Raw genomic sequence first — 57671 nt, 5'->3', positions numbered from 1 at the left:
CGTACTGATGGTAATGCAGAAAGGTTATACCCTGAATGGCCGTACTATTCGCGCCGCGATGGTTTCCGTAGCCAAAGCCTGATTCGTTGCCTGAAGTAAAAAGCCAGCCCTGAGGCTGGCTTGACGTTGCTGACACAGAGGGAAAAACGTGATTTTCCCTCTGTGTGGTTATCAGTCGAAAATCAATGAATTGATTTTCCTGTTTTCTAACCAGCCGTCTGGTATTTCTTCTCTCGCCAGCGGTTTGTCAGTCGCCCGAAGCCAGCCCTGAGGCTGGCTTTTTTGTCTCTACTGCTCAACGCTTTGCCGCAGCGGCTTCACCGGCGTGACGCGCACTTGCTTAATCATGTTGTCCTGCACGTCGAGAATATCGATATCGTACTGACTTAGCCGGATGCGGGTGCCTGTCGCCGGTATCTCCTGAATCTCCTCCAGGATCATGCCATTTACCGTGCGGGCGTCGTCTTCTGGCAGCGTCCAGTTAAAAGCCTTGTTGAGTTCGCGCACGTTGGCGCTGCCTTCGATAATAACCGAGCCGTCGTTTTGTGGCGTCACTTCTTCCGCCAGCGTAGGGGACATTGACGTGGTGAAGTCACCCACGATCTCTTCAAGAATATCCTCTACGGTCACCAGCCCCTGAATATCGCCGTATTCATCCACCACCAGCCCAACTTTCTTTTTATTGCGCTGGAATTTTACCAGCTGCACGCTGAGCGGGGTGCCTTCTGGCACAAAGTAAATCTCATCGGCGGAACGGAGCATCACCTCTTTGGTAAACTCTTTTTTCTCCGTCATCAGGCGGTAGGCTTCCCGGACGCGGAGCATGCCGATAGCATCATCCAGGCTGTCGCGGTACAGCACGATGCGGCCGTGCGGGGAGTGCGTTAACTGGCGGACGATGGACTTCCAGTCGTCATTAATATTGATCCCGACGATTTCGTTCCGCGGCACCATGATGTCATCGACGCTGACCTTTTCCAGATCCAGTACCGACAGCAGCATATCCTGATTACGACGCGAAATTTGCGAGCGGGATTCATGCACGATGGTTCGCAGCTCGTCTTTGCTGAGCGCGGTGCTAATGATGTTATCGACCTTGATGCCGACCATGCGCATCAGCAGGCGGGTAATTGTATTCAGCAACCAGACCAGCGGCATCATCAGAAACTGCAGAGGGCCGAGCAGCCAACTGCTTGGGTAGGCTACTTTTTCCGGATAAAGCGCCGCGATGGTTTTAGGCAGAACTTCCGCAAATACCAGCACAACGAAGGTCAACACGCCGGTGGCAATGGCCACGCCGGCGTTACCATACAGGCGAATACCGACGATGGTTGCCAGCGCAGAAGCCAGAATATTGACCAGGTTATTCCCGATTAACACCAGGCTAATCAGACGGTCTGGTTTACGCAGGAGTTTTTCAACGCGCTTCGCTGCCCGGTTGCCCTGTTTGGCGCGGTGGCGCAGGCGGTAGCGGTTTAACGTCATCATGCCGGTTTCCGAACCGGAGAAGTACGCGGACACCACCACCATGATGATCAGGGTGACGATCAGCGTGGTGGTTGAGATGTGTTCCAAAAGCGATTTCCTTTAAGAGATTAGCTAACGAACTGCTGCAGGACACGGCTGCCAAAATAAGCGAGGGTTAAAATGCCCGCACCGGCAACGTTAAACCAGACGACGCGGCGGCCGCGCCACCCTTCATGATAGTGCCCCCACAGCAAAACGACATAGACAAACCAGGCGAGAATAGACAGCACGGCTTTATCGACGTTTTCCATGCTGAACAGGTTCTTCATATAAAAGAGACCGGTGCAAAGCGTTAACGTCAGCAGCACAACACCCACCTGGGTGATATGAAACATTTTACGCTCGATCACCATCAGCGGCGGCATTTCCGCACTGAACGCCAGCTTTTTGTTCTTTAACTGGTAGTCAATCCACGCCAGCTGCAAAGCGTACAGTGCGGCGATGATAAGCGTCGCATAGGCAAACAGCGACAGGCCGATGTGCACCATCATCCCCGGTGTGGCTTCGAGATGGGTGATAAATTCGTTGGGCATAAAGGTCGCCAGCGCCAGATTTATCAGCGCAAAGGCGTAAACAATCGGTAACAGTAGCCAACCGCGATTCCGAGAGGCGACAATGGTCATTACCGTACAAATCATCAGGCTGACGAGGGAGCCTACGTTCAGCAGGCTCAGGTTTTGCCCGCCATCGACGGTAAAGAAGCGTGCTTCCAGCGCCAGGGCATGGCTGACCAGGGCAATTGCGGCGGATAAAATGGCAAAGCGGCGCCATCCGCTGTTCTTCCGCAGAAGACCGGGAATGATCAGCGCCAGGCTGACGGAGTAGGCTACAAGCGCAAGAATGGCGAAAACGGGCATATTAAGGTGTCGGTCAAATTGGCCAGAGAACAAAAAAGTCAGTATAACGTTACCTGTCGCCTGCTCCAACCGTTGGATCACACCCGAGGCGGCTTCATGATATAATCCGCCAAATTCAGTTTTGTGTCGCGAGCTGCGGCCCCAGTTACCACGTTAGGCAAAATACCATGTTTGATAATTTAACAGACCGTCTGTCGCGTACCCTGCGCAATATTAGCGGCCGTGGGCGGCTAACCGAAGAAAACGTTAAAGAGACGCTGCGCGAAGTGCGCATGGCGCTGCTGGAAGCGGATGTAGCGCTGCCGGTGGTGCGTGATTTTATCAACCGCGTAAAAGAAAAAGCGGTGGGTCATGAAGTTAACAAAAGCCTGACCCCGGGCCAGGAGTTCGTCAAAATCGTTCGCGCTGAACTGGTTTCCGCGATGGGCGAAGAGAACAGCAGCCTGAACCTGGCGGCACAGCCCCCGGCAGTCGTGCTGATGGCGGGCCTGCAGGGCGCCGGTAAAACGACCAGCGTCGGTAAGTTAGGTAAGTTCCTGCGTGAAAAGCAGAAGAAAAAAGTGTTGGTGGTATCGGCGGACGTTTATCGCCCTGCGGCGATTAAACAGCTGGAAACCCTGGCCCAGCAGGTTGAGGTGGACTTCTTCCCGTCCGACGCTCAGCAAAAACCTGTCGACATCGTTAACGCCGCACTGAAAGAAGCGAAGCTGAAGTTCTACGACGTGCTGCTGGTGGATACCGCTGGTCGTCTGCACGTAGACGAAGCGATGATGGACGAAATAAAACAGGTTCATGCCGCGATTAAACCGGTAGAAACGCTGTTTGTGGTCGATGCCATGACCGGTCAGGATGCGGCGAATACCGCGAAGGCGTTCAACGAAGCGCTGCCGCTGACCGGCGTTGTGCTGACCAAAGTGGACGGCGACGCCCGCGGCGGTGCAGCGTTGTCGATTCGCCATATCACCGGTAAACCGATCAAGTTCCTCGGCGTGGGCGAAAAAACCGAAGCGCTGGAGCCGTTCCATCCCGACCGTATTGCCTCCCGTATCCTCGGTATGGGCGATGTGCTGTCGCTGATTGAAGATATCGAAAGCAAGGTTGACCGCGCGCAGGCCGAGAAGCTCGCCAGCAAGCTGAAAAAAGGCGACGGCTTCGACCTGAACGATTTCCTCGAGCAGCTCAAGCAGATGAAGAACATGGGCGGCATGGCGAGCATGATGAGCAAGCTGCCGGGCATGGGCCAGTTGCCGGACAACGTCAAATCACAGATGGACGATAAAGTTCTGGTGCGTATGGAAGCGATTATCAGCTCCATGACTCTGAAAGAGCGCGCGCAGCCGGACATCATCAAAGGTTCCCGCAAACGCCGTATCGCACAGGGTTCCGGCATGCAGGTGCAGGACGTTAACCGCTTACTGAAGCAGTTTGACGACATGCAGCGCATGATGAAGAAAATGAAGAAAGGCGGAATGGCGAAAATGATGCGTGGCATGAAAGGCATGATGCCGCCAGGTTTCCCAGGCCGTTAATTGACCTGGTTTACTCGCCATTTTGACGCCGGGGGGCTCAAAATTTTCACCTCCCGGCTGAACGCTCCGCTTTCTGCGCACACGCCGACGCTAAACTGACTGCGACACCGACGGTCACAAAAGGCAGAGTTTATTAACTGCTGATTGCTTTTTAGCTAGAAACGAGTAAAATTTTCGGGCTTTTAATATGACACCGGGCTCCATCCCTCGATGGGGCCCGGCGTTTTATTCACTAAAGAGGATGTTATGGTAACTATTCGTTTAGCACGTCACGGCGCTAAAAAGCGTCCGTTCTACCAGGTTGTCGTTACTGATAGCCGTAATGCACGTAACGGTCGCTTCATTGAGCGCGTTGGTTTCTTCAACCCTATCGCTAACGAGAAAGAAGAAGGCGTTCGCCTGGATCTGGATCGTGTAGCTCATTGGGTTGGCCAGGGCGCAACCGTTTCTGATCGCGTTGCTGCGCTGATCAAAGAAGCTAAGAAAGCAGCTTAATCTGTCACGGTGGTCATGATGAGCAAGCAACTCGCCGCACAGGTTCCTGTTAACCCAATTGTGTTGGGCAAGATGGGCTCCTCCTACGGTATTCGTGGTTGGCTCAGAGTGTTTTCCTCCACCGAAGACGCCGAAAGCATTTTTGACTACCAGCCCTGGTTTATCCAGCGCGGCGGTCAGTGGCAGCAAATACAGCTGGAAAGCTGGAAGCACCACAATCAGGATCTGATCATCAAGCTGCAAGGCGTTGACGATCGGGATGCCGCGAATCTTCTGACCAATTGCGAAATTGTCGTGGATTCAACGCAACTGCCGGCTCTTGAAGCGGGTGACTATTACTGGAAAGACCTTATGGGCTGCCAGGTAGTAACCACTCAGGGGTACCAGCTCGGTAAAGTCATCGACATGATGGAAACCGGCTCGAATGACGTTCTCGTCATCAAGGCAAACCTGAAGGATGCATTTGGTATCAAGGAGCGGCTGGTTCCGTTCCTCGATGGGCAGGTTATCAAGAAAGTCGATCTCGCTACTCAAACCATTGAAGTAGATTGGGATCCTGGTTTTTAAAACTCCGAAATCATACGGTAGTCGCTAGCATAATGGGGATTGGCTCGTGTTTATTGGTATTGTTAGCCTGTTTCCTGAAATGTTCCGCGCAATTACCGATTACGGGGTAACTGGCCGGGCAGTAAAAAATGGCCTGCTGAGCATTCAAAGCTGGAGTCCACGGGACTTCACCTATGACCGGCACCGTACCGTGGACGATCGTCCTTACGGCGGCGGACCGGGAATGCTGATGATGGTGAACCCTTTACGGGAAGCCATCCACGCAGCGAAAGCGGCGGCAGGGGAAGGTGCTAAGGTTATCTATCTTTCACCTCAGGGGCGCAAGCTTGATCAAGCGGGCGTCAGTGAACTGGCAGCAAACGAGAAGTTAATTCTGGTTTGTGGTCGTTACGAAGGGATCGATGAGCGCGTGATCCAAACCGAAATTGACGAAGAATGGTCAATCGGCGATTACGTACTTAGCGGCGGTGAGTTACCAGCGATGACGCTGATTGACTCAGTCTCCCGGTTTATTCCGGGCGTGCTGGGGCATGAAGCATCGGCAACCGAAGATTCGTTTGCTGAAGGGTTGCTGGATTGTCCTCACTACACCCGTCCTGAAGTGTTGGATGGCATGGAAGTGCCGGCAGTGTTATTGTCGGGAAACCATGCGGAGATTCGCCGTTGGCGCCTGAAACAGTCGCTGGGCCGGACCTGGCTTAGAAGACCTGAACTTTTGGAAAACCTGGCTCTGACTGAAGAGCAAGCAAGGTTGCTGGCGGAGTTCAAAAAAGAACATACGCAACAGCAACATAAACATGATGGGCAGGCGTAAGCCCCCTAAACCCCAAAATAGTTGGAGTTGCAGCAAGATGGCAAGCGAGTGAATCCCGATGAGCTTACTTCAGTAGGTGATTCGAGTGAATGAGAGCAGCCAGCGCAGATGCAGCTTCAAATATGAAGGGGAAATATCAGTTTACCCAGGATAAGAGATTAAATTATGAGCAATATTATTAAGCAACTTGAACAAGAACAGATGAAACAGGATGTACCTTCCTTCCGTCCGGGCGACTCCGTGGAAGTGAAAGTATGGGTCGTTGAAGGTTCTAAAAAACGTCTGCAGGCATTTGAGGGCGTGGTTATCGCTATCCGTAACCGCGGTCTGCACTCTGCATTCACTGTTCGTAAAATTTCCAACGGCGAAGGTGTTGAGCGTGTATTCCAGACTCACTCCCCAGTAATCGACAGCATTACTGTTAAACGTCGTGGTGCCGTTCGTAAAGCTAAACTGTACTACCTGCGTGAGCGTACCGGTAAGTCTGCTCGTATCAAAGAGCGTCTTAACTAAGATTCGCTCAGGCGACATCCAAATAAAAGGGCTGCCATCTGGCAGCCCTTTTTTATGGGGAAAAGAAAGTATATTGCGCCAGTAAAGGCCATCACTGTGGCTAAATAAAGGTGTGGGTTGTGTTTGATGGTTTATCCCAAACAGTCGAAAAACACGCTTTTCGGCCGTTTGTCACCGGACTGAGAGGGCTGCCATCTGGCAGCCCTTTTTATGCAGTCAATCTGCTTTGATTATGGGGCGGTAATCACGACCGCGACGCGACGGTTTTCCGCTCGCCCTTCGCCAGTACTGTTGCTGGCGACCGGGTATTTCTTACCCAGGCCCTGAGTGGTGAGGTTGCTGCGAGGGATGTGAGCACCTTCGGCCCAGGCATCTGCCACGATGTTAGCTCGCTTGAGGGAGAGCTGTTCATTGTAGGCGTCTTCGCCATAGTTATCGGTGTGACCATCCATACGGGCGTGCTTCAGGCCGGTTGCCGAGAGTCTGGCGGCCATGCTTTGGATAGTTTGATAGCTTTCCGGCTGCAGTTTGTACTGATTCTTACCGAACAAGATCTTGTCAGATAGCCCAAGTGACCAGCCGTCGTTTGATTCAGAGAAACCGTAAGCTCGCATCGCGGCAACTTGTTCAGGGGAGAACGTAGATGGCGGTGCCTGACAGCCGGTTAAAAGAAACGAGAAGAGGATTGCTGGTGCAAATAAGCGCGACGCTTTCATAATGTATCCCTTTGGGGCGGTTTTATTAGCAACTCACGTTGCCTGTGTTTTTCTATGTACATATTGCGGTCAGCGGTTTCCATCAGACTTTCCGCTGAGGTGATATCTTTCGCGAGCGCAACGCCGATGCTCAGGGTCATGGTGACCCAGTGCTCGCCGGGTAAAAGAATCGGCTGCTCGACCATCTCTTTCAACTGCTTCAGCACGGACGAGGCCTGCTCTTCGCTATTCACCGAATGAAGCAGCATGGCAAATTCGTCACCGCCGAGGCGGAAGGCGAGGTGGCGCGTATTGGCAAACATCAGCAACCGTTTTGCGACTTCGATAAGCACAGCGTCCCCGGCTGCATGACCCCAGGTATCGTTCACAAACTTGAAGTTGTCGCCGTCCATGAACAACAGCGCACTGTCGTGGAGTGTGGCGCTATCTTCAATCAGTTTATCCAGCGCACTTCGGAAGGCCGCGCGGTTTGCCAGACCAGTGAGTGGATCCTGGAGGGCCGTTTTCTGCAGGGAAGCATTTTTCAGTTGGAGCTGCTTTTGCCATTCTTCCATCTCATCCAGCAGGCTGTTGAAGTCCAGGGCAAAGAGATGGAACTCCTCAACTTTTTCCGGTGATACGCGACGAGAAAAGTTACGGTTGCTGCGGACATCGTGGACAACGTCGGTAATATTCTGCAGCGCGGCATCAATATCGCGATGTAAATGGCGTGAAATGCCTAATGCGATAACGGAGGCAAGTAAAATACAAGCCGTCAGCACACCCAGTGAGAGCCAGACAAACAAGGTCACGGTGGCATCCGTGCCTATCAGGCGCATTTCACCGATGATTTTACCGTTATGCCAGATGGGCTGCCTGATAGGATGAGGATATAGCCATCGGGTGACCAGGCCTCCCACCATGTCATGCTGAGCCGGTTTATCGGCCTGCCAGTGCGTTAGTTCCTGACCATTAGCATCTACCACCTTTGCGGCGGTAAATTGCCCTTGTTTGCCCAGTACGGCCAGAGTTTCATTGGCCGCGGTGCCGTCACGGAAAACAACGGCAGCCTCGAGGCTGTGACTCACGGTCACCGCCAGTAATTCGAGATTTTTTTGCGCATACTGCTTGAGCGTCAGCATCGAGGCGACGGAAAGCAGCAGCCAGACAACCAGCATGGCAATGACCACGCTGATTATGCTGATTCTACGTAACGTTCCTTTAAACGTTGGACGTGACGGCGTAGTCAAATCCTTATTCATGACTGTTATTTCCTGGCCGGGCCAGCAGTAATACATCCGGGCTAACCCTGACGCCGCTGCGGGCGAGTGCGTCAAGGTTTACCGAAAAAGAAACTGCGTCATTATGAATATTCAGGCAGAAAGCACTGCCAATTATGCATTGTGGGTTCTGCTCGGCAATTAACAATAAAGGCCGGGCTTGATAACGTTCTATTAATTGCAGCTGCTGTTGTGGTGACTCGTTACCAAAATAGATCCCGTCGCACTGTGCTCGCAATGCTCCCTCTGCCGACTGAACGAGCAGGGGTTGATACGAGATATCGCTATTTTTTTCGCTTAGCGTGGCGGCATAGGCTGCGGTTGAAAAGATACATAGCTTAGGTAGCCCCTGGAGGCGGGGCCAGCGTGTGTAGCTGACAATCCCTGCCACAGTAGTGCGGATCTTGGCTGACAGCCCCGGACTCGCCGGCTGGGCGGCCTGCACTTTAAATATCGTTAGCAGGAAGACGATAAGCGTTAAAAATAACGTCAGCCTGCGCAATAGAGACGTGGTTTTCACGCGCCACCAGCCCAAAAGCATCCCGGCCTATGAAACCAGCCTTTATTATTTATGATGTTGCCTTTGAGCATATCACTCCCACATATTTCCGTCATTCATTCCCAGGTGTGATGATATTCCTGATTATCCAAAATAATAACGAGAATAGCCCTGGAATGAGGGCGTAAATCGTTATCGGTTTCCCCCACGAAAAACGCTCTCATAAGGGATAATATCAGCATAGAAGGAGGAATGAATTTTTACGCGCGCTTTTGTTGAGTAATGCATGCTTGCTCGAAAAATACGCATTTTTATGCCATGTGTAATGTTAACTTTACGAATTTAGCGATAGAATGCGATGATTAATTGCTGGTGTAACGATTAATTTACGTATATTGGATTGCAATCTTTACTGTTGGCGGTTACAGTAAGCCCTCCTCTACGAGGAAACGACTATCGCAAACGAGCTAAACACAGGACAGACATCATGCAAAAAGACGCGCTTAACAACGTTCATATCTCAGACGAACAAATACTCATCACTCCGGATCAGCTGAAAGCGGAATTCCCACTTACTGCGGCTCAGGAAGCGCAAATTGAGCAGTCCCGCCAAACGATCTCCAACATTATTGCTGGCCGCGATCCGCGCCTGCTGGTTGTGTGTGGACCTTGCTCGATCCACGATCCGGAAGCTGCGATTGAATACGCTCGTCGTTTTAAAGCTCTGTCTGAACAAGTTAGCGATAGTCTGTACCTCGTGATGCGCGTCTATTTTGAAAAGCCTCGTACGACCGTAGGTTGGAAAGGGCTTATCAACGACCCGCATATGGATGGCTCGTTTGATGTGGAAGCAGGGCTGAAAATCGCGCGTCGCCTGCTGGTTGAGCTGGTTAGCCTGGGGCTGCCGCTGGCAACCGAGGCGCTGGATCCCAATAGCCCGCAATACCTGGGCGACCTGTTTAGCTGGTCTGCAATTGGTGCCCGTACTACTGAATCCCAGACGCACCGTGAAATGGCTTCTGGTCTTTCTATGCCGGTTGGTTTTAAAAATGGTACCGATGGCAGCCTGGGGACGGCGATTAATGCCATGCGCGCTGCCGCAATGCCGCACCGTTTCGTGGGCATTAACCAGGCCGGTCAGGTTTGCCTGCTGCAGACTCAGGGTAACCCGGATGGGCATGTGATTCTGCGCGGCGGCAAAGCCCCTAACTACAGCCCGGCGGATGTTGCCCAGTGTGAAGCTGAAATGCAGAAAGCAGGCCTGCGTCCGTCCTTGATGATCGATTGCAGCCACGGCAACTCAAATAAAGACTTCCGTCGCCAGCCGGGTGTGGCCGAATCCGCCATAGCTCAGATTAAAGATGGTAACCGCTCTATTATTGGCCTGATGATTGAAAGTAATATCCATGAAGGTAATCAATCATCAGAGCAGCCGCGCAGCGAAATGAAATATGGTGTGTCCGTGACCGATGCATGCATCGACTGGGAAACTACGGACAGCCTGCTGCGTGAGATCCACAAAGATCTGAGCGGTGTGCTGGCGGCTCGTCAGGCATAAGAGGTTTACTATGGTGGCTGAATTGACCGCGCTGCGCGATCAAATCGATGAAGTGGATAAAGCGCTACTGGATTTGCTGGCTAAGCGGCTGGAACTGGTAGCGGAAGTGGGTGAAGTAAAAAGCCGCTTCGGTTTGCCGATTTATGTACCGGAGCGAGAAACCTCCATGCTGGCGTCTCGTCGTAAAGAGGCCGAAGCCTTAGGGGTTCCACCGGATTTAATTGAAGACGTGCTGCGCCGGGTGATGCGCGAGTCGTACTCCAGCGAGAACGACAAGGGCTTTAAAACCCTGCATCCTTCACTACGTCCTGTTGTGATTGTGGGCGGTGGCGGCCAGATGGGGCGCCTGTTTGAAAAAATGCTGACGCTCTCCGGCTACCAGGTTCGCATTCTTGAAAAAGAGGACTGGGACAAAGCGCCGGAGCTGCTGGCCGATGCGGGCATGGTGATCGTTAGCGTGCCGATTCATATTACCGAGCAGGTTATCGCTAAGTTGCCTCCGCTGCCGGCGGACTGCATCCTGGTGGATCTGGCTTCGGTGAAGAATGGCCCGCTGCAGGCGATGCTTGCCGTACACTCCGGCCCGGTACTTGGCCTGCACCCGATGTTTGGTCCGGACAGCGGGAGCCTGGCAAAACAGGTCGTGGTCTACTGCGACGGCCGTCAGCCTGAAGCCTATCAATGGCTGCTGGAACAAATTCAGGTCTGGGGCGCGCGTTTGCACCGCTCCAGCGCCGTTGAGCATGACCAGAACATGGCGTTTATTCAGGCGTTGCGCCACTTTGCGACATTTGCATATGGCTTGCATCTGGCGGAAGAAAACGTGCAGCTTGAGCAGTTACTGGCGCTGTCATCGCCGATTTACCGCCTCGAGCTGGCGATGGTGGGCCGGCTGTTTGCCCAGGATCCGCAGCTTTATGCCGACATTATTATGTCATCGGAAAGCAATCTGGCGCTGATCAAGCGCTACTACAAGCGCTTCGGCGAGGCGATTGGCCTGCTGGAACACGGTGACAAACAGGCGTTTATCGACAGCTTCCGAAAAGTGGAGCACTGGTTCGGGGATTACGCACAGCGTTTCCAGAATGAGAGCCGCGTCCTGTTACGGCAGGCAAATGATAACCGCCAGTAAGGGCCAAAAGGTCTTATAATCAAAAGCCAGTGGGAGTTTGCCCGCTGGCTTTTTTGTTTGCCAAAAGGATACCTGAAATGGCTGAGCCGCAGCTGCTGTTCGACTATACCGGTCACTTACCCGAATGCCCTACGTGGAGCGCAGAAGAAGGCAGCCTCTATTGGACGGACATTCTTGAGAACGAAATCCACCGCTACCATCTTGCCACCGGCAAACATGACGTTATTCAGTTTTCTGAAGAGGTGGGCTGCTTTGCTCTGCGTGAGTCCGGCGGGTTTATCGTGGCGATGCGCAGCGGTATCTGGCTAACCAATAATACCGGGCTTATCGTCGGCAAAGTCTGTGATAACCCAAGCAACCCAGATTTGGCCCGTTTCAACGATGGCGGCACCGACAGACTGGGGCGTTTTTATGCCGGCACGTTCTGGGGGCCGGGAGATTACAACGGCGCGCTACTTTGCCGGGTGGATAACGATCTGACGCCCCATGTGATTCAGCATGATATCCAAGGTGCTAACGGGCTGGCTTTTAGCGCGGATGGCAAATGGATGTATACCTCAGACACGCCAAATGCCGTGATTTACCGGACGCCGCTGGACGCACAAGGAGAGCCAGGCCGACGCGAAGTATTCAGGCGGTTTGCCGAAGGTGAGGGGATGCCGGATGGCGCGGCGATGGACTGCGAAGGGTATTACTGGACGGCGCTGTTTGATGGCTACCGCATAGCGCGTATTTCGCCGCAGGGTGAGATTGTTGAAGAGCATCGTTTGCCTGTACGTTGCCCGACGATGGTCTGTTTTGGCGGCGATGATATGCAAACGCTGTTCATTACCACAACCAGAGAAAACATGGATGAAGAAGAGGTGGCCCGGCGACCGCTCTCCGGAGCGCTTTTCACCCTCCGCGTTGGGGTAGCCGGAATGGAAAAGCTGAAGTTTCGGGAAGTCTGATTTAAGCCGCCCGGCCGAAGCCGGGCTGGTATTGTTATCAGGCCGGGTCGACCGGCACTACGTTTTCGCTCGGGTAGCTGCCGAGGACTTTCAGGGAGCGGGTAATTTCGCCCAGCTCGTGCAGCGCCTTACGCATACTGTCATCTTTCAGGTTTGCCTGAATATCCAGATAGAACATCTCTTCCCACGGGTTGCCGTTGATCGGGCGTGATTCCAGCTTGGTCATGATCAGATTGTGATTGCGTAATACCAGCAGCGCTTCTACCAGGGCACCGGCCTGCTGGCCAGTGGCCATCAGCAATGTGGTTTTCGCGGGGACCTGATCGGACACTTCAACGGCCTTACGCGCCAGCACGATGAAGCGGGTGATGTTCTGGGTCTGGTTTGCAAGGTTGCGTTCCAGTACCTGCAGGCCGTAAAGAGCGCCACCGGCCTCGCTGCCCAGCGCGGCGACGTGAGGCGAGTTAGCCTGGGCGACTTTTTCCATCGCCGCAGAGGTGCTTTCCGTGTATTCAATTTTCCAGTGCGGGTAGCGATTGATGAACTGGCTGCACTGCTGGAAAGGTTGAGGATGGCTATAAACCGTTTGGATTTGCTCCAGATCGGTAGAGCCGGAAACCAGAACGCAGTGGTCAATCGGCACGGTCATTTCGGCCACGATCGACAGGCTGGTGTGCTGCAGAAGATCGTAGACGTCGTTAATGGCCCCTGAACTTGTGTTCTCAATAGGCACCACGGCGTAATCGGCCTGGCCGGTTTCCACCTGGTTGAAGATGTCGTGGAATTTGGCACAGCCGCTTTCGATGAACTGCTCAAAGTGACGAGCGGCATACTGGCGCGCAGCAAGGTGAGAATAAGACCCTTTAGGGCCGAGGAAAGCAATGCGAGCCGAATGCGGGTTCGTTTTGTTCAGGTGCTGTTGCAGCAGGGTTTGCTGGGTCAGAACGGAGTCTTCGATGATGAGCTGGAAAAGGCGAGTAATGTAATGGGCATCGAGATGGTGGCCTTTACCGAGGGTAATCAGGCGCTCCAGTAAATCTCTTTCACGATCGATATCGCGTACCGGGCGGTGAGAAGCGAGTTTTGCTTTGCCAACTTCAACCGCCAGCAGACGGCGCTCTGCCAGCAGGGCTAACAGCTTTTCATCCAGCGCGCTGATTTTATCGCGCAGGGCCAGCAACGGATTCATTTCGGTCATAACGCTACCTTTTCGGTGTCCATAAAAAAAGCCTCCCGGTTGGGAGGCTTGTTTGTTCGTCTTCGCATTCTTTATCACACGACGAATTGCCTCCCAGTCAGGGGAAGGTAAAAAAGAATGCGAAGAAGAACGGGAAAAGTTTCATGTCAGGTTTCCTGAGTAATCTGAGAGGTAAAGTACCTGCTCTGTTTTCGTTCTGTCAATAAAAAACGCGCCCGGAGGCGCGTTGCGGTGAGTGGAAGGAGAGTAATGTATTACTCTTCGTCAGCTTCTGCTTCTGCGAAGGACACGTCTTTCACTGAACCTGCTGCGCGACGTGCTTCACCTTTGTGTTGCACTTTATTTAACTGCCGCTCCAGTTTGTTGATCAATTCGTTGATAGCCGTATACATATCTTCATGTCTGGCACTGGCTACGAGGTGCCCATTTGGTGTGTTAATCGTGGCATCAGCCACAAAACCTTGAGGCTCTTTGGACAAGATAATGTGTGGATTAATGAGATGAGTTTGCCACTTGTCCAGTTTGCTGAGACGGTCGGCGACATGCTGGCGAATAGCTGGGGTGATTTCCATTTGCTTGCTGGTAATGTTCATTGTCATAAAGTTACCTCTTGTCTTTGCCGTCTTGGTAACTCCAGCATACCGTTCCTAATGTCAAAATGTGTGATGTTGATCACGTTATTTTGTCACTTTTTGTCAAGGAGACCTTTTTGTGAGGCAGGACAGGATATGTGTTTTTAGGACTTGTGGTTATCGGAAATCGCGTCCATATTTGATGGGATGACCTGACGCTAAACCGTTTCAGTTTTTGCGTCGGCAGATAAAAAAACGGCAGCCAAGGCTGCCGTTTTTCTTGCGATACTGTCGATTAAGTGTTGCTGCTGTTGGCGGCAATAATCTTCGCGACTTTCTCTGCCTGACCAGGCATCTGCAGCTCTCGGTAGGCATTTTCCATCAGTTTCAGGCCATCACGGGTTGCCTGTGTGTCCGGGTAATCACGCAGCATACCTTCCACACGATTAACTACTGCAACCCACGCGCCGCGTTTCGTGTAATATTGCGCCACGGAAAGCTCATACTTCGCCAGGCGATCTTTCAGGAACACGAGACGTTTAGTCGCATCGGTAACGTACTGGCTGTTCGGGTAGCCGCGTACCAGCTTCGAGAAATCGTTGAAGGCATCGCGAGCGTGTTGTGGATCACGGTCGGAGCGGTCAACGCCGAAGAAGCCCTGCAGCGCGCTGTCATCTAACGCCATGTCCGTCAGGCCACGCATGTAAAGCACGTAGTCGATGTTTGGATGAGTAGGATTGAGGCGCATAAAGCGATCGATCGCCGCCTGAGCCAGCGGTAAGTCCGCATTTTTGTAGTAGGCGTAGATCAGATCGAGCTGCACTTGCTGAGAGTACGGGCCGAACGGATAGCGGTTATCCAGCGCTTCCAGTTGCGTTATCGCCGCTTTAAAGTTACCGTCCTGCAGCTTTTGCTGGGCAGTCGCGTAGATCTCAGAAGGCGGATTATCAGGAACCTCATCCTTGGAACTGGAGCAACCAGCCAAAGCCAGGCTCAACGTGGCCGCTGCCACCAGATATTTCATGCGCGTCATGACGTTTGACTTTCCTAAGTAATGTTATTTCCGGGAGAGTTCATGTTCCGGCTCCCGATAAAGACCAGCTACAATAGCACATTATATTAAACGGCATTGCCGTAAAACCCAACGTTAACGAAAGAAGCTGTCTATGGCACAACTAGTACAACTCACCGAAACGGTGTCCGATTCACAACTGGGTCAACGCTTAGATCAGGCATTGGCCGAATTGTTCCCGGATTATTCGCGTTCGCGCATAAAAGAATGGATTCTTGACCAGCGAGTTACGGTCAACGGCGTTGTCTGGGACAAGCCGAAAGAGAAAGTGTTGGGGGGCGAGAGCGTAACCATCAATGCTGAAATTGAGGAAGAAGTCCGCTGGGAAGCTCAGGATATCCCGCTGAATATCGTCTATGAAGATGAAGATATTCTGGTAATCAATAAGCCGCGTGATCTGGTGGTCCACCCAGGCGCCGGCAACCCGGATGGCACGGTGCTGAATGCGCTGCTGCACTACTATCCGCCAATTGCGGATGTGCCGCGTGCGGGTATCGTTCACCGTCTGGATAAAGATACCACTGGCCTGATGGTTGTGGCAAAAACTGTTCCCGCGCAGACTCGCCTGGTTGAAGCCCTTCAACTGCGTGAAATCACCCGCGAGTATGAAGCCGTTGCTATTGGTCACATGACCGGTGGCGGTACGGTAGAAGAGCCCATTAGCCGACACCCAACCAAACGTACCCACATGTCCGTCCACCCAATGGGGAAACCGGCGGTCACTCACTATCGTATTATGGAGCATTTCCGCGTCCATACCCGTCTGCGTCTGCGTCTGGAAACCGGTCGTACTCACCAGATCCGTGTTCATATGGCGCACATCAGCCATCCGCTGGTGGGCGATCAGCTGTACGGTGGCCGTCCTCGTCCGCCGAAAGGCGCATCGGAAGAGTTCGTCAGCGTACTGCGCAAGTTTGATCGTCAGGCGCTACACGCGACCATGCTGCGCCTGTACCATCCGATCAGCGGTATTCTGATGGAGTGGAGCGCGCCGATCCCACAGGATATGGTTGAACTGATTGAAGCCCTGCGCGCTGATACTGAAACCCATAAAGATCAACTGGACTGGCTATGACCAAAACGATCGTCCCGCAATGGCCGCTTCCTGAAGGCGTGGCTTCCTGTAGCTCAACTCGCGTTGGTGGCGTTAGCCTCTCGCCGTATGACTCGATGAACCTGGGGGCCCACTGCGGCGATGATCTGGCGCATGTCGAAGAGAACCGTCGGCTATTTTACGCCGCCGCCGGTTTGCCTTCGAAGCCGGTCTGGCTTGAACAGGTTCACGGTAAAACGGTGCTGAAGCTAACGGGTGAGCCTTATGCCTCAAAGCGGGCAGATGCTTCATATAGCAATACGCCGGGGACGGTTTGTGCGGTGATGACGGCGGATTGCCTGCCGGTGCTGTTTTGTAATGAGGCCGGAACTGAAGTTGCGGCAGCGCACGCTGGCTGGCGAGGTTTGTGTGAAGGTGTACTTGAAGAGACGGTAGCCTGCTTCCAGGATAGCCCGCAAAATATTCGCGCCTGGCTGGGGCCAGCGATTGGCCCTCAGGCGTTCGAAGTGGGGCCGGAAGTTCGTGACGCGTTTGTGGCAAAAGACGAGAAAGCGGCACTAGCTTTCCGTGCTGCCGGTGAAAAGTACTATGCTGATATCTATCAGCTTGCAAGGCAGCGGCTGGCGAACGTGGGCGTTACGCAGGTGTACGGCGGCGATCGCTGTACCTGGACCGAGAGCGGCGATTTCTTCTCTTACCGCCGCGACAGAACAACGGGTCGTATGGCAAGTTTCATCTGGCTGATATAACCTATCGAATCAAGACGATCCAGTGCGGGTAGCTCGCGCTTCATATATTTCAGGTCATTAACCTTGAATAATTGAGGGATGACCTCATTTAATCTCCAGTAGCAAATTTGACCTGTTTATGGGAGGAGTTATGCGTCTGGATCGTCTTACCAATAAATTCCAGCTTGCTCTCGCCGATGCCCAATCTCTTGCTCTTGGGCACGACAATCAATTCATTGAACCTCTTCATCTGATGAGCGCTCTGCTCAATCAGGAAGGAGGATCTGTGCGTCCGTTACTGACTTCTGCGGGAGTCAATGCGGGCAAACTACGTACCGACATCGAGCAGGCGTTAAGCCGCCTGCCACAGGTAGAAGGCACCGGCGGTGACGTCCAGCCTTCTCAGGATCTGGTGCGTGTGCTTAATCTGTGCGACAAACTTGCACAAAAAAGAAACGACAATTTTATTTCGTCAGAGCTGTTTGTTCTGGCGGTGCTTGACTCACGCGGCACTCTGACCGACCTGCTGAAAGCAGCGGGCGCAACGCCAGCGAACGTAACCGCCGCGATTGAGCAAATGCGTGGAGGGGAGAGCGTGAACGATCAAGGTGCCGAAGACCAACGTCAGGCATTGAAGAAATACACCGTTGATTTAACGGAGCGAGCTGAACAAGGCAAGCTTGATCCGGTGATTGGCCGTGATGAAGAAATTCGCCGCACTATCCAGGTATTGCAGCGCCGTACCAAAAATAACCCTGTACTGATTGGTGAGCCGGGCGTCGGTAAAACGGCCATCGTGGAAGGGCTTGCGCAGCGCATCATAAATGGCGAAGTACCGGAAGGTTTGAAAGGCCGTCGTGTGCTTGCGTTGGATATGGGCGCGCTGGTGGCCGGTGCAAAATACCGGGGTGAATTTGAAGAGCGTCTCAAAGGTGTGCTGAACGATCTCGCTAAGCAGGAAGGCAACGTCATTCTGTTTATTGATGAGCTGCATACCATGGTGGGAGCTGGTAAAGCCGACGGCGCAATGGATGCCGGGAACATGCTTAAGCCGGCCCTGGCCCGCGGTGAACTGCACTGCGTAGGCGCGACCACGCTCGACGAATACCGTCAATATATAGAGAAAGACGCCGCGCTTGAGCGTCGTTTCCAGAAAGTGTTTGTGGCTGAGCCTTCTGTAGAAGACACCATTGCTATTTTGCGTGGGCTGAAAGAACGCTATGAGCTGCATCACCATGTGCAAATTACCGACCCGGCGATTGTGGCGGCAGCCACGCTGTCCCACCGCTATATTGCCGATCGTCAGTTGCCGGATAAAGCGATTGACCTCATTGATGAGGCCGCATCCAGCATTCGGATGCAGATAGACTCCAAGCCGGAAGAGCTCGACCGCCTTGACCGCCGCATTATTCAGCTCAAGCTGGAACAGCAGGCGTTGAAGAAAGAATCTGATGAGGCTAGTCAGAAGCGTCTCAGCATGCTGAATGAAGAGCTGGAAGATAAAGAGCGTCAATATTCCGGGCTGGAAGAAGAATGGAAGGCGGAAAAAGCGTCACTGTCCGGTACACAGACCATTAAGGCTGAGCTTGAGCAGGCGAAAATTGCAATCGAGCAAGCTCGCCGCGTGGGTGACCTTGGGCGCATGTCTGAATTGCAGTACGGTAAAATCCCAGAGCTGGAAAAACAGCTGGCCGCGGCAACCCAGAGTGAAGGGAAAACCATGCGTCTGCTGCGTAATAAGGTGACGGATGCAGAAATCGCCGAAGTCCTGGCCCGCTGGACCGGGATCCCTGTCGCCAGAATGCTTGAAGGGGAGCGTGACAAACTTCTGCGCATGGAAAAAGAACTGCATCAGCGCGTCATTGGCCAGGATGAAGCCGTCGAAGCCGTTTCTAACGCTATTCGTCGTAGCCGTGCCGGGTTGTCCGATCCTAATCGCCCCATCGGTTCGTTCCTGTTCCTGGGGCCAACCGGGGTCGGTAAGACCGAGCTGTGCAAAGCCCTGGCGAACTTTATGTTCGACAGTGATGATGCGATGGTGCGCATTGATATGTCCGAGTTTATGGAGAAACACTCCGTATCCCGGCTGGTGGGGGCGCCTCCAGGCTATGTCGGTTATGAGGAAGGCGGTTATCTGACGGAAGCCGTTCGTCGTCGTCCTTACTCAGTAATTCTGCTGGACGAAGTAGAGAAAGCGCATCCGGATGTGTTTAACATCCTGCTGCAGGTTCTGGACGATGGCCGTTTGACCGACGGGCAGGGCCGCACCGTTGATTTCCGTAATACGGTTGTCATTATGACGTCGAACCTCGGTTCAGACTTAATTCAGGAGCGTTTCGGGGAGCTGGATTACGGTCACATGAAGGATCTGGTGCTGGGCGTGGTTAGCCAAAGTTTCCGGCCGGAATTCATTAACCGTATCGATGAGGTTGTTGTCTTCCATCCTCTCGGTGAGCGCCACATTGCTTCTATTGCTCAGATTCAGCTGCAGCGTCTGTACAAACGGCTGGAAGAGCGTGGCTATGGCGTAAGTATCTCGGATGATGCGTTGAAGCTCATCAGCGAGAACGGTTACGACCCGGTTTACGGTGCACGTCCGTTGAAACGAGCTATTCAGCAGCAAATTGAGAACCCATTGGCTCAGCAAATCCTTTCCGGTGAGCTGATTCCTGGAAAAACAATCAAGCTGGAAGTCAAAGACGATCGCATTGTGGCAGTGCAGTAAGTCACTCAACGTAAAAAACGAGCCCATATGGGCTCGTTTTTGTTTGTAAAACAACCATCGCTGACCGGGTTTTATACTTTTAGCCTGGAAAGTGAGCGGTCAGAAAGTTTTTTCAAATTAGGGGTTGTCAGGCTCTGAGAACTCCCTATAATGCGCCTCCACTGACACGGCGAAGCGGCTTCGAAAGCGGCTTAACAACCCGGTAGTCAGTCAGACGAAAGCGAAAATAAACGCTTGACTCTGAAAGAGGAAAGCGTAATATACGCCACCTCGAGTTAGCAAGCGAAAGCGCCTAACTCACTGCTCTTTAACAATTTATCAGACAATCTGTGTGGGCACTCGCAGGATTGATATCTCAGCATCTTCGGATGCAAACAAATATCAAGTCTTGAAGAGTGACTACTGATTTTATAAACAGTTTTAATTCTTTGAGCATCAAACACTTTTAAATTGAAGAGTTTGATCATGGCTCAGATTGAACGCTGGCGGCAGGCCTAACACATGCAAGTCGAGCGGTAGCACGGGGAGCTTGCTCCTGGGTGACGAGCGGCGGACGGGTGAGTAATGTCTGGGGATCTGCCTGATGGAGGGGGATAACTACTGGAAACGGTAGCTAATACCGCATAACGTCGCAAGACCAAAGAGGGGGACCTTCGGGCCTCTTGCCATCAGATGAACCCAGATGGGATTAGCTAGTAGGTGGGGTAATGGCTCACCTAGGCGACGATCCCTAGCTGGTCTGAGAGGATGACCAGCCACACTGGAACTGAGACACGGTCCAGACTCCTACGGGAGGCAGCAGTGGGGAATATTGCACAATGGGCGCAAGCCTGATGCAGCCATGCCGCGTGTATGAAGAAGGCCTTCGGGTTGTAAAGTACTTTCAGCGAGGAGGAAGGCATTAAGGTTAATAACCTTAGTGATTGACGTTACTCGCAGAAGAAGCACCGGCTAACTCCGTGCCAGCAGCCGCGGTAATACGGAGGGTGCAAGCGTTAATCGGAATTACTGGGCGTAAAGCGCACGCAGGCGGTTTGTTAAGTCGGATGTGAAATCCCCGGGCTCAACCTGGGAACTGCATTCGAAACTGGCAAGCTTGAGTCTTGTAGAGGGGGGTAGAATTCCAGGTGTAGCGGTGAAATGCGTAGAGATCTGGAGGAATACCGGTGGCGAAGGCGGCCCCCTGGACAAAGACTGACGCTCAGGTGCGAAAGCGTGGGGAGCAAACAGGATTAGATACCCTGGTAGTCCACGCCGTAAACGATGTCGACTTGGAGGTTGTGCCCTTGAGGCGTGGCTTCCGGAGCTAACGCGTTAAGTCGACCGCCTGGGGAGTACGGCCGCAAGGTTAAAACTCAAATGAATTGACGGGGGCCCGCACAAGCGGTGGAGCATGTGGTTTAATTCGATGCAACGCGAAGAACCTTACCTACTCTTGACATCCAGAGAACTTTCCAGAGATGGATTGGTGCCTTCGGGAACTCTGAGACAGGTGCTGCATGGCTGTCGTCAGCTCGTGTTGTGAAATGTTGGGTTAAGTCCCGCAACGAGCGCAACCCTTATCCTTTGTTGCCAGCGGTTCGGCCGGGAACTCAAAGGAGACTGCCAGTGATAAACTGGAGGAAGGTGGGGATGACGTCAAGTCATCATGGCCCTTACGAGTAGGGCTACACACGTGCTACAATGGCGCATACAAAGAGAAGCGACCTCGCGAGAGCAAGCGGACCTCATAAAGTGCGTCGTAGTCCGGATTGGAGTCTGCAACTCGACTCCATGAAGTCGGAATCGCTAGTAATCGTAGATCAGAATGCTACGGTGAATACGTTCCCGGGCCTTGTACACACCGCCCGTCACACCATGGGAGTGGGTTGCAAAAGAAGTAGGTAGCTTAACCTTCGGGAGGGCGCTTACCACTTTGTGATTCATGACTGGGGTGAAGTCGTAACAAGGTAACCGTAGGGGAACCTGCGGTTGGATCACCTCCTTACCTAATAGATACAACCCGCGTAGTGCTCACACAGATTGTCTGATAGAAAACGAGCAGTAAAACCTTATAGGCTTGTAGCTCAGGTGGTTAGAGCGCACCCCTGATAAGGGTGAGGTCGGTGGTTCAAGTCCACTCAGGCCTACCAAATTTTCCCCTGTTCTGCGTTGCACCTCAGATTCGCATACTTAAGTATGTGTCGCTAAGTTGCGCCTTGACCAGATGAAAATTAACGGTAATCAAAGGTTTTACGAAATCGATGGGGCTATAGCTCAGCTGGGAGAGCGCCTGCCTTGCACGCAGGAGGTCAGCGGTTCGATCCCGCTTAGCTCCACCATCATTTCGCGCACAAAACTTACTTCAGAGTGTACCGGTGACGGTGTACTGCGAAGTATTTGCTCTTTAACAATCCGGAACAAGCTGAAAATTGAAACGACATGTCGTCTCATTCTTCCGTAATAAAGAATGAGGTTAAGACATGTTCGAGTCTCTCAAATTTTCATAATCTGAAGCGAAACATCTTCGGGTTGTGAGGTTAAGCGACTAAGCGTACACGGTGGATGCCCTGGCAGTCAGAGGCGATGAAGGACGTGCTAATCTGCGATAAGCGTCGGTAAGGTGATATGAACCGTTATAGCCGGCGATTTCCGAATGGGGAAACCCAGTGTGATTCGTCACACTATCATTGCGTGAATACATAGCGTAATGAAGCGAACCGGGGGAACTGAAACATCTAAGTACCCCGAGGAAAAGAAATCAACCGAGATTCCCCCAGTAGCGGCGAGCGAACGGGGAGCAGCCCAGAACCTGAATCAGTTTGTGTGTTAGTGGAAGCGTCTGGAAAGTCGCAGGGTACAGGGTGATACTCCCGTACACTAAAATGCACATACTGTGAGTTCGAAGAGTAGGGCGGGACACGTGGTATCCTGTCTGAATATGGGGGGACCATCCTCCAAGGCTAAATACTCCTGACTGACCGATAGTGAACCAGTACCGTGAGGGAAAGGCGAAAAGAACCCCGGCGAGGGGAGTGAAAAAGAACCTGAAACCGTGTACGTACAAGCAGTGGGAGCCTCTTTATGGGGTGACTGCGTACCTTTTGTATAATGGGTCAGCGACTTATATTCTGTAGCAAGGTTAACCGTATAGGGGAGCCGCAGGGAAACCGAGTCTTAACTGGGCGTTAAGTTGCAGGGTATAGACCCGAAACCCGGTGATCTAGCCATGGGCAGGTTGAAGGTTGGGTAACACTAACTGGAGGACCGAACCGACTAATGTTGAAAAATTAGCGGATGACTTGTGGCTGGGGGTGAAAGGCCAATCAAACCGGGAGATAGCTGGTTCTCCCCGAAAGCTATTTAGGTAGCGCCTCGTGAACTCATCTTCGGGGGTAGAGCACTGTTTCGGCTAGGGGGCCATCCCGGCTTACCAACCCGATGCAAACTACGAATACCGAAGAATGTTATCACGGGAGACACACGGCGGGTGCTAACGTCCGTCGTGAAGAGGGAAACAACCCAGACCGCCAGCTAAGGTCCCAAAGTCATGGTTAAGTGGGAAACGATGTGGGAAGGCACAGACAGCCAGGATGTTGGCTTAGAAGCAGCCATCATTTAAAGAAAGCGTAATAGCTCACTGGTCGAGTCGGCCTGCGCGGAAGATGTAACGGGGCTAAACCATGCACCGAAGCTGCGGCAGCGACACTATGTGTTGTTGGGTAGGGGAGCGTTCTGTAAGCCGTTGAAGGTGAACTGTGAGGTTTGCTGGAGGTATCAGAAGTGCGAATGCTGACATAAGTAACGATAAAGCGGGTGAAAAGCCCGCTCGCCGGAAGACCAAGGGTTCCTGTCCAACGTTAATCGGGGCAGGGTGAGTCGACCCCTAAGGCGAGGCCGAAAGGCGTAGTCGATGGGAAACAGGTTAATATTCCTGTACTTGGTGTTACTGCGAAGGGGGGACGGAGAAGGCTATGTTAGCCGGGCGACGGTTGTCCCGGTTTAAGCATGTAGGCGGGAAGTTTAGGTAAATCCGGACTTCTGTTAACGCTGAGGTGTGATGACGAGGCACTACGGTGCTGAAGTAACAAATGCCCTGCTTCCAGGAAAAGCCTCTAAGCATCAGGTAACATTAAATCGTACCCCAAACCGACACAGGTGGTCAGGTAGAGAATACCAAGGCGCTTGAGAGAACTCGGGTGAAGGAACTAGGCAAAATGGTGCCGTAACTTCGGGAGAAGGCACGCTGTCGGTAAGTGAAACCCCTCGCGGGTGGAGCTGAAGGCAGTCGAAGATACCAGCTGGCTGCAACTGTTTATTAAAAACACAGCACTGTGCAAACACGAAAGTGGACGTATACGGTGTGACGCCTGCCCGGTGCCGGAAGGTTAATTGATGGGGTTATCCGTAAGGAGAAGCTCTTGATCGAAGCCCCGGTAAACGGCGGCCGTAACTATAACGGTCCTAAGGTAGCGAAATTCCTTGTCGGGTAAGTTCCGACCTGCACGAATGGCGTAATGATGGCCAGGCTGTCTCCACCCGAGACTCAGTGAAATTGAAATCGCTGTGAAGATGCAGTGTACCCGCGGCAAGACGGAAAGACCCCGTGAACCTTTACTATAGCTTGACACTGAACATTGAGCCTTGATGTGTAGGATAGGTGGGAGGCTTTGAAGCGTGGACGCCAGTCTGCGTGGAGCCAACCTTGAAATACCACCCTTTAATGTTTGATGTTCTAACGTAGACCCGTGATCCGGGTTGCGGACAGTGTCTGGTGGGTAGTTTGACTGGGGCGGTCTCCTCCTAAAGCGTAACGGAGGAGCACGAAGGTTAGCTAATCACGGTCGGACATCGTGAGGTTAGTGCAAAGGCATAAGCTAGCTTGACTGCGAGAGTGACGGCTCGAGCAGGTGCGAAAGCAGGTCTTAGTGATCCGGTGGTTCTGAATGGAAGGGCCATCGCTCAACGGATAAAAGGTACTCCGGGGATAACAGGCTGATACCGCCCAAGAGTTCATATCGACGGCGGTGTTTGGCACCTCGATGTCGGCTCATCACATCCTGGGGCTGAAGTAGGTCCCAAGGGTATGGCTGTTCGCCATTTAAAGTGGTACGCGAGCTGGGTTTAGAACGTCGTGAGACAGTTCGGTCCCTATCTGCCGTGGGCGCTGGAGAATTGAGGGGGGCTGCTCCTAGTACGAGAGGACCGGAGTGGACGCATCACTGGTGTTCGGGTTGTCATGCCAATGGCATTGCCCGGTAGCTAAATGCGGAAAAGATAAGCGCTGAAAGCATCTAAGCGCGAAACTTGCCCCGAGATGAGTTCTCCCTGACTCCTTGAGAGTCCTGAAGGAACGTTGAAGACTACGACGTTGATAGGCTGGGTGTGTAAGCGTAGCGATACGTTGAGCTAACCAGTACTAATGATCCGTGAGGCTTAACCTTACAACACCGAAGGTGTTTTTAGAGAGATTTTCAGCTTAGTTCAGGATTAGATTGATGGTCACGGGAGTGACGGTCAATGACAGAATTTGCCTGGCGGCCGTAGCGCGGTGGTCCCACCTGACCCCATGCCGAACTCAGAAGTGAAACGCCGTAGCGCCGATGGTAGTGTGGGGTCTCCCCATGCGAGAGTAGGGAACTGCCAGGCATCAAATTAAGCAATAACCCCGACCGAAAGGCCGGGGTTTTTTGCTTATCAGCTGTCCGGGAATTGATTACACGAGCATGGTCATGCGACAAAAGTGCCGGGAGCACTTTTGAACGCCGCCTGCGGCGGCCCCGAAGGGGCGAGTATCAGGATGATACGAGTATTGTAGGGAACTAAACCTCAGCCTGACGGGCAGGAAAGCCCGGCATACAACTGCCAGGCATCAAATTAAGCGAAAGGCTCTGTCGAAAGACAGAGCCTTTTTGCTATGCGCGTTCTATTGAGACAGGCAAGCCAATACCAACAGGATCGGGTAAACTACTTGAGTTAATACTCCGGAAAATGGCTGACATGAACTCCTCTCTTAAATCCTTCAATACCTTCGGTATTCAGGCCACGGCTGCACATATTGTTATCGCTGAATCTGTACAGCAGCTTACTGAAGCATGGGCAGAATCGACACAGGCTCAGCAGCCGGTACTTATCCTGGGTGAAGGCAGTAACGTCCTTTTCCTCGAGGACTTCGAAGGCACGGTCATTATCAATCGTATTAAAGGGATTGAGGTTACTGAGACGGATGATGCCTGGCTGCTCCATGTCGGAGCCGGTGAAAACTGGCACCATCTTGTGGAATATTCTCTCCAGCAAGGTATGCCTGGCCTGGAGAACCTTGCCCTAATACCTGGCTGCGCTGGCTCATCACCTATTCAGAATATTGGTGCGTATGGTGTTGAGATTAAACAAGTATGTGACTATGTCGATTGCGTTGAGTTAAGCAGTGGTCAGTCATTGCGTCTAACAAACGAAGAATGCCGCTTTGGTTACCGGGACAGTATCTTTAAACATGACTACCAGGATCGTTTTGCAATTGTCGCGGTTGGCTATCGCTTGCCTAAGGCGTGGGGGCCGGTTCTGAGCTACGGTGACCTGACTAAGCTGGATCCTGCGACCGTTACACCCCGGCAGGTTTTTGAAAGCGTCTGCAATATGAGGACATCGAAGCTGCCCGATCCCAAAGTGAATGGTAATGCCGGTAGCTTCTTCAAAAATCCCGTTATCAGCGCGGAGAAGGCGGAAAAACTGATTTCCTGCGGAGCGAACGTGCCCCATTACCCTCAACCTGATGGCAGCGTTAAGCTTGCAGCAGGTTGGTTAATCGACCAATGTCAGTTGAAAGGGCACCGGATTGGTGGCGCCGCGGTGCATCGACAACAGGCTTTGGTCATTATTAATGAAGAAAATGCTAGCAGCGCAGATATTGTTGCCCTTGCACGCTACATTCGCCAACTAGTTGGTGAGAAGTTTGATGTCTGGCTTGAGCCAGAGGTGCGCTTTATGGGCGGGAGAGGAGAAGTCAGCGCCGTGGAGACTATCGCGTGAAAGACAATAGAGTTCCGTTAACGTTAATCAGTATTCTGGCTGACGGTGAGTTTCATTCTGGTGAGCAACTGGGCGAGCAATTAGGGATGAGTCGTGCGGCGATTAATAAGCATGTACAGACTCTCCGGGACTGGGGTATTGATGTCTTCACCGTGCCGGGGAAAGGATACAGTTTGCCGGAGCCTATTCAGCTGCTGGACGAAAGCTTCATTAAGTCACAGATAGATAGCGGGACAGTTGCTGTCCTGCCGGTAATTGATTCTACCAATCAGTACCTGCTTGACCGTCTCAATGCTCTTCAGTCTGGAGATGCATGTATAGCCGAATACCAACAGGCTGGGCGCGGCAGACGAGGCCGCCAGTGGTTCTCTCCCTTTGGTGCAAACCTCTATTTGTCCATGTACTGGCGCCTGGAGCAGGGGCCAGCTGCGGCAATTGGGCTCAGCCTGGTTATTGGCATCGTGATGGCGGAAGTATTACAACGCCTTGGCGCAGAAGACGTCAGGGTGAAATGGCCAAACGACCTCTATCTGAACGACCGTAAGCTCGCCGGTATTCTGGTTGAACTCACCGGAAAAACAGGGGATGCCGCGCAAATAGTTATCGGCGCCGGGATCAATCTCGCGATGCGTAATGTTGCGACAGATGTGATTAACCAGGGATGGATCAACCTCCAGGAAGCCGGCATTCGTATTGACCGGAATACACTGGCGGTCACTTTAATCCAGGAGCTGCGGACGGCACTGCAGCTTTTTGAGCAGGAAAGTTTATTGCCGTTCCTGCCTCGCTGGGAAAAACTGGATAACTTTATCCATCGTCCGGTAAAACTCATTATTGGAGAACGCGAGGTTTACGGTGTTTCCCGCGGCATTAATGAACAGGGTGGATTATTGCTGGAGCAGGATGGGGTAATAAAAGCCTGGGTTGGTGGCGAGATTTCTCTGCGTGGAGCAAGTTAAAGAGAGGGGGAGTGTCCCCCTCATCTTATTATTTTCTCAGTTTTACGCAATCAACAGCATGATTAGCGCTTTTCGTCATAATTAGGCTCGCGCGATCGCGGGTTGGTAATATGTTTTGCTTCAAATTCAATAGATTAATCTCATTCCATAACTGTGTTGCAATATTTACAGCCTCGTCTTTAGAGAGCTTTGCATAGCTATGGAAATAAGAGTTTGGATCGGTGAATGCACCTTCACGGAATTTTAAGAAACGATTTATATACCAATTCTGTAATAGCTCTTCCGGTGCATCTACATATATAGAAAAATCTACGAAGTCAGAAACAAATACATGATGTGGATCGTGTGGATAATCCATCCCGCTTTGCAGAACGTTTAACCCTTCCAGAATCAAGATATCTGGCTGGGCAACGGTCTTATCGCCGTCAGGGATCACGTCATACACCAAATGTGAGTACACCGGTGCCGTCACATTGGTTGCGCCAGATTTGATATCAGAGACAAACTTCACCAGGCGATGCATATCATAGGATTGCGGGAAGCCTTTCTTCTTCATCAAATTGCGCTCTTTGAGCACTTTATTTGGATGAAGGAAGCCGTCGGTGGTAATCAGTTCAACCTGGCGATGCTCAGGCCAACGGCTGAGTAGCGCCTGCAATACGCGCGCAGTAGTACTCTTCCCAACGGCCACACTTCCCGCAATGCTGATGATATAGGGAATGCGTTGGCCATTAGTGCCAAGAAACTGCTCAAGTACAGCCTGACGCCGCAGGTTTGAACTGATATAGAAATTGAGCAGACGAGACAGCGGCAGGTAAATCTCCGCCACTTCCTCCAGGGAAAGGTCTTCGTTAATGCCTTTTAACCGGGCGATTTCCCCTTCGGTTAACGTCATGGGAACAGAGTCACGCAACGCTGCCCATTGGCTCCGGTCAAATTCTAGATAAGGGGTTGTTGCCAACATTTGCTCTTTATTACTCATAAGCATGCTTCTGCCTGTAATTCAGGACAAAATTTACGCGCTACATTCTGGAACGCAAGGAAACCCGGCGTTCTGTATCAAAAGTACGCAGCGTATTTAACTTTTCAACAGTGGGCAGGAGGGTAACATCTGAATAGAGAGAACAATAAGAAAAAATCACCAACAGTGATGTATTACGGCGGATACATCACGTTGCGCCTAAGTAAAAGAAAGGCCTACGCGTCACTTTAGACAGCCAGTCTTATTTTTACGGTTATTGTTGGTCATAGCGACACCGCCAGACACCACCGCCAGGAAAACGAGTGTCGGGAACGATGGAAATTTGCTCTCAATTGGTGCTTTAGCCACCATATTTTCGAGATCTAGCGCAAAATGTGAGCGGTAGTGCATTTTATGCGATTTTTTTGTTGCATGAGCGGCGCTGTCTTCCTAGAATGCGCGCTACTTGATGCCGGCTTAGCTCAGTAGGTAGAGCAACTGACTTGTAATCAGTAGGTCACCAGTTCGATTCCGGTAGCCGGCACCATCAAGTACCCCAGGTGGGGTTCCCGAGCGGCCAAAGGGAGCAGACTGTAAATCTGCCGTCATCGACTTCGAAGGTTCGAATCCTTCCCCCACCACCATATTCGGCAACGCATTGCGGAGCCTGAGGCGATAAACAAACAGTTTGTCGACTCGAATACTGAGAGGCCTTCTCTCATATTCACTACAGAAAGATTCAGGTAGCCGAGTTCCAGGATGCGGGCATCGTATAATGGCTATTACCTCAGCCTTCCAAGCTGATGATGTGGGTTCGATTCCCACTGCCCGCTCCAACAAGATGTGCTGATATAGCTCAGTTGGTAGAGCGCACCCTTGGTAAGGGTGAGGTCGGCAGTTCGAATCTGCCTATCAGCACCACTTCTTTATCTCCTCCCTGTTTCTCTTCTGTTAATGCATTCAGCTAATTCAGGCATATGCCTGGTTGATGTGGTGATATCACCGATTTATCCGTGTCTTAGAGGGACAATCGATGTCTAAAGAAAAGTTTGAACGTACAAAACCGCACGTTAACGTCGGTACTATCGGCCACGTTGACCATGGTAAAACAACGCTGACCGCTGCAATCACTACCGTTCTGGCTAAAACCTACGGTGGTTCTGCTCGTGCATTCGACCAGATCGATAACGCACCAGAAGAAAAAGCTCGTGGTATCACCATCAACACCTCCCACGTTGAATACGACACCCCGACTCGTCACTACGCGCACGTTGACTGCCCAGGGCACGCCGACTACGTGAAAAACATGATCACCGGTGCTGCTCAGATGGACGGCGCTATCCTGGTTGTTGCTGCGACTGACGGCCCTATGCCTCAGACCCGTGAGCACATCCTGCTGGGTCGCCAGGTTGGCGTTCCATACATCATCGTGTTCCTGAACAAATGCGACATGGTTGATGACGAAGAGCTGCTGGAACTGGTTGAGATGGAAGTTCGTGAACTGCTGTCCACCTATGACTTCCCAGGCGATGACACCCCAATCATCCGTGGTTCTGCTCTGAAAGCGCTGGAAGGCGAAGCAGAGTGGGAAGCTAAAATCGTTGAACTGGCTGGCTTCCTGGATTCTTACATCCCAGAACCAGTACGTGCAATCGACCTGCCGTTCCTGCTGCCAATCGAAGACGTATTCTCCATCTCCGGTCGTGGTACCGTAGTTACCGGTCGTGTAGAGCGCGGTATCGTTAAAGTTGGTGAAGAAGTTGAAATCGTTGGTATCAAAGATACTGCGAAATCTACCTGTACCGGCGTTGAAATGTTCCGCAAACTGCTGGACGAAGGCCGTGCTGGTGAGAACGTAGGTGTTCTGCTGCGTGGTATCAAACGTGAAGAAATCGAACGTGGTCAGGTACTGGCTAAGCCAGGCTCTATCAAGCCACACACCAAGTTCGAATCTGAAGTGTACATCCTGTCCAAAGACGAAGGCGGCCGTCATACTCCGTTCTTCAAAGGCTACCGTCCACAGTTCTACTTCCGTACAACTGACGTGACCGGTACCATCGAACTGCCAGAAGGCGTAGAGATGGTAATGCCAGGCGACAACATCAAAATGGTTGTTACCCTGATCCACCCAATCGCGATGGACGACGGTCTGCGTTTCGCAATCCGTGAAGGTGGCCGTACCGTTGGTGCAGGCGTTGTTGCTAAAGTTATCGCTTAATCGCTGATAACATTTGACGCAATGCACATGAAGAGGGCATCATTTGATGCCCTTTTTGTACGCTTTCGAACCAGAACCTGGCTCATCAGTGATTTTTTACCGATAATCATTGCTGAGACAGGCTCTGAAGATGGCGTTTATGCCGGGTAGTGTCTGAAAAGAGCCATTCGGTTTGGTTTGCCTCGCAATGGCGGGGCAAAAGTGTTTGTCTGATTTATTGTGACAGGTTGGTTTATGAGTGCGAATACCGAAGCTCAAGGGAGCGGGCGTGGCCTCGAAGCGATGAAGTGGCTTGCAGTAGTCGTTTTGCTGCTCGTGGCAATCGTGGGCAACTACATTTATCGTGATATCACTCTGCCGCTTCGTGCACTGGCTGTGGTCATCCTGATTGCAGCAGCAGGTGGTGTTGCGCTGCTGACGGTAAAAGGCAAAGCAACCGTAGCTTTTGCTCGTGAAGCAAGAACTGAAGTACGTAAGGTTATTTGGCCTACTCGCCAGGAGACTCTGCACACCACTTTAATCGTGGCAGCGGTTACCGCTGTAATGTCACTGATTCTGTGGGGGCTGGATGGTATTCTGGTCCGCCTGGTATCTTTTATTACTGGCCTGAGGTTCTGAGATGTCTGAAGCCCCTAAAAAGCGTTGGTACGTCGTTCAGGCGTTTTCCGGTTTTGAAGGTCGTGTAGCCACGTCGCTGCGCGAGCATATCAAACTCCATAATATGGAAGAGCTGTTTGGCGAAGTGATGGTTCCAACCGAAGAGGTTGTTGAAATCCGCGGTGGCCAACGCCGTAAGAGCGAACGCAAATTCTTCCCTGGCTACGTTCTGGTCCAGATGGTGATGAACGACGCAAGCTGGCACCTGGTGCGTAGCGTTCCGCGCGTAATGGGTTTCATCGGCGGGACTTCCGATCGCCCGGCTCCAATCAGCGACAAAGAAGTTGATGCGATCATGAACCGCCTGCAGCAGGTAGGTGATAAGCCGCGTCCGAAAACGCTGTTTGAACCAGGTGAAATGGTTCGCGTTAACGACGGTCCATTTGCGGATTTCAACGGTGTGGTCGAAGAAGTGGATTACGAGAAGAGCCGCCTGAAGGTTTCCGTTTCCATCTTTGGTCGTGCAACGCCGGTTGAGCTGGATTTTGCTCAGGTTGAGAAAGCCTGATAATTTGATCGTTTAAGCAGCGATTATTCATTGCACAGGGCGCGAAATTGGCATACAATTTCGCGCCTTTTGTTTTTATGTGTCTTGTACACATAAGACGTTTATTCACGGGGAGCCTTGATAAAAGGCGCTATAACCCACTAGAGGAAATTTAGATGGCTAAGAAAGTACAAGCCTACGTCAAGCTGCAGGTTGCAGCTGGTATGGCGAACCCAAGTCCACCGGTTGGTCCAGCACTGGGTCAGCAGGGTGTTAACATCATGGAATTCTGTAAAGCGTTCAACGCCAAAACTGATTCCATCGAGAAAGGTCTGCCAATTCCGGTTGTTATCACCGTTTACGCTGACCGTTCTTTCACCTTCGTTACCAAAACCCCTCCTGCTGCCGTTCTGCTGAAAAAAGCAGCTGGCATCAAGTCTGGTTCCGGCAAGCCGAACAAAGACAAAGTGGGTAAAGTAACCCGTGCTCAGGTACGTGAAATCGCAGAAACCAAAGCTGCGGACATGACTGGTTCCGACATTGAAGCGATGACTCGCTCCATTGAAGGTACTGCTCGTTCCATGGGCCTGGTAGTGGAGGACTAAGAAATGGCTAAACTGACCAAGCGCATGCGCGTGATCCGTGACAAAGTTGATGCGACCAAACAGTACGACATCAACGAAGCCATTGCTCTGCTGAAAGAGCTGGCCACTGCTAAATTCGTAGAAAGCGTTGACGTTGCTGTGAACCTCGGCATCGACGCTCGTAAATCTGACCAGAACGTGCGTGGTGCAACTGTACTGCCACACGGTACTGGCCGTTCCGTTCGCGTAGCCGTATTTGCCCAGGGCCCTAACGCTGAAGCAGCTAAAGCTGCTGGCGCAGAGCTGGTAGGTATGGAAGATCTGGCTGACCAGATCAAGAAAGGCGAAATGAACTTCGACGTTGTTATCGCATCTCCTGATGCAATGCGCGTTGTTGGCCAGCTGGGTCAGGTTCTGGGTCCACGCGGCCTGATGCCAAACCCGAAAGTTGGTACCGTAACCCCTAACGTTGCTGAAGCAGTTAAAAATGCTAAAGCGGGTCAGGTTCGTTACCGTAACGACAAAAACGGCATCATCCACACCACCATCGGTAAAGTGGACTTTGACGCTGACAAACTGAAAGAAAACCTGGAATCTCTGCTGGTTGCGCTGAAAAAAGCAAAACCATCTCAGGCGAAAGGCGTGTACATCAAGAAAGTTAGCATCTCTACCACCATGGGTGCAGGTGTTGCGGTTGACCAGGCTGGTCTGAACGCAGCGGCGAACTAATAATCGCCTTTACGCGGGCGAAAGATTAGTCTAATATCTTACGCCCGTTGTTCTGTTTATGCAGAACACAAAGAATTTTCGGTTGGAGCCTGGCCTTATCCAGGCCTCCGTCCAAGACCGCAGGTGTTTCGCAAGAGACTTAATTCCCTGCGTAGACGGTGACAGAACCTGAAGAATATTTTTAGATAGTCTTTAGCTTGTTTCTGCTCACCGTATGTAGACGCGTTTTTCCATTGTGGTTAAGCGCGAAGTGAGTTCCGGGACTTCTGTCCCGGCTAAAACCCAGGAGCAAAAGCTAATGGCTTTAAATCTTCAAGACAAACAAGCGATTGTTGCTGAAGTCAGCGAAGTAGCCAAAGGCGCGCTGTCTGCAGTAGTTGCGGATTCCCGTGGCGTTACTGTTGACAAAATGACCGAACTGCGTAAAGCAGGTCGCGAAGCCGGCGTTTACATGCGTGTTGTTCGTAACACCCTGCTGCGCCGTGTTGTTGAAGGTACTCAGTTCGAGTGCCTGAAAGACGCGTTCGTTGGTCCGACCCTGATTGCATACTCTATGGAACACCCGGGCGCTGCAGCTCGTCTGTTCAAAGAGTTCGCTAAAGCGAATGCAAAATTTGAGGTCAAAGCCGCTGCCTTTGAAGGTGAGCTGATCCCGGCGTCCCAAATCGACCGCCTGGCAACTCTGCCGACCTACGAAGAAGCAATTGCACGCCTGATGGCAACCATGAAAGAAGCTTCGGCTGGCAAACTGGTTCGTACTCTGGCTGCTGTACGCGATGCAAAAGAAGCTGCTTAATCGCAGTTCTCTTTATCAAGTATTCGCTTACGTATAAACTTATTCTGATATTCAGGAACAATTTAAATGTCTATCACTAAAGATCAAATCATTGAAGCAGTATCCGCTATGTCCGTAATGGACGTTGTAGAACTGATCTCTGCAATGGAAGAAAAATTCGGTGTTTCTGCTGCTGCTGCTGTAGCTGTTGCTGCTGGCCCAGCTGAAGCTGCTGAAGAGAAAACTGAGTTCGACGTTATTCTGAAAGCTGCTGGCGCTAACAAAGTTGCCGTAATCAAAGCAGTTCGTGGCGCAACTGGCCTGGGTCTGAAAGAAGCTAAAGACCTGGTTGAGTCTGCACCAGCTGCGCTGAAAGAAGGCGTGAGCAAAGACGACGCTGAAGCTCTGAAAAAATCTCTGGAAGAAGCTGGCGCTGAAGTTGAAGTTAAATAAGCCAACCCTTCCGGTTGCAGCCTAAGTAATTAGGCTGATGGCTGGTGACTTTTTAGTCACCAGCCTTTTTGCGCTGTAGGGTACCAGTAGCGTTTCACACTGTTTGACTGCTGGTTTCCATTCAATGCATGTCTCTATCGACGCCTTAATATACTGCGACTTTCTACGCCGGGAGTTCCGGGGTAAAGCGCAATGAAATGGTTTAAGAGTGATAGAAACAGGTATTGCGGGAAGTGTTCCACTTTCCGGTCCACAAAATAGTGTTGCATAAACTGCCCCTTTCGACGGGCAGATGGGTCGACTTGTCAGCGAGCTGAGGAACCCTAATGGTTTACTCCTATACCGAGAAAAAACGTATTCGTAAGGATTTTGGAAAGCGTCCACAAGTACTGGACATTCCTTATCTCCTTTCTATCCAGCTTGACTCGTTCCAGAAGTTTATCGAGCAAGATCCCGAAGGACAGTACGGCCTGGAAGCAGCTTTCCGCTCCGTATTCCCGATCGCAAGCTACAGCGGCAACTCCGAGCTGCAGTATGTGAGCTATCGCCTGGGCGAACCTGTATTTGACGTTAAAGAATGTCAAATCCGTGGCGTGACGTATTCTGCTCCGCTGCGCGTAAAACTGCGTCTGGTGATCTACGAGCGTGAAGCGCCGGAAGGCACCGTTAAAGACATCAAAGAACAAGAAGTGTACATGGGCGAGATTCCGCTCATGACCGACAACGGGACCTTCGTTATCAACGGTACTGAGCGCGTTATCGTTTCTCAGCTTCACCGTAGCCCGGGTGTGTTCTTCGACAGTGACAAAGGTAAGACCCACTCTTCAGGGAAGGTACTGTATAACGCACGTATCATTCCTTACCGTGGTTCCTGGCTGGACTTCGAATTCGACCCGAAAGATAACCTGTTCGTGCGTATTGACCGTCGCCGCAAACTGCCTGCGACCATCATCCTGCGCGCACTGAACTACACCACTGAGCAGATCCTTGACCTGTTCTTTGAGAAAGTTAATTTCGAAATCCGTGACAACAAGCTGCAGATGGAGCTGGTACCGGAGCGCCTGCGTGGCGAAACCGCATCCTTCGACATCGAAGCTGACGGCAAAGTGTACGTTGAAAAAGGCCGCCGTATCACCGCGCGCCACATTCGCCAGCTGGAAAAAGACGATATCAAACATATCGAAGTTCCTGTTGAGTACATCGCCGGTAAAGTTGCGGCTAAAGACTACGTTGATGCTTCTACCGGCGAACTGATTTGCCCGGCGAACATGGAACTGTCTTTGGACCTGCTGGCCAAACTGAGCCAGTCAGGCCACAAGCGTATCGAAACGCTGTTCACCAACGACCTGGATCACGGTCCGTACATTTCTGAGACCGTACGCGTCGACCCAACCAACGATCGCCTGAGCGCATTGGTTGAGATCTACCGCATGATGCGTCCTGGTGAGCCACCAACACGCGAAGCAGCTGAAAGCCTGTTTGAGAATCTGTTCTTCTCCGAAGACCGCTACGATCTGTCAGCGGTAGGTCGTATGAAGTTCAACCGTTCTCTGCTGCGTGAAGAGATTGAAGGTTCCGGTATCCTGAGCAACGACGACATCATCGAAGTGATGAAGAAGCTCATCGATATCCGTAACGGCAAAGGCGAAGTGGATGATATCGACCACCTCGGCAACCGTCGTATCCGTTCCGTAGGCGAAATGGCGGAAAACCAATTCCGCGTTGGCCTGGTGCGTGTTGAGCGTGCGGTGAAAGAGCGTCTGTCTCTGGGCGATCTGGACACCCTGATGCCTCAGGACATGATCAACGCCAAGCCAATCTCTGCGGCAGTGAAAGAGTTCTTCGGCTCCAGCCAGCTGTCCCAGTTCATGGACCAGAACAACCCGCTGTCCGAGATTACGCACAAACGTCGTATCTCCGCGTTGGGCCCAGGCGGTCTGACCCGTGAGCGTGCGGGCTTCGAAGTACGTGACGTACACCCAACCCACTACGGTCGTGTGTGTCCAATCGAAACCCCGGAAGGTCCAAACATCGGTCTGATCAACTCCCTGTCCGTGTACGCACAGACTAACGAATACGGCTTCCTTGAGACTCCGTATCGTCGCGTTGTTGACGGCGTTGTGACTGACGAAATTCATTACCTGTCTGCTATCGAAGAAGGTAACTACGTCATCGCTCAGGCGAACACCAACCTGAACGAAGAAGGCCGTTTCGTAGACGACCTGGTAACCTGCCGTAGCAAAGGCGAATCCAGCTTGTTCAGCAACGACCAGGTTGACTACATGGACGTTTCCACCCAGCAGGTGGTTTCCGTCGGTGCGTCCCTGATCCCGTTCCTGGAACACGATGACGCCAACCGTGCATTGATGGGTGCGAACATGCAACGTCAGGCGGTTCCGACTCTGCGTGCTGATAAGCCGCTGGTTGGTACCGGTATGGAACGTGCTGTGGCCGTTGACTCCGGTGTTACTGCCGTTGCTAAACGTGGCGGTACCGTTCAGTACGTTGATGCATCCCGTATCGTTATCAAAGTTAACGAAGACGAGATGTACCCGGGCGAAGCGGGTATCGACATCTACAACCTGACTAAGTACACCCGTTCTAACCAGAACACCTGCATCAACCAGATGCCATGTGTGTCTCTGGGTGAGCCAATTGAACGTGGCGACGTGCTGGCAGACGGCCCGTCTACCGACCTCGGTGAACTGGCGCTTGGCCAGAACATGCGCGTAGCGTTCATGCCGTGGAATGGTTATAACTTCGAAGACTCCATCCTCGTTTCCGAGCGTGTTGTTCAGGAAGACCGTTTCACCACCATCCACATTCAGGAACTGGCTTGTGTGTCTCGTGACACCAAACTGGGGCCAGAAGAGATCACCGCTGATATCCCTAACGTGGGTGAAGCTGCGCTCTCCAAACTGGATGAATCCGGTATCGTGTACATCGGTGCTGAAGTGACCGGCGGTGACATTCTGGTTGGTAAGGTAACGCCAAAAGGTGAAACCCAGCTGACGCCAGAAGAAAAACTGCTGCGCGCTATCTTCGGTGAGAAAGCGTCTGACGTTAAAGACTCTTCCCTGCGCGTACCAAACGGCGTTTCCGGTACTGTAATCGACGTTCAGGTCTTTACCCGTGATGGCGTGGAGAAAGACAAGCGTGCGCTGGAAATCGAAGAGATGCAGCTGAAGCAGGCTAAGAAAGACCTGTCTGAAGAACTGCAGATCCTCGAAGCTGGTCTGTTTAGCCGTATCTATGCCGTGCTGGTTTCCGGTGGCGTTGAAGCTGACAAGCTCGACAAACTGCCTCGTGACCGCTGGCTGGAACTGGGCCTGACCGACGAAGAGAAGCAAAACCAGCTGGAGCAGCTGGCAGAGCAGTACGACGAGCTGAAGCACGAGTTTGAGAAGAAACTCGAAGCTAAGCGCCGCAAAATCACTCAGGGCGATGACCTGGCACCTGGCGTGCTGAAAATCGTGAAAGTGTATCTGGCCGTTAAACGTCAGATTCAGCCTGGTGACAAGATGGCAGGTCGTCACGGGAACAAAGGTGTTATCTCCAAGATCAACCCGATCGAAGATATGCCATACGATGAAAACGGCACGCCGGTAGACATCGTACTGAACCCGCTGGGCGTACCATCTCGTATGAACATCGGTCAGATCCTGGAAACCCACCTGGGTATGGCTGCGAAAGGCATCGGCGAGAAGATCAACGCCATGCTGAAACAGCAGCAGGAAGTCGCGAAACTGCGCGAATTCATCCAGCGTGCCTACGATCTGGGTACTGACGTACGTCAGAAAGTTGACCTGAACACCTTCAGCGATGATGAAGTTCTGCGTCTGGCTGAAAACCTGCGTAAAGGTATGCCTATCGCAACGCCGGTCTTCGACGGTGCGAAAGAAGCCGAAATTAAAGAGCTGCTGCAACTCGGCGGTCTGCCATCTTCTGGCCAGATCACCCTGTTCGACGGCCGTACCGGTGAGCAGTTTGAGCGTCAGGTAACCGTAGGTTACATGTACATGCTGAAACTGAACCACCTGGTCGACGATAAGATGCACGCGCGTTCTACCGGTTCTTACAGCCTGGTTACTCAGCAGCCGCTGGGTGGTAAGGCTCAGTTCGGTGGTCAGCGCTTCGGTGAGATGGAAGTGTGGGCGCTTGAAGCATATGGCGCTGCATATACCCTGCAGGAAATGCTGACCGTTAAGTCTGATGACGTGAACGGCCGTACCAAGATGTATAAGAACATCGTGGATGGCAACCATCAGATGGAACCGGGCATGCCGGAATCCTTCAACGTTCTGTTGAAAGAGATCCGTTCGCTGGGTATCAACATCGAGCTGGAAGACGAGTAATCGTTGCTCAAAAGGTCCAGGGTGCCCGGCTAACGCCGGGCATCACAGAGTGCTAACTCCGACGGGAGCAAATCCGTGAAAGACTTATTAAAGTTTCTGAAAGCGCAAACTAAAACCGAAGAGTTTGATGCGATCAAAATTGCTCTGGCATCGCCAGACATGATCCGTTCATGGTCTTTCGGTGAAGTTAAAAAGCCGGAAACCATCAACTACCGTACGTTCAAACCTGAGCGTGACGGTCTGTTCTGCGCCCGTATTTTTGGGCCAGTGAAAGACTACGAGTGCCTGTGCGGTAAGTACAAGCGCCTGAAGCACCGTGGCGTCATTTGTGAGAAGTGTGGCGTAGAAGTTACCCAGACTAAAGTTCGTCGTGAGCGTATGGGCCACATCGAACTGGCTTCTCCAACTGCCCACATTTGGTTCCTGAAGTCTCTGCCATCTCGTATCGGCCTGCTGCTGGATATGCCGCTGCGTGATATCGAGCGCGTGCTGTACTTTGAATCTTATGTTGTTATCGAAGGCGGGATGACCAACCTCGAGCGCCGTCAGATCCTGACTGAAGAGCAGTATCTGGATGCGCTGGAAGAGTTCGGTGACGAATTCGATGCGAAGATGGGTGCGGAAGCTATTCAGGCCCTGCTGAAGAGCATGGATCTGGAGCAAGAGTGTGAAACTCTGCGCGAAGAGCTGAACGAAACCAACTCCGAAACCAAACGTAAAAAGCTGACCAAGCGTATCAAGCTGCTGGAAGCATTCGTTCAGTCTGGTAACAAACCAGAGTGGATGATCCTGACCGTTCTGCCGGTTCTGCCGCCAGATCTGCGTCCGCTGGTACCGCTGGATGGTGGTCGTTTCGCAACTTCAGATCTGAACGATCTGTACCGTCGCGTTATCAACCGTAACAACCGTCTGAAACGTCTGCTTGATCTGGCTGCGCCAGACATCATCGTACGTAACGAAAAACGTATGCTGCAGGAAGCGGTAGATGCCCTGCTGGATAACGGCCGTCGCGGTCGTGCCATCACCGGCTCTAACAAACGTCCTCTGAAATCTTTGGCCGACATGATCAAAGGTAAACAGGGTCGTTTCCGTCAGAACCTGCTGGGTAAACGTGTTGACTACTCCGGTCGTTCTGTAATCACCGTAGGTCCATACCTGCGTCTGCATCAGTGCGGTCTGCCTAAGAAAATGGCGCTGGAGCTGTTCAAGCCGTTCATCTACGGCAAGCTGGAACTGCGTGGCCTCGCGACCACCATTAAAGCTGCTAAGAAAATGGTTGAGCGTGAAGAAGCTGTCGTTTGGGATATCCTGGACGAAGTTATCCGCGAACACCCGGTACTGCTGAACCGTGCACCAACCCTGCACCGTTTGGGTATCCAGGCATTTGAACCTGTTCTGATCGAAGGTAAAGCTATCCAGCTGCACCCGCTGGTTTGTGCGGCCTATAACGCCGACTTCGATGGTGACCAGATGGCAGTACACGTTCCACTGACGCTTGAAGCTCAGCTGGAAGCGCGTGCGCTGATGATGTCTACCAACAACATCCTGTCCCCAGCGAACGGCGAGCCAATCATCGTTCCTTCTCAGGACGTTGTATTGGGTCTGTACTACATGACCCGTGACTGTGTTAACGCCAAAGGCGAAGGCATGGTGCTGACTGGCCCTAAAGAAGCTGAGCGTATTTATCGCGCTGGCCTGGCCTCTCTGCATGCGCGCGTTAAAGTGCGTATCACCGAATACGAAAAAGATGCTCAGGGCACATTCGTTGCGAAAACCAGCCTGATCGACACTACCATTGGTCGTGCGATTCTGTGGATGATCGTACCGAAAGGTCTGCCTTTCTCCATCGTCAACCAGGCGCTGGGCAAGAAGGCCATCTCTAAGATGCTGAACACCTGCTACCGTATTCTGGGCCTGAAACCGACCGTTATTTTTGCGGACCAGACGATGTACACCGGCTTTGCTTATGCAGCGCGTTCAGGTGCATCCGTTGGTATTGATGACATGGTCATCCCGGAGAAAAAACACGAGATCATCAGCGAAGCGGAAGCTGAAGTTGCTGAGATCCAGGAACAGTTCCAGTCCGGTCTGGTTACCGCTGGCGAACGCTATAACAAAGTTATCGATATCTGGGCTGCGGCGAACGATCGTGTATCCAAAGCGATGATGGATAACCTGCAAACCGAAACCGTGATTAACCGTGACGGCGTTGAAGAGCAGCAGGTTTCCTTCAACAGCATCTACATGATGGCCGACTCCGGTGCTCGTGGTTCTGCAGCGCAGATTCGTCAGCTGGCCGGTATGCGTGGTCTGATGGCTAAGCCAGATGGCTCCATCATCGAAACGCCAATCACCGCGAACTTCCGTGAAGGTCTGAACGTACTCCAGTACTTCATCTCCACGCACGGTGCTCGTAAAGGTCTGGCGGATACCGCACTGAAAACTGCTAACTCCGGTTACCTGACGCGTCGTCTGGTAGACGTTGCACAGGACCTGGTCGTGACTGAAGACGACTGTGGCACCCTGGAAGGCATCACCATGACGCCGGTTATCGAAGGTGGCGACGTTAAAGAGCCGCTGCGCGATCGCGTACTGGGTCGTGTGACTGCGGAAGACATTCTGAAGCCTGGCACTGCGGATATCCTGGTTCCACGCAACACTCTGCTGCACGAACAGTGGTGTGACCTGCTGGAAGCTAACTCTGTTGACAGCGTGAAAGTCCGTTCCGTAGTAGGTTGCGAAACTGACTTCGGCGTGTGTGCTCACTGCTACGGTCGCGACCTGGCTCGTGGTCACATCATCAACAAAGGTGAAGCTATCGGGGTTATCGCGGCACAGTCCATCGGTGAACCTGGTACACAGCTGACGATGCGTACGTTCCACATCGGTGGTGCGGCATCCCGTTCTGCTGCTGAGTCCAGCATTCAGGTTAAGAACAAAGGTAGCATCAAGCTCAGCAACGCGAAGTCGGTTGTGAACTCCAGCGGTAAACTGGTTATCACTTCCCGTAACACCGAGCTGAAACTGATCGACGAATTCGGTCGTACCAAAGAGAGCTATAAAGTGCCTTACGGTGCTATTATGGCGAAAGGTGATGGCGAGCAGGTTGCCGGCGGTGAAACCGTAGCAAACTGGGATCCACACACCATGCCGGTTATCACCGAAGTAAGTGGTTTCATCCGCTTCACTGACATGATTGACGGCCAGACCATTACTCGTCAGACCGACGAGCTGACCGGTCTGTCTTCTCTGGTGGTTCTGGATTCCGCTGAGCGTACTGCGGGCGGTAAAGACCTGCGTCCTGCTCTGAAAATCGTTGATGCTAAAGGCAACGACGTTCTGATCCCTGGCACCGATATGCCGGCTCAGTACTTCCTGCCGGGTAAAGCGATTGTTCAGCTGGAAGATGGCATTCAGATCAGCTCCGGTGACACCCTGGCGCGTATTCCACAGGAATCCGGCGGTACCAAGGATATTACCGGTGGTCTGCCACGCGTTGCGGATCTGTTCGAAGCCCGTCGTCCGAAAGAGCCGGCAATTCTGGCTGAAATCAGCGGCATCATTTCCTTCGGTAAAGAAACCAAAGGCAAACGTCGTCTGGTTATCACCCCGGTAGACGGTAGCGAACCGTACGAAGAGATGATTCCGAAATGGCGTCAGCTTAACGTGTTCGAAGGTGAGCGCGTTGAACGTGGTGACGTAGTTTCCGATGGCCCAGAGTCTCCGCACGACATCCTGCGTCTGCGTGGCGTGTACGCTGTAACTCGTTACATCACTAACGAAGTACAGGACGTTTACCGTCTGCAAGGCGTTAAGATTAACGATAAGCACATCGAAGTTATCGTTCGTCAGATGCTGCGTAAAGCAACCATCGTTAATGCAGGCAGCTCCGACTTCCTGGAAGGCGAGCAGGCTGAATACTCTCGCATTAAGATCGCTAACCGCGAACTGGATGCGAACGGCAAGATCAACGTGACCTACATGCGCGATCTGCTGGGTATCACCAAAGCCTCTCTGGCAACCGAGTCCTTCATCTCCGCGGCATCGTTCCAGGAGACCACTCGAGTGCTGACCGAAGCAGCTGTTGCGGGTAAACGCGACGAACTGCGCGGCCTGAAAGAGAACGTTATCGTGGGTCGTCTGATCCCGGCCGGTACCGGTTATGCGTACCACCAGGATCGTATGCGTCGCCGTGCAGCGGGTGAAATTCCTGCGGCACCTCAGGTGACTGCTGAAGACGCTTCTGCCAGCCTGGCAGAGCTGCTGAACGCAGGCCTGGGCGGTAACGACGAGTAATCGCTCGATACGCCTGAAATAAAAAACCCGCTTCGGCGGGTTTTTTTATGCCTGAAACCGGAAAAAGACAGGTCCTCGATCGTGTTTCAGGACGATTCACCCAGCGAATATAAACAGAATGCAGCCCTGTTTACTTCACTGGAGAATCACAATGTCACGGATTTTTTTCCTTTTTAGCTTGTTCTGCATGTTCAGCCAGACTGCCTATGGTGAAACTGCTTTTCGCCAGCACTTACTGGATGAACATGGTTCCCGGCCTCTTGAAATTGCCGTTTGGTATCCGACCCGGCAGACGGGCAATCCAGAACTTGTTGGCGATAACGTTGTATTTATCGGGACGCGCGCGTTGTTGAATGCCACCCCGGACAATGACATGCACCCGCTGTTGCTGCTTTCCCATGGGTATGGCGGCAACTGGCGCAATCTGAACTGGCTGGCAAGTCTGATGGCCGCTCAGGGCTATATTGTTGCGGCGGTGAATCACCCAGGGACAACATCTGGCAATAAAAACGAGGCCGAAGCACAACGGCTTTGGCAGCGTCCCCAGGATCTCCGGCGAGTATTGGACGAACTGATTGCTTCGCCAGACATTGCCGGGAAGATCGATCCGCAGCGTATCGCGGCCATAGGGCATTCATTAGGCGGTTGGACGGTGCTGGAACTGGCTGGTGGGCGTTTTGACGCTGACCGGTTCTTACAGGATTGTAAACTGCATTCAGTATTGTCTGGCTGTAAACTGCGGCATACCTTAGGGATAGACCGGCAGGAGTCGGCGGCCCCACTGTCGAACAATGCCCGCGATCCGCGTATCAAAGCCATTGTCTCGCTCGATCTTGGCCTGGCCCGAGGCTTTTCACCCTCCAGCCTGGCGCAAATAGCGATCCCGGTTCTGATCATGTCCGCCCAGTCTGACAGCGAAGAGCTTCCTGCCAGTCTCGAGTCGGCCTATCTGGCGCGTTACATTCCTCAAAAACAGCGGCAGGACGTTAGCGTGCTGGGGGCTACGCATTTTAGCTTTATGCAATTATGCAAGCCAGGTGCCGCCGAACTTATTGAGAAGGAAAACCCGGGGGAGGGCATTGTCTGCCAGGATGGTGGCTCCGTTAGCAGAGCGGCCATCCATGCGTCGCTTGGCCGTGAGATCGGCGAATTTGTTAATCAGGCACTAGATTTTCACCCGCTAAACGCCGGTAGTCCGTCGGGGTTGACCCGCTAAAGCGGGCAAACTCTTTATTGAAGTGGGATTTTGTTGAGAAGCCTGAGTCCAGCATGATTTGGGTCACCGGGGCGCTGGTGTTGCGCAGCAGTTTCTGAGCGTGCCTGACGCGAAACCCGTTGACCCACTGAGAGACATTGCAGCCGCAGATCTGATTTACGGCCCGTGAAAGCTGCCTTGGCGCTATCCCGGATGCTTCTCCGATGAGGCTGAGCGTAATGTCGGGATCAAGAAACAGCTTACCTTCTAAGAGGGCTTTTTCAATACGATGGTATGCCGCCGTCAGCTCCTCGTCATTGTGCTCCGCCGCAGGGTCTTTCTGAGCACTAAGCACCTCTGGTGGCGGCGCTATTTTTCCATTAAATACAATAGCTATGCCGATAAACGGCAGTAACAGTGTCTGGGATAGCGCCACCAATATCGGGGCCTGTGCACCTTCAAAGAAACGGAAATCTACCGCTATTGCTAAATCAACTGCGCCGGAAAAACAAAGGAAACACCCCGCGAAAAAAGTCATTGATGCCGCGGTGTTAGCATCGCTTATACGGCTGAAAACAAAGGTATCAACGCCCTGCCGGGATATTTTGATCAGGATGGAGCCATATCCGATAAACAAGAGCATCAATGCGGCATCTGTCATCGCTGGCGCCGCGAGATTAACGGTCAGCGCTAAAACAGGGGCAAGCCAGTGGGCGGCGTGTTTTCGCCCAGCGCGCTGCCCGTTAAAGCAGTACCAGGCCAGCGGTGGAAGAGCAATCGCGGCCAGAGACTGGAGCTGGCGCAGAATGATGGCGTCAAACGTCCACCTTAGTGCCGAAAGCAGGACCAGAATTGCACATCCCGAGAGGAAAATCGCCACATTACGGTACGCCGCATGGCGGGAAAGCAAGATCTTCAACAGCAGAAGAAAGAGAACGGTTAACGTGTAAAAAGGCAGTGGAATTGCGGGCATAGTAATCTCTGAGAATGCAGCTCAAGGCTTTATGCAGTGTTATGCCACAAAACAAGGAGAAAGGCAGATCGCAACTTTTAGCAGTAGACGTAGGTGAAAAACAAAATGCCCGCAACGCGGACATTTTGTCTGGTCAGGCTGGGCGAACTTATTTCACCAGCGGCAGACGGCGATAAAGCTCAATCATATCGGTAGCCAGATCCTGAATTACCATGGCGTTCATCAGGTGATCCTGAGAGTGAACGGTAATCAGGTTGACCGGCAGTTTGCCGGAGCCTTCATCCAGGCCAATCAGCTGGGTCTGGATTTTATGGGCGTGTTTAACGAATTCGTGTGACTCTTCCATTGCCTTCTCGGCACCCTCAAAGTCACCTTTACGCGCCAGCTGCAGAGCGGTCAGGGCCTGGCTACGTGCGCTGCCGGCATTGACCAGCAGTTCCATAATAATTGATTCTAAATCTTCCACATCTTACTCCATCATTTTCAGGGCTTTATCAAGCACCACGTCGCCCTTCATCAAACCGTAATCCATCATGTCGATAACGGCGACTTTTTTACCCAGAGGATCGGCAAGAGCCTGAAGTTTGGCCTGCTCGTATTTCACCTGCGGACCAAGCAGAACGATGTCGGCGCGTTCGATGTTCTCTTTAAACTCTGCCACGGGCACAGCCTTGATTGAGACCTCGATGCCTTTCTTTTGTGCGGCATCAACCATACGTTGAACCAGGATGCTGGTCGACATACCTGCAGCACAACACAACACGATATTTTTCATAGTTCGCTCTCAATGTCCGAAGGATACAGAGATATTTATCCGTCAGAGGGGGCGGCAACAACCGCTTTAACCCGATTGTGTGTCAGGTATCACAAAAGAAACCCTGGAAAACTGAAACCGGTTACATTTTTGCTTTTTCTCGAAGAATCAAGACAGGAATTGTGAAGGCGGAGCGGCATGAAGGAGCCTTTGCTGCCGCTCCGGTCAGTCATCTGTGCTGACCGGAGGACAGTATTGGATCGGCAGATAAGCGGCAATGGCCTGGCGGCGTTCTTACGGTAAATACCGAAACTTATCCTTCCCCTTGCAGTGTGTTACATCAGGGTTGCGCACTCCTCCCCAAAAAGTGATCCCAGTCTTTCCAGACAGGCTGTAAACCTGACTGACGGAGCACGGCGGCAACTTCCTGCGGCGTTCGGCCATCGTGCGGAGCAAACTGCTCAAGTTCCGGGTGATTATCGGCATAGCCGCCCGGCTGGGTTTTTGAAAACGCGCTGACATTATTAATCGCCAGCGGGATCACATGGTCGCGGAACCACGGTGATTCTCGGGTTGAAAGCGACAGCTCCACGTCCGGCGCAAGCAGACGGAACGCGCAGATCACCTGCACCAGCTGCTGTTCAGTCATGATTGAGGCTGGCTCTACGCCGCCGGTGCACGGGCGCAGGCGTGGGAAGGAGATAGAATATCGGCTTTGCCAGTAACGCTGCTGTAGCCAGAGCAGATGTTCAGCCAGCATAAAACAGTCGGTGCGCCAGCTGTCCGACAGCCCAATCAGCGCGCCAAGGCCAATTTTATCAATGCCCGCATGTCCCAGCCTGTCGGGTGTTTCCAGCCGCCAGAAGAAGTCCTGCTTGTTGCCTTTCAGGTGGTGCTGGGCGTAGGTTGCCGGATGGTATGTTTCCTGGTAAACCATCACGCCATCAAGCCCGAGAGTCTTGAGTTCGGCATACTCATGCTCGTCCAGCGGCTGAACTTCCATGTGCAGCGAACTAAAGCGGCTGCGGATAGCCGGCAAATGCTGGCGGAAATAATCCATGCCGACTTTCGTCTGATGTTCGCCGGTGACCAACAAAAGGTGTTCAAAACCCAGCGCCCGAATTGCCTCGCATTCACGCTCAATCTCCGCTTCATCCAGCGTTTTGCGTTTCAGCTTATTGCTCATGGAAAAGCCGCAATAGGTACAGTCGTTGGCGCACAGATTAGAAAGATAGAGCGGCACGTAAAAACTGACTGTATTTCCGAAGCGCTGGCGCGTAAGCTGCTGCGCCCGCTGGGCAAGAGGCTCCAGATAGCGGCTGGCCGCGGGGGATAGCAAAGCCATTAAATCCTCCCGCGTCAGGCGGGGTGAATGAAGTGCCCGTTCGACGTCCGCCGCCGTCTTACCGTTAATACTCAGGGTGATATCGTCCCAGTCCAGCTGCCGCCAGTGGTCGGTAAAGGTGTCTGCCATCAGGCATTCTCCTCGCTAAACTGCAGGAAGCTAGTTAGCGGGCTGGAGGCTTGCGCCTGCTGGTGGCGTGAACCTAACCCGGCCTGTGCCGCAATACTCCCGGCCTCAACGGCCAGACGAAACGCCTGAGCCATTTGCACGGGGTCACGGGCGACCGCAATGGCAGTATTTACCAGCACGGCAGAGGCACCCATTTCCAACGCTTCGGCCGCATGACTTGGGGCTCCGATCCCGGCATCTACGACAACCGGCACGCGGGATTGCTCAATGATGATTTCCAGCAGCGCGCGGGTTTGCAAACCCTGATTTGAACCAATCGGAGCGCCGAGCGGCATCACGGCCGCGCAGCCGGCTTCTTCCAGGCGTTTGCACAACACCGGATCGGCACCGCAGTAAGGCAGCACCACGAATCCCAGTTTCACCAGGGCTTCAGCGGCTTTCAGCGTTTCAATCGGGTCCGGAAGTAAATAGCGGGCGTCAGGATGAATTTCCAGCTTAACCCAGTGCGTTCCCAGCGCTTCGCGGGCAAGCTGAGCCGCAAAAATAGCTTCTTCCGCCGTTTTCGCCCCGGAAGTATTGGGCAGAAGATGGACACCAGCCTGTTGCAGCGGCAGCAGGATGTCATCGCTGTGGCCACGCAGGTCGACGCGTTTCATCGCCATGGTGACAAGCTGTGAGCCAGAAGTGCGAATCGCGTCGATCATCACCTGGCTGGAAGAGAATTTTCCTGTGCCGGTGAACAGGCGAGAGGAAAAGGTTTTATCGGCAATCTGTAACATATCAGCCCCCGGCAATTGCCTGAAACAGCAGAATGGTGTCGCCCTCGCGAAGCAGATAACTGCTCCACTGTTCGCGCGGGATAATGGTTTGGTTAACGGCCAGCGCCGCGCCAGCTTTGCCCTGATCCAGCTGGGCCAGAAGGGCGGCGAGCGTCAGGCCGGGAGTCAACTCCAGAGGTTCATCGTTAAACTGAATGTGCATCGTGACCTCCGCAGACCGGGCAGGTGGCTGATTTTTGCATCGTCAGCGTGCGCCAGCTGTGCTGCCGGGCGTCAAATAAACGTAGAGCGCCGGTAGCAGGTGCCATCCCGGTAAGCAATTTGATGGCCTCCAGCGCCTGAAGGGTGCCCATCACGCCCACGACCGGGCCGATAACGCCAGAGGTGCGGCAGTTCCGTTCAGGTTCACTCTCGTCAGGCCAGACGCAGCGGTAACAGCCATGTTCCCAGGGGGGCGTTAGCACCATCATCTGGCCGCCAAAGCCGACGGCGCTGGCGGTGATAAGTGGTTTATTTGCGGCCACGCAGGCGGCGTTTACCGCCTGACGGGTTGCCATATTGTCGCAGCAGTCCAGCACCACATCGGCCTCGCGCACGACTTTGGCCAGCGAGGTACCCGCCAGCCTTTCCGCCAGCGGAACAATTTTTACGCCTGGGTTCAGGCGCTGCAAATGCTGGTGGGCAACGGAAGATTTCGGGCGCTCAATATCCTCTGAGGTAAACAGGATTTGGCGCTGAAGGTTGCTGATATGCACCCTGTCATCGTCCGCGACGATAAGTTTGCCTACGCCCGCGGCGGCAAGATACAGGGCGGCAGGTGAACCTAAGCCGCCGAGACCGACGACCAGCGCCGTGCTGGACAGCAGTTTTTCCTGCCCTTCAATCGCCACATCTTCCAGCAAAAGCTGGCGGCTGTAGCGCATAAAATCTGCATCATTCATCGCCGGTGCCTGCCAGTTCAAGTAATTGCCTGGTTGCCGCTCGCCAGTCGGGAGCCTGCGTAATGGCGCTGACGACGGCGACGCTGCCCACGCCGGTGGCTAAGACGGCAGGCACGCGATCGATGCTTATCCCGCCGATGGCAACGGTGGAGTAATCACCCAGTGTCTGAATATGTTCTGTCAGTTTGTTCAGCCCCTGCGGGGAAGAGGGCATCTGCTTGGTTTGGGTGGGGAAGACATGGCCCAGCGCGATGTAGGACGGGTTAGCGCTTAAGGCGCGGTCCATTTCCATGTTGTCGTGGGTGGAAAGCCCCAGTCGAAGCCCGGCTTCACTTATCGCCGCCAGATTGGCGACATCCATATCCTCCTGGCCGAGATGTACGCCGTAGGCACCGTGTTTGACGGCCAGTCGCCAGTAGTCGTTGATGAACAGGCGGGCGTTGTAACGTTCACCGAGCGCAATGGCTGCCACGACGTCAGCTTCAACGTCCTCATCGCGTTTGTCTTTGATACGAAGCTGGATGGTTTTGACGCCTGCGCCGAGGAGACGCTCGATCCATTCCACGCTGTCGACGACCGGATAAAGGCCCAGTCGGCGTGACGTAGCCGGGAAAATGAGTTTGGACATTATACTTCCTCCTGTCTGAGATAAATTTCACCGCCCCGGTCGCGGAAGTGCTGAGACATATCCTCCATGCCTGCATCTATCGCCTGTTTTGCGGCGTAGTCGCGCACTTCTTGTGTGATTTTCATAGAGCAAAACTTAGGGCCGCACATGGAGCAGAAATGCGCGACTTTGCCGGATTCCTGCGGCAACGTTTCATCGTGGTAAGCGCGAGCGGTGAAGGGGTCGAGCGCCAGGTTGAACTGGTCTTCCCAGCGAAATTCAAAACGTGCCTTGGACATCGCGTTATCGCGGATTTGTGCCCCCGGATGCCCTTTAGCCAGGTCCGCGGCATGAGCGGCAATCTTGTAGGTAATCAGCCCCTGCTTAACGTCTTCTTTGTTTGGCAGACCGAGATGCTCCTTCGGCGTGACGTAGCAAAGCATCGCGCAGCCAAACCAACCGATCATGGCGGCGCCAATACCGGAGGTGAAATGGTCATAGCCCGGCGCGATATCGGTTGTGAGTGGGCCAAGAGTATAGAAAGGTGCTTCGTGGCAATGGGTCAGTTCCTCTGTCATGTTGCGGCGAATCATCTGCATCGGCACATGCCCCGGGCCTTCAATCATCACCTGGACGTCGTACTCCCAGGCAATTTTGGTCAGCTCGCCCAGCGTATGCAGTTCGGCAAACTGAGCGTCGTCGTTGGCATCCTGAATGGAGCCCGGGCGTAAGCCGTCGCCCAGGGAAAGAGAAACGTCATAGGTGGCGCAGATTTCGCAGATTTCGCGGAAGTGCTGATACAGGAAGTTTTCCTGATGATGGGACAGGCACCATTTCGCCATAATCGACCCACCCCGTGAAACGATACCGGTCAGGCGTTTCGCGGTCATCGGGACATAGCGAAGCAGCACCCCTGCGTGAATGGTAAAGTAATCCACGCCTTGCTCTGCCTGCTCCAGCAGCGTGTCGCGAAACATTTCCCAGTTCAGGTCTTCAGCGATACCGTTCGCCTTCTCCAGCGCCTGGTAGACAGGCACCGTGCCGATGGGTACCGGGCTGTTGCGCAGGATCCATTCTCGCGTTTCGTGAATGTAGCGGCCGGTTGAGAGATCCATCACCGTGTCAGCCCCCCAGCGAGTGGCCCACACCAGCTTCTCCACTTCTTCTTCAATGGAGGACGTGACCGCCGAATTGCCGATATTGGCATTGACCTTCACCAGAAAATTGCGGCCGATAATCATCGGCTCTGATTCAGGATGGTTGATATTGGCGGGAATAATCGCTCGCCCGGCAGCGACTTCATCGCGGACAAACGCCGGCGTGATATTTTCTGGCAGGCTGGCACCAAACCCTTCGCCTGGATGCTGGTGACGCAGGATGGCATCACGAATACGCTCGCGCCCCATATTTTCGCGAATAGCGATGAATTCCATCTCTGGGGTGACAATGCCTTGTCGGGCGTAATGCAGTTGGGTGACGCATTTTCCGGTTACCGCCCGGCGAGGTTTTGACTGAGTTTCAAAGCGCAATTCGTCCAGGCCGTCGTCGGCCAGACGCGCTTTTGTATAAGCCGAGCTGCGTTCATCCAGCGGTTCGCTGTCACGCCTATCGGCAATCCAGGCACTGCGTAGGGGAGATAGCCCGTTTAACACGTTTATGGCGATGTCGGGATCGCCATAGGGGCCGGAGGTATCGTAGACGGGGACCGCGTCGTTTGGCTGATATTGCGGGGCATCTTTGTTCCCGCCGGTGAGCGTCGGGCTTAGCTGGATTTCGCGCATTGGGACGCGGATATCTTCGCGTGACCCGGTCAGATAGATGCGTCGGGAGTTAGGGAAAGCGGTGCCTTCAAGCGTATTGATAAAGTGTTGGGCGGCGGCGCGCTGTTCGCGGCGGCCTGATTTTTTTTCAGATGCAGACATAGCTCATTCCAGGTTTAGTCAGGATATGGCTTGTCAGGACAACGGAAGGAGTAATGGATATGGGCCGCCCGAGAACGGGTGCACCCAAAGACAGAATTACTCTTGTTCCCTTCGCAGGTTCTAACCTGATCAGGTTCCGCGGATCCCGAATTAACGGTCTCAGCCGGTGCATAACGCACTCGGCACTCCGACAAGAATGATCCCACCTTGCGGTGGGAAAGTTGTAAATTACTCGTTAATAGCTAACAACTCAAGCTGGACTTGCCAGCCCGGCGGGATCGCTGGCGCTGCCGTCAAGGTTGTTATCGATGGCCAGGAGGACTAGCTTATCCTCAAGGGTGAAGCGGGACTCCAGGCACTCGCCAATCTCCGACAGCGCCTGCTGAAATTCGACCCAGCTGTCGCGGTCAATGGCGTTTTCCAGGTGAGAGTCGTAGAGGTCCATGATTTGCTGGGTATTAGCTTCCAGTTGAGGGTAGAGCTGTGCTGCACTTAGCAGTGGGCTGCTACCTTCCAGGTTGCCGATGATTCGTTCGTAGATACTGAAATGACCGGAAGAGAGGTAATCCACCAGACCGTGACAAAAGTTGTCTAACGCTTTTTCGTCGAGCGCGGTGTGCGATTCCTTGTTAGGCTTGATCCCGACCATGTTGTAATAGGCAACCAACAGGTGTTTACGGGCCTGCAGCCAATGGTCAACTAACTCATTACTACCACCAACGCGCTCAGTCAGATTGGCTAACTGGTTCAGCATGATTGAGACTCCGTGAGTTAAAAGATTGAACGCAAACTAACCCAAAAAAGTAAAAACTAATTGTTTATATCAGTGAACACGGGGATGTGCACCAGGTTATGGAACGTGTTATTCAAAACTTAGATCATGGTTGGTGGATAGTCAGCCATGAGCAAAAAATATGGTTGCCACAGGGTGACTTACCTCACGGTAGCGCGGCAGAATTTCAGCTTGTGGGCAGCCGTGCCCTGGATATCGGTGAGTGGGAAGGTGAACCCGTCTGGCTGATTAGAGAAAACCGCCACTCGGACATGGGCTCACTGCGCCAGCTCCTGGATCGCGATGTTGGCCTGTTCCAGCTGGCTGGGCGCGGCGTTCAACTGGCCGAGTTTTATCGCTCGCATAAGTATTGCGGTTACTGCGGCCATGAAATGCACTTCAGCAAAAGCGAATGGGCGATGCTCTGCGGGCACTGCCGGGAACGCTATTACCCGCAAATCGCCCCCTGCATTATCGTCGCCATTCGCAAGGACGATCATATCCTGCTGGCTCAGCACACTCGCCACCGCAACGGCGTTTATACCGTGCTGGCCGGATTTGTCGAAGTAGGTGAAACGCTGGAGCAGGCGGTGGCTCGTGAAGTAATGGAAGAGAGCAGCATTCAGGTGAAAAACCTGCGCTACGTGACTTCTCAGCCCTGGCCGTTCCCACAGTCGCTGATGACCGCATTTATGGCGGATTATCACAGCGGTGAAATCAACATTGACCCGAAAGAGCTGCTGGATGCGGGCTGGTATCGCTATGACCAACTGCCACTTCTGCCTCCGCCAGGCACCGTGGCGCGCCGCTTAATTGAAGATACCGTCGCCCTGTGTCGCGCGGACTATGAGTGATAGACTGCGGCGATACAGCTAAAGGAAAGGTAAAAATGACTGAACTGAAGAACGATCGTTACCTGCGCGCCCTGCAGCGCTTGCCGGTAGATATCACCCCTGTGTGGATGATGCGCCAGGCCGGGCGTTATTTACCAGAATACAAGGCAACGCGTGCTCAGGCGGGTGACTTCATGTCGCTGTGCAAAAACGCCGAGCTGGCCTGCGAAGTCACCCTGCAACCGCTGCGCCGCTATGCGCTGGATGCGGCGATCCTCTTCTCGGACATTCTGACCATTCCGGACGCGATGGGGCTTGGGCTGTACTTTGAAGCTGGCGAAGGCCCGCGCTTTAGCTCCCCCATTAAAAGCCTGGCCGATGTTCAAAAACTGCCGGTTCCCGATCCGGAAGGCGAGCTGGCTTACGTGATGAACGCGGTGCGCACCATTCGCCGCGAGCTGAAGGGGGAAGTGCCGCTGATTGGCTTCTCCGGCAGCCCGTGGACGCTGGCAACCTATATGGTGGAAGGCGGCAGCAGCAAAGCCTTCACCGTAATTAAGAAAATGATGTTTGCCGAGCCGAAGGCGCTGCACCTGTTGCTGGATAAACTGGCCCAGAGCGTGACGCTGTACCTGAACGCGCAAATTCGTGCGGGCGCGCAGTCGGTCATGATCTTTGACACCTGGGGCGGCGTGCTGAGCGGGCGTGATTACAAAGAGTTCTCACTCTACTACATGCACAAAATCGTCGATGGTTTGCTGCGTGAAAATGAGGGCCGTCGCGTGCCGGTGACGCTGTTCACCAAAGGCGGTGGGCAGTGGCTGGAAGCGATGGCGGAAACCGGCTGCGACGCGCTGGGCCTCGACTGGACGACGGACATCGCGGACGCCCGTCGTCGCGTAGGGCATAAGGTTGCGCTGCAGGGCAACATGGACCCTTCTATGCTTTATGCTCCGCCGGCACGTATCGAGGAAGAAGTTGCCACCATTCTGGCTGGTTTCGGCCAGGGAGAAGGGCACGTCTTTAACCTCGGGCACGGTATTCACCAGGACGTGCCGCCGGAACATGCGGGGGTCTTTGTGGAATCAGTGCATCGCCTGTCCGCGCAATACCACCGCGCTTAAGGTCGCAAGAGATGGAGCTCGCCATACTACGGGAGCAGCAGCTGGATCTGGCCTCAAAGGTGATCCGCGAAGATCGCCTTGACCAGGATCCGCCGCGGTTGATCGCCGGGGCCGATGTCGGCTTTGAACAGGGTGGGGATGTCACCCGCGCGGCCATCGTTTTGTTGAGCTACCCCTCTCTTGAGTTGGTTGAATATCAGGTGGCAAGAATTGCCACCACCATGCCCTATATCCCCGGTTTTTTATCCTTTCGAGAATATCCCGCGCTGCTTGAGGCGTGGGGCATGCTTTCCCGGAAACCCGATCTGGTGTTTGTGGACGGGCACGGCATCTCTCATCCCCGCCGCTTAGGTGTTGCCAGCCATTTTGGCCTGCTGGTGGACGTACCAACCATCGGCGTGGCGAAAAAGCGGCTGTGCGGGAAGTTTGAGGCACTGGACGACGAGCCCGGCGCCCGTGCAGCGTTAATGGATAAAGATGAACAACTTGCCTGGGTCTGGCGCAGTAAAAAACGCTGCAATCCCTTGTTTGTTTCTACCGGGCACCGCGTAAGCCTCGACGGCGCGTTAACCTGGGTTGAGCGCTGCATGGCCGGCTATCGCCTGCCGGAGCCGACCCGCTGGGCCGATGCCGTTGCCTCCGGACGCCCCGCTTTTAAGCGCCTGCAAGCAATCGGCAGGTGATTCAGGTAAACTGCCGCTAATTTTCCGTCTTTGAGACACCGTCATGTTACAGAACCCTATTCATTTACGCCTGGAGAAGCTGGAAAGCTGGCAGCACGTCACCTTTATGGCCTCTTTGTGTGAGCGTATGTACCCGAACTACGCCATGTTTTGCCAGCAAACCGGTTTTGGCGATCCTCAGCTTTATCGCAAGATCCTTGACCTGATTTGGGAAACCCAAACGGTGAAAGACGCCAAAGTGAACTTTGATAGTCAGTTAGAGAAACTTGAAGAGGCAATTCCTGCGGCTGGCGACTATGATATCTACGGTGTCTATCCGGCGATTGACGCGTGCGTGGCGTTGAGTGAACTTATTCACTCGCGTCTCTCGGGTGAAACGCTGGAGCACGCAATCGAAGTCAGTAAATGTTCAATCACTTCGGTGGCGATGCTGGAAATGACTCAGGCCGGTCGTGAAATGACCGACGAGGAGTTGAGAGCAAACCCGGCGGTAGAAGAAGAATGGGACATTCAGTGGGAGATTTTCCGGCTGCTGGCGGACTGCGAAGAACGCGATATTGAGCTCATTAAAGGGCTTCGTGCTGACCTCCGAGAGGCTGGCATCAGTAATATCGGTATAAATTTGCAGCAGTAAGACAGTAAAACGTGACATACAGTCTGATTTGTCCTCCCTGGAGGCTTCCAATTAACCCCCCGTCTGGTCTACATTTGTGGGGCGAATAAAAGTGGCTATCGGTGCGTGTATGCAGGAGAGTGCTTTTTGGGCATTTCCGTCGCACTCGATGCTTAGCAAGCGATAAACACATTGTAAGGATAACTTATGAACAAGACTCAACTGATTGATGTAATTGCTGACAAGGCTGACCTGTCTAAAGCACAGGCTAAAGCTGCTCTGGAATCCACTCTGGCTGCAATTACTGAGTCTCTGAAAGAAGGTGATGCTGTACAACTGGTTGGTTTCGGTACCTTCAAAGTGAACCACCGTGCTGAGCGCACTGGCCGCAACCCGCAGACCGGTAAAGAAATCAAAATTGCTGCTGCTAACGTGCCGGCATTTGTTTCTGGTAAAGCACTGAAAGACGCGGTTAAGTAAGTTAACGCGTGTCAGTGAACAGTTTTAACAGAGGGGCGTTTACGCCCCTTTTGTCCGTCTGGCGTCCGCTACTGGCGCTGGCGGGTGCACTGGTGCTCACGGCATGCAGCAGCAATAAACTCCCTCCTTTTACCGCTACCGGTTATGTTGCCGATCAGGGCGTGGTGCGCATCTGGCGAAAAGACAATGCCGATGAGTCCACCCACATACTTACCGCATTTAGTCCGTGGCAGCACGGCGCAACCACCACCGGTGAATACCGCTGGCAGGGCGACAAACTGACCTTTATCGAACTCAATATTCAGGGCAAGCAGCCGGAGCATGTCAAAGTCCGCTTTGATGACCACGGCGAACTAAGCTTTATGCAGCGGGAAGTGAATAGCCAGAAGCAGCAGCTTTCTAACGATCAGGTGGCTTTGTACCAGTTCAACGCCAATCGTATTCGTGAGACCAGCGAAGCGCTGCGCATTGGCCACGTTGTGCTGCGCCAGGGGCGCTGGCACCAGAACGGCACGGTAACGACCTGCGAAGGTGAAACGTTATCACCGAAGCTTGATAGCGCCTCCCTGAGCCATATAGCTCGCCGCCAGAGCCACTCATCCCTCGACGTCAGCATTGCCTGGCTGGAAGCCCCGGAAGGCTCACAGCTGTTGCTGGTGGCGAACCAGAACTTCTGCAGCTGGCAGCCTAAGCCTGGCGATTTCTAGGCATAAAAAAACCGCCACGAGGGCGGTTTAATCTGTTTTGTCGAGCTTACTTCACGTTTTCACGCGCAATGGCACGATAACCGATATCCGTGCGGCTGAAGCTACCATCCCAGTGAATATCTTTTTTCAGCTCCAGCGCGCGCTGTTGAGCTTTGGCAACCGTCTCTCCTAACGCAGTCACGCATAGTACGCGCCCGCCGTTGGTGAGCACGCGGTCATCTTCACTGAGCTTAGTCCCTGCGTGGAAGACCTTGCCATCGGCCACTTCTTCCAGCGGCAGGCCGTGGATAACGTCGCCGTTGCGATAATCGGCCGGATATCCGCCCGCCGCTAGCACGATGCCCAGGGCCGGACGTTCATCCCACTTAGAGTCTTTCTCATCAAGTTTGCCGTCACAGGCGGCGAGGCACAGCTCGACCAGGTCTGACTGCAGGCGCAGCATGATGGGCTGGGTTTCCGGGTCACCAAAGCGGCAGTTGAACTCAATCACCTTCGGATTGCCCTGCTTGTCAATCATTAGCCCGGCGTACAGGAAGCCCGTGTAGGTATTACCCTCGGCAGCCATAC

At 53.1% G+C, this 57671-nt stretch carries 50 protein-coding genes, 6 tRNA genes and 3 rRNA genes (2 of these 59 only partly in view); 39 read left to right on the top strand and 20 right to left on the bottom strand.

What is annotated here, in order from left to right:
* Positions 1 to 82: the 3' portion of a heat shock protein GrpE gene (locus tag VW41_18385; protein ID AJZ90837.1), read on the top strand. 524 nt of this gene lie to the left of the window's left edge; only the last 82 of its 606 coding nucleotides appear in the window; the start codon falls outside the window, past its left edge; the stop codon is at positions 80 to 82.
* A 206-nt stretch (positions 83 to 288) separates the two neighbouring features.
* Here the strand turns inward: VW41_18385 and VW41_18380 are convergent, their stop codons facing one another.
* Together VW41_18380 and VW41_18375 are read right to left on the bottom strand one after the other, a co-directional pair.
* Positions 289 to 1575, bottom strand: coding sequence for a hypothetical protein (locus tag VW41_18380; protein AJZ90836.1), 1287 nt, complete (start codon positions 1573 to 1575; stop codon positions 289 to 291).
* Between the two features lie 20 nt (positions 1576 to 1595).
* Positions 1596 to 2384 carry a membrane protein gene (locus VW41_18375; protein AJZ90835.1) on the bottom strand — a complete coding sequence of 263 codons (789 nt, stop codon included), beginning with the start codon at positions 2382 to 2384 and terminating at the stop codon, positions 1596 to 1598.
* Positions 2385 to 2551: 167 nt separating this feature from the next.
* Here VW41_18375 and VW41_18370 point away from each other — a divergent pair, with 167 nt between their 5' ends.
* The 5 genes from VW41_18370 (at position 2552) to VW41_18350 (ending at position 6302) form a co-directional block, all read left to right on the top strand.
* Positions 2552 to 3913, top strand: a complete 1362-nt coding sequence (locus tag VW41_18370; protein AJZ90834.1) for a signal recognition particle — start codon at positions 2552 to 2554, stop codon at positions 3911 to 3913.
* Positions 3914 to 4159: 246 nt separating this feature from the next.
* Positions 4160 to 4408, top strand: coding sequence for a 30S ribosomal protein S16 (locus tag VW41_18365; protein ID AJZ90833.1), 249 nt, complete (start codon positions 4160 to 4162; stop codon positions 4406 to 4408).
* An 18-nt stretch (positions 4409 to 4426) separates the two neighbouring features.
* On the top strand, positions 4427 to 4975 hold the full coding sequence (gene rimM / locus VW41_18360; GenBank protein AJZ90832.1) for a 16S rRNA-processing protein RimM: 549 nt from the start codon (positions 4427 to 4429) through the stop codon (positions 4973 to 4975).
* A gap of 46 nt (positions 4976 to 5021) precedes the next feature.
* Positions 5022 to 5789 (top strand): tRNA (guanine-N1)-methyltransferase, encoded by a 768-nt coding sequence (gene trmD, locus VW41_18355; protein ID AJZ90831.1) that lies wholly within the window; start codon positions 5022 to 5024, stop codon positions 5787 to 5789.
* Between the two features lie 165 nt (positions 5790 to 5954).
* Complete coding sequence (locus tag VW41_18350) at positions 5955 to 6302, top strand: 50S ribosomal protein L19 (GenBank protein AJZ90830.1); 348 nt, start codon at positions 5955 to 5957, stop codon at positions 6300 to 6302.
* A 230-nt stretch (positions 6303 to 6532) separates the two neighbouring features.
* Here VW41_18350 and VW41_18345 read toward each other — a convergent pair whose 3' ends face one another.
* Genes VW41_18345 through VW41_18335 form a run of 3 tightly spaced genes read right to left on the bottom strand, consistent with a single transcriptional unit; the run spans position 6533 to position 8749 of the window.
* Positions 6533 to 7018 (bottom strand): membrane protein, encoded by a 486-nt coding sequence (locus tag VW41_18345; GenBank protein AJZ90829.1) that lies wholly within the window; start codon positions 7016 to 7018, stop codon positions 6533 to 6535.
* Positions 7015 to 8259, bottom strand: coding sequence for a diguanylate cyclase (locus tag VW41_18340; protein ID AJZ90828.1), 1245 nt, complete (start codon positions 8257 to 8259; stop codon positions 7015 to 7017). The genes VW41_18345 and VW41_18340 overlap by 4 nt, the downstream gene beginning before the upstream one ends.
* Positions 8252 to 8749, bottom strand: coding sequence for a hypothetical protein (locus tag VW41_18335; protein AJZ92019.1), 498 nt, complete (start codon positions 8747 to 8749; stop codon positions 8252 to 8254). Before VW41_18335 ends, VW41_18340 begins: the two co-directional genes overlap by 8 nt.
* A gap of 514 nt (positions 8750 to 9263) precedes the next feature.
* Between VW41_18335 and VW41_18330 the strand changes: the two genes are divergently transcribed.
* From VW41_18330 to VW41_18320, 3 genes are all read left to right on the top strand, one after another.
* Positions 9264 to 10334, top strand: coding sequence for a phospho-2-dehydro-3-deoxyheptonate aldolase (locus tag VW41_18330; protein ID AJZ90827.1), 1071 nt, complete (start codon positions 9264 to 9266; stop codon positions 10332 to 10334).
* A 10-nt stretch (positions 10335 to 10344) separates the two neighbouring features.
* Complete coding sequence (tyrA, locus tag VW41_18325) at positions 10345 to 11466, top strand: chorismate mutase (protein AJZ90826.1); 1122 nt, start codon at positions 10345 to 10347, stop codon at positions 11464 to 11466.
* Positions 11467 to 11543: 77 nt separating this feature from the next.
* Positions 11544 to 12416: a gluconolactonase gene (locus VW41_18320; protein ID AJZ90825.1), complete on the top strand. Its 873-nt coding sequence runs from the start codon at positions 11544 to 11546 to the stop codon at positions 12414 to 12416.
* A gap of 37 nt (positions 12417 to 12453) precedes the next feature.
* On the opposite strand, the gene pheA is transcribed toward VW41_18320, so the two are convergent.
* The 3 genes from pheA to VW41_18305 form a co-directional block, all read right to left on the bottom strand.
* Positions 12454 to 13614 (bottom strand): chorismate mutase, encoded by a 1161-nt coding sequence (gene pheA, locus VW41_18315; protein AJZ90824.1) that lies wholly within the window; start codon positions 13612 to 13614, stop codon positions 12454 to 12456.
* A gap of 254 nt (positions 13615 to 13868) precedes the next feature.
* Positions 13869 to 14213, bottom strand: coding sequence for a translation inhibitor protein RaiA (locus VW41_18310; protein AJZ90823.1), 345 nt, complete (start codon positions 14211 to 14213; stop codon positions 13869 to 13871).
* 268 nt (positions 14214 to 14481) lie between these two features.
* Positions 14482 to 15219, bottom strand: a complete 738-nt coding sequence (locus tag VW41_18305; GenBank protein ID AJZ90822.1) for a membrane biogenesis protein — start codon at positions 15217 to 15219, stop codon at positions 14482 to 14484.
* A gap of 133 nt (positions 15220 to 15352) precedes the next feature.
* Here VW41_18305 and rluD point away from each other — a divergent pair, with 133 nt between their 5' ends.
* From rluD to VW41_18255, 10 genes are all read left to right on the top strand, one after another.
* Entirely contained in the window at positions 15353 to 16333 is a 981-nt protein-coding gene (gene rluD, locus VW41_18300; GenBank protein AJZ90821.1) for a 23S rRNA pseudouridylate synthase, read from the top strand.
* Entirely contained in the window at positions 16330 to 17061 is a 732-nt protein-coding gene (locus tag VW41_18295) for a hypothetical protein (GenBank protein AJZ90820.1), read from the top strand. The genes rluD and VW41_18295 overlap by 4 nt, the downstream gene beginning before the upstream one ends.
* Positions 17062 to 17191: 130 nt before the next feature.
* Positions 17192 to 19765 carry a protein disaggregation chaperone gene (locus VW41_18290; GenBank protein AJZ90819.1) on the top strand — a complete coding sequence of 858 codons (2574 nt, stop codon included), beginning with the start codon at positions 17192 to 17194 and terminating at the stop codon, positions 19763 to 19765.
* Positions 19766 to 20210: 445 nt separating this feature from the next.
* A 16S ribosomal RNA gene (locus VW41_18285) occupies positions 20211 to 21761 on the top strand.
* Positions 21762 to 21820: 59 nt separating this feature from the next.
* Positions 21821 to 21897, top strand: a tRNA-Ile gene (locus VW41_18280).
* A 113-nt stretch (positions 21898 to 22010) separates the two neighbouring features.
* Positions 22011 to 22086, top strand: a tRNA-Ala gene (locus tag VW41_18275).
* A 187-nt stretch (positions 22087 to 22273) separates the two neighbouring features.
* Positions 22274 to 25206: ribosomal RNA gene (locus VW41_18270) — 23S ribosomal RNA — on the top strand.
* Between the two features lie 71 nt (positions 25207 to 25277).
* A 5S ribosomal RNA gene (locus VW41_18265) occupies positions 25278 to 25393 on the top strand.
* The 16S, 23S and 5S rRNA genes sit together here with 2 tRNA genes alongside, the layout of an rRNA operon.
* A gap of 351 nt (positions 25394 to 25744) precedes the next feature.
* Complete coding sequence (murB, locus tag VW41_18260; protein AJZ92018.1) at positions 25745 to 26773, top strand: UDP-N-acetylenolpyruvoylglucosamine reductase; 1029 nt, start codon at positions 25745 to 25747, stop codon at positions 26771 to 26773.
* Positions 26770 to 27732 carry a biotin--[acetyl-CoA-carboxylase] synthetase gene (locus tag VW41_18255; GenBank protein ID AJZ90818.1) on the top strand — a complete coding sequence of 321 codons (963 nt, stop codon included), beginning with the start codon at positions 26770 to 26772 and terminating at the stop codon, positions 27730 to 27732. Before murB ends, VW41_18255 begins: the two co-directional genes overlap by 4 nt.
* Before the next feature lie 28 nt (positions 27733 to 27760).
* Here VW41_18255 and VW41_18250 read toward each other — a convergent pair whose 3' ends face one another.
* Positions 27761 to 28714 (bottom strand): pantothenate kinase, encoded by a 954-nt coding sequence (locus tag VW41_18250; GenBank protein AJZ92017.1) that lies wholly within the window; start codon positions 28712 to 28714, stop codon positions 27761 to 27763.
* Between the two features lie 450 nt (positions 28715 to 29164).
* On the opposite strand from VW41_18250, the gene VW41_18245 reads away from it, so the two are divergent.
* From VW41_18245 to VW41_18180, 14 genes are all read left to right on the top strand, one after another.
* A tRNA-Thr gene (locus tag VW41_18245) sits at positions 29165 to 29240 on the top strand.
* A gap of 12 nt (positions 29241 to 29252) precedes the next feature.
* Positions 29253 to 29337 (top strand) — tRNA-Tyr (locus tag VW41_18240).
* 117 nt (positions 29338 to 29454) lie between these two features.
* Positions 29455 to 29529, top strand: a tRNA-Gly gene (locus VW41_18235).
* 9 nt (positions 29530 to 29538) lie between these two features.
* Positions 29539 to 29614: transfer RNA gene (locus VW41_18230), tRNA-Thr, on the top strand.
* Positions 29615 to 29726: 112 nt separating this feature from the next.
* A complete protein-coding gene (tuf, locus tag VW41_18225) occupies positions 29727 to 30911 on the top strand; it encodes an elongation factor Tu (protein ID AJZ90817.1) in 1185 nt (394 codons plus the stop codon).
* A gap of 234 nt (positions 30912 to 31145) precedes the next feature.
* On the top strand, positions 31146 to 31529 hold the full coding sequence (gene secE, locus VW41_18220) for a preprotein translocase subunit SecE (protein ID AJZ90816.1): 384 nt from the start codon (positions 31146 to 31148) through the stop codon (positions 31527 to 31529).
* A gap of 1 nt (position 31530) precedes the next feature.
* Positions 31531 to 32076, top strand: a complete 546-nt coding sequence (gene nusG, locus VW41_18215) for a transcription antiterminator NusG (GenBank protein ID AJZ90815.1) — start codon at positions 31531 to 31533, stop codon at positions 32074 to 32076.
* Positions 32077 to 32231: 155 nt separating this feature from the next.
* Entirely contained in the window at positions 32232 to 32660 is a 429-nt protein-coding gene (locus VW41_18210) for a 50S ribosomal protein L11 (protein AJZ90814.1), read from the top strand.
* A gap of 3 nt (positions 32661 to 32663) precedes the next feature.
* Positions 32664 to 33368, top strand: coding sequence for a 50S ribosomal protein L1 (locus VW41_18205; protein ID AJZ90813.1), 705 nt, complete (start codon positions 32664 to 32666; stop codon positions 33366 to 33368).
* 298 nt (positions 33369 to 33666) lie between these two features.
* Complete coding sequence (gene rplJ, locus VW41_18200; GenBank protein AJZ90812.1) at positions 33667 to 34164, top strand: 50S ribosomal protein L10; 498 nt, start codon at positions 33667 to 33669, stop codon at positions 34162 to 34164.
* 66 nt (positions 34165 to 34230) lie between these two features.
* Positions 34231 to 34596, top strand: a complete 366-nt coding sequence (gene rplL / locus VW41_18195; GenBank protein AJZ90811.1) for a 50S ribosomal protein L7/L12 — start codon at positions 34231 to 34233, stop codon at positions 34594 to 34596.
* A gap of 326 nt (positions 34597 to 34922) precedes the next feature.
* Entirely contained in the window at positions 34923 to 38951 is a 4029-nt protein-coding gene (rpoB, locus tag VW41_18190) for a DNA-directed RNA polymerase subunit beta (protein AJZ90810.1), read from the top strand.
* A gap of 75 nt (positions 38952 to 39026) precedes the next feature.
* Positions 39027 to 43247: a DNA-directed RNA polymerase subunit beta' gene (locus tag VW41_18185; GenBank protein ID AJZ90809.1), complete on the top strand. Its 4221-nt coding sequence runs from the start codon at positions 39027 to 39029 to the stop codon at positions 43245 to 43247.
* 187 nt (positions 43248 to 43434) lie between these two features.
* Positions 43435 to 44463, top strand: coding sequence for a lipoprotein signal peptide (locus VW41_18180; GenBank protein ID AJZ92016.1), 1029 nt, complete (start codon positions 43435 to 43437; stop codon positions 44461 to 44463).
* Here VW41_18180 and VW41_18175 read toward each other — a convergent pair.
* From VW41_18175 to VW41_18130, 10 genes are all read right to left on the bottom strand, one after another.
* Complete coding sequence (locus tag VW41_18175; GenBank protein AJZ90808.1) at positions 44402 to 45415, bottom strand: transcriptional regulator, AraC family protein; 1014 nt, start codon at positions 45413 to 45415, stop codon at positions 44402 to 44404. The two genes, VW41_18180 and VW41_18175, sit on opposite strands and share 62 nt — an antisense overlap.
* Positions 45416 to 45563: 148 nt before the next feature.
* Positions 45564 to 45881, bottom strand: coding sequence for a PTS lactose transporter subunit IIA (locus tag VW41_18170; GenBank protein ID AJZ90807.1), 318 nt, complete (start codon positions 45879 to 45881; stop codon positions 45564 to 45566).
* A 3-nt stretch (positions 45882 to 45884) separates the two neighbouring features.
* Positions 45885 to 46190: a PTS cellobiose transporter subunit IIB gene (locus VW41_18165; protein AJZ90806.1), complete on the bottom strand. Its 306-nt coding sequence runs from the start codon at positions 46188 to 46190 to the stop codon at positions 45885 to 45887.
* 319 nt (positions 46191 to 46509) lie between these two features.
* Positions 46510 to 47643: a thiamine biosynthesis protein ThiH gene (thiH, locus tag VW41_18160; protein AJZ90805.1), complete on the bottom strand. Its 1134-nt coding sequence runs from the start codon at positions 47641 to 47643 to the stop codon at positions 46510 to 46512.
* Positions 47643 to 48422 (bottom strand): thiazole synthase, encoded by a 780-nt coding sequence (locus VW41_18155; protein AJZ90804.1) that lies wholly within the window; start codon positions 48420 to 48422, stop codon positions 47643 to 47645. The genes thiH and VW41_18155 overlap by 1 nt, the downstream gene beginning before the upstream one ends.
* A gap of 1 nt (position 48423) precedes the next feature.
* Complete coding sequence (locus tag VW41_18150) at positions 48424 to 48624, bottom strand: thiamine biosynthesis protein ThiS (GenBank protein AJZ90803.1); 201 nt, start codon at positions 48622 to 48624, stop codon at positions 48424 to 48426.
* Positions 48608 to 49363 carry a molybdopterin biosynthesis protein MoeB gene (locus tag VW41_18145; GenBank protein ID AJZ90802.1) on the bottom strand — a complete coding sequence of 252 codons (756 nt, stop codon included), beginning with the start codon at positions 49361 to 49363 and terminating at the stop codon, positions 48608 to 48610. Before VW41_18145 ends, VW41_18150 begins: the two co-directional genes overlap by 17 nt.
* Positions 49356 to 49991, bottom strand: a complete 636-nt coding sequence (locus VW41_18140; protein ID AJZ90801.1) for a thiamine-phosphate pyrophosphorylase — start codon at positions 49989 to 49991, stop codon at positions 49356 to 49358. Before VW41_18140 ends, VW41_18145 begins: the two co-directional genes overlap by 8 nt.
* Positions 49991 to 51892, bottom strand: coding sequence for a thiamine biosynthesis protein ThiC (locus VW41_18135; GenBank protein AJZ90800.1), 1902 nt, complete (start codon positions 51890 to 51892; stop codon positions 49991 to 49993). The genes VW41_18140 and VW41_18135 overlap by 1 nt, the downstream gene beginning before the upstream one ends.
* Before the next feature lie 250 nt (positions 51893 to 52142).
* A complete protein-coding gene (locus VW41_18130; protein ID AJZ90799.1) occupies positions 52143 to 52646 on the bottom strand; it encodes an anti-RNA polymerase sigma 70 factor in 504 nt (167 codons plus the stop codon).
* A 98-nt stretch (positions 52647 to 52744) separates the two neighbouring features.
* Here VW41_18130 and nudC point away from each other — a divergent pair, with 98 nt between their 5' ends.
* From nudC to VW41_18100, 6 genes are all read left to right on the top strand, one after another.
* A complete protein-coding gene (gene nudC, locus VW41_18125; protein AJZ90798.1) occupies positions 52745 to 53518 on the top strand; it encodes an NADH pyrophosphatase in 774 nt (257 codons plus the stop codon).
* Positions 53519 to 53553: 35 nt separating this feature from the next.
* Positions 53554 to 54621: a uroporphyrinogen decarboxylase gene (hemE, locus tag VW41_18120; GenBank protein ID AJZ90797.1), complete on the top strand. Its 1068-nt coding sequence runs from the start codon at positions 53554 to 53556 to the stop codon at positions 54619 to 54621.
* Positions 54622 to 54632: 11 nt separating this feature from the next.
* Positions 54633 to 55304 (top strand): endonuclease V, encoded by a 672-nt coding sequence (locus VW41_18115; protein AJZ90796.1) that lies wholly within the window; start codon positions 54633 to 54635, stop codon positions 55302 to 55304.
* A 43-nt stretch (positions 55305 to 55347) separates the two neighbouring features.
* Positions 55348 to 55938: a hypothetical protein gene (locus VW41_18110; protein AJZ90795.1), complete on the top strand. Its 591-nt coding sequence runs from the start codon at positions 55348 to 55350 to the stop codon at positions 55936 to 55938.
* Positions 55939 to 56124: 186 nt separating this feature from the next.
* The gene (locus VW41_18105) at positions 56125 to 56397 is read left to right on the top strand and encodes a DNA-binding protein (protein AJZ90794.1); all 273 of its coding nucleotides are present in this window, start codon (positions 56125 to 56127) and stop codon (positions 56395 to 56397) included.
* 14 nt (positions 56398 to 56411) lie between these two features.
* Positions 56412 to 57104, top strand: a complete 693-nt coding sequence (locus VW41_18100) for a membrane protein (GenBank protein ID AJZ90793.1) — start codon at positions 56412 to 56414, stop codon at positions 57102 to 57104.
* A gap of 46 nt (positions 57105 to 57150) precedes the next feature.
* Here VW41_18100 and VW41_18095 read toward each other — a convergent pair whose 3' ends face one another.
* A protein-coding gene (locus VW41_18095; GenBank protein ID AJZ90792.1) for a phosphoribosylamine--glycine ligase crosses the window boundary here: on the bottom strand, positions 57151 to 57671 show its 3' end. It continues 772 nt past the right edge of the window; only the last 521 of its 1293 coding nucleotides appear in the window; the start codon falls outside the window, past its right edge; its stop codon occupies positions 57151 to 57153.

Origin of the sequence: Klebsiella michiganensis, from assembly GCA_000963575.1 — a bacterium.
In the GTDB taxonomy this organism is placed as follows: domain Bacteria; phylum Pseudomonadota; class Gammaproteobacteria; order Enterobacterales; family Enterobacteriaceae; genus Cedecea; species Cedecea michiganensis_A.
The sequence above is the reverse complement of the archived record's forward strand: the minus strand, read 5'-3'. Positions and strand labels throughout refer to the sequence as shown.

What these genes read in the sequence shown, in the direction of transcription:
- VW41_18135 (AJZ90800.1), bottom strand. Translation starts at nt 51,892, where the DNA reads ATGTCTGCATCTGAAAAAAAATCAGGCCGCCGCGAACAGCGCGCCGCC.
- VW41_18110 (AJZ90795.1), top strand. Translation starts at nt 55,348, where the DNA reads ATGTTACAGAACCCTATTCATTTACGCCTGGAGAAGCTGGAAAGCTGG.
- pheA (AJZ90824.1), bottom strand. Translation starts at nt 13,614, where the DNA reads ATGACCGAAATGAATCCGTTGCTGGCCCTGCGCGATAAAATCAGCGCG.
- VW41_18205 (AJZ90813.1), top strand. Translation starts at nt 32,664, where the DNA reads ATGGCTAAACTGACCAAGCGCATGCGCGTGATCCGTGACAAAGTTGAT.
- secE (AJZ90816.1), top strand. Translation starts at nt 31,146, where the DNA reads ATGAGTGCGAATACCGAAGCTCAAGGGAGCGGGCGTGGCCTCGAAGCG.
- VW41_18330 (AJZ90827.1), top strand. Translation starts at nt 9,264, where the DNA reads ATGCAAAAAGACGCGCTTAACAACGTTCATATCTCAGACGAACAAATA.
- tyrA (AJZ90826.1), top strand. Translation starts at nt 10,345, where the DNA reads ATGGTGGCTGAATTGACCGCGCTGCGCGATCAAATCGATGAAGTGGAT.
- VW41_18150 (AJZ90803.1), bottom strand. Translation starts at nt 48,624, where the DNA reads ATGCACATTCAGTTTAACGATGAACCTCTGGAGTTGACTCCCGGCCTG.
- VW41_18105 (AJZ90794.1), top strand. Translation starts at nt 56,125, where the DNA reads ATGAACAAGACTCAACTGATTGATGTAATTGCTGACAAGGCTGACCTG.
- rpoB (AJZ90810.1), top strand. Translation starts at nt 34,923, where the DNA reads ATGGTTTACTCCTATACCGAGAAAAAACGTATTCGTAAGGATTTTGGA.
- rplJ (AJZ90812.1), top strand. Translation starts at nt 33,667, where the DNA reads ATGGCTTTAAATCTTCAAGACAAACAAGCGATTGTTGCTGAAGTCAGC.
- VW41_18370 (AJZ90834.1), top strand. Translation starts at nt 2,552, where the DNA reads ATGTTTGATAATTTAACAGACCGTCTGTCGCGTACCCTGCGCAATATT.
- rluD (AJZ90821.1), top strand. Translation starts at nt 15,353, where the DNA reads ATGGCACAACTAGTACAACTCACCGAAACGGTGTCCGATTCACAACTG.
- VW41_18345 (AJZ90829.1), bottom strand. Translation starts at nt 7,018, where the DNA reads ATGAAAGCGTCGCGCTTATTTGCACCAGCAATCCTCTTCTCGTTTCTT.
- VW41_18165 (AJZ90806.1), bottom strand. Translation starts at nt 46,190, where the DNA reads ATGAAAAATATCGTGTTGTGTTGTGCTGCAGGTATGTCGACCAGCATC.
- VW41_18145 (AJZ90802.1), bottom strand. Translation starts at nt 49,363, where the DNA reads ATGAATGATGCAGATTTTATGCGCTACAGCCGCCAGCTTTTGCTGGAA.
- tuf (AJZ90817.1), top strand. Translation starts at nt 29,727, where the DNA reads ATGTCTAAAGAAAAGTTTGAACGTACAAAACCGCACGTTAACGTCGGT.
- hemE (AJZ90797.1), top strand. Translation starts at nt 53,554, where the DNA reads ATGACTGAACTGAAGAACGATCGTTACCTGCGCGCCCTGCAGCGCTTG.
- VW41_18175 (AJZ90808.1), bottom strand. Translation starts at nt 45,415, where the DNA reads ATGCCCGCAATTCCACTGCCTTTTTACACGTTAACCGTTCTCTTTCTT.
- thiH (AJZ90805.1), bottom strand. Translation starts at nt 47,643, where the DNA reads ATGGCAGACACCTTTACCGACCACTGGCGGCAGCTGGACTGGGACGAT.
- VW41_18340 (AJZ90828.1), bottom strand. Translation starts at nt 8,259, where the DNA reads ATGAATAAGGATTTGACTACGCCGTCACGTCCAACGTTTAAAGGAACG.
- VW41_18310 (AJZ90823.1), bottom strand. Translation starts at nt 14,213, where the DNA reads ATGACAATGAACATTACCAGCAAGCAAATGGAAATCACCCCAGCTATT.
- VW41_18250 (AJZ92017.1), bottom strand. Translation starts at nt 28,714, where the DNA reads ATGAGTAATAAAGAGCAAATGTTGGCAACAACCCCTTATCTAGAATTT.
- VW41_18350 (AJZ90830.1), top strand. Translation starts at nt 5,955, where the DNA reads ATGAGCAATATTATTAAGCAACTTGAACAAGAACAGATGAAACAGGAT.
- VW41_18290 (AJZ90819.1), top strand. Translation starts at nt 17,192, where the DNA reads ATGCGTCTGGATCGTCTTACCAATAAATTCCAGCTTGCTCTCGCCGAT.
- VW41_18140 (AJZ90801.1), bottom strand. Translation starts at nt 49,991, where the DNA reads ATGTCCAAACTCATTTTCCCGGCTACGTCACGCCGACTGGGCCTTTAT.
- rimM (AJZ90832.1), top strand. Translation starts at nt 4,427, where the DNA reads ATGAGCAAGCAACTCGCCGCACAGGTTCCTGTTAACCCAATTGTGTTG.
- VW41_18115 (AJZ90796.1), top strand. Translation starts at nt 54,633, where the DNA reads ATGGAGCTCGCCATACTACGGGAGCAGCAGCTGGATCTGGCCTCAAAG.
- VW41_18305 (AJZ90822.1), bottom strand. Translation starts at nt 15,219, where the DNA reads ATGACGCGCATGAAATATCTGGTGGCAGCGGCCACGTTGAGCCTGGCT.
- VW41_18375 (AJZ90835.1), bottom strand. Translation starts at nt 2,384, where the DNA reads ATGCCCGTTTTCGCCATTCTTGCGCTTGTAGCCTACTCCGTCAGCCTG.
- VW41_18365 (AJZ90833.1), top strand. Translation starts at nt 4,160, where the DNA reads ATGGTAACTATTCGTTTAGCACGTCACGGCGCTAAAAAGCGTCCGTTC.
- VW41_18130 (AJZ90799.1), bottom strand. Translation starts at nt 52,646, where the DNA reads ATGCTGAACCAGTTAGCCAATCTGACTGAGCGCGTTGGTGGTAGTAAT.
- murB (AJZ92018.1), top strand. Translation starts at nt 25,745, where the DNA reads ATGAACTCCTCTCTTAAATCCTTCAATACCTTCGGTATTCAGGCCACG.
- VW41_18155 (AJZ90804.1), bottom strand. Translation starts at nt 48,422, where the DNA reads ATGTTACAGATTGCCGATAAAACCTTTTCCTCTCGCCTGTTCACCGGC.
- VW41_18295 (AJZ90820.1), top strand. Translation starts at nt 16,330, where the DNA reads ATGACCAAAACGATCGTCCCGCAATGGCCGCTTCCTGAAGGCGTGGCT.
- VW41_18320 (AJZ90825.1), top strand. Translation starts at nt 11,544, where the DNA reads ATGGCTGAGCCGCAGCTGCTGTTCGACTATACCGGTCACTTACCCGAA.
- rplL (AJZ90811.1), top strand. Translation starts at nt 34,231, where the DNA reads ATGTCTATCACTAAAGATCAAATCATTGAAGCAGTATCCGCTATGTCC.
- VW41_18210 (AJZ90814.1), top strand. Translation starts at nt 32,232, where the DNA reads ATGGCTAAGAAAGTACAAGCCTACGTCAAGCTGCAGGTTGCAGCTGGT.
- VW41_18180 (AJZ92016.1), top strand. Translation starts at nt 43,435, where the DNA reads ATGTTCAGCCAGACTGCCTATGGTGAAACTGCTTTTCGCCAGCACTTA.
- nudC (AJZ90798.1), top strand. Translation starts at nt 52,745, where the DNA reads ATGGAACGTGTTATTCAAAACTTAGATCATGGTTGGTGGATAGTCAGC.
- nusG (AJZ90815.1), top strand. Translation starts at nt 31,531, where the DNA reads ATGTCTGAAGCCCCTAAAAAGCGTTGGTACGTCGTTCAGGCGTTTTCC.